Source organism: Asticcacaulis sp. AC402 (assembly GCF_000495835.1).
GTDB lineage: Bacteria > Pseudomonadota > Alphaproteobacteria > Caulobacterales > Caulobacteraceae > Asticcacaulis.
Genome location: NZ_AWGC01000015.1, coordinates 172,046 through 224,078 on the forward strand (window position 1 = coordinate 172,046; position 52,033 = coordinate 224,078).

A 52,033-nucleotide genomic window follows, 5' to 3' on the forward strand; every position below is an offset into this window, starting at 1 on the left:
AGTGGCGTCCACTTTATCGGATTGCGCTTTAGTTCTTATGGTAGGTGTACCGCCAGGCGTCCTGCGCTGCCTTGATCAGCGCTCCTGCCTTATGGCAGGTCTCTTCATACTCCAACTTGGGCACGCTGTCAGCGACAACCCCGGCGCCCGCCTGGACATAGATCATCTGGTCCTTGAACATCGCCGTTCGCAATACGATACAGACATCAACGCTCCCGGCGCTGCTGATATAGCCTACGCCACCGCCGTAACCGACGCCGCGCTTCACCGTTTCCAACTCGTCGACAATCTCCATTGCCCGCACCTTGGGAGCCCCCGATAGCGTTCCGGCCGGTAAGGCCGCCAGCAGCGCATCAACCGGATCCAGATTGTCCGGCGCATCGCCTTCAACATTCGAGACGATGTGCATAACGTGGCTGTAGCGCTCGATGACGAACTTCTCCGTCACTTTCACCGAAGCGGGCTTGGCCACCCGGCCGACATCGTTGCGTCCCAGGTCCAGCAGCATCAGGTGTTCTGACAACTCCTTCGGATCCGCCAGCAGTTCCTCTTCCAACTGCCTGTCCTGCTCGACTGTTTGACCACGCGGACGCGTACCAGCGATCGGGCGGATGGTCAGTTTGCCGTCGCGCACGCGCACCAAAATTTCCGGCGACGACCCCGCCAATTGGAAATTGCCGAAGTTCAGATAGAACAGGTAAGGCGACGGGTTGTGCCGGCGCAGGCTGCGGTAAAATGCAAAGGGATCCAAAGCATAGGGCGCCTCGAAACGGTGGCTTAGCACCACCTGAAAGATGTCGCCGGCCGCAATATAGGCTTTCGACTGGTTCACCATGCTGCCGAATTCGACCGGCGAGGTGGGCGAAATCAAAGGATTCTGATCGTGATCACGCGGCGTCGGCTGGGCCGCCAGCGGCACCCGAAGGTCGGCCTCAATGGCATCCAGTCGTGCACAGGCCGCGCTATAGGCATCCTGGGCTTGGGCGCCGTCAGGCCACACCGGCGACGCTAACAATATCTCGTGGGCAACATTATCGAACACGCAGATGACGCTGGGCCGAACCACGACAGCATCTGGCAGGGCCAACGGGTCGGGATTGGCCTCACCCAGGGGTTCGATCAACCGTACCAAGTCGTAGCCGAAGACACCGAACAGGCCCGACACCATCGGCGGAAGACCCTCTGGGATGGCCATTTTATTGGCGGCAACCAGGGCGCGCAAACTATCGAGCGTTGTCGCCTGCTCGATTGTATATAACGTTTTGGTTATATATTCCGCACCTTGGGCAATCTCGGCGCGGTCACCAAAACAGCGCCACACCAGGTCGGGATTCAGCGTCAGGATCGAGTACCTGCCCGACAGGGCACCGCCTTCGACCGACTCGAACAGAAAGCTGTAAGGCCTGCCAAGGCCCAGCTTGAGATAGGCCGACACCGGGGTTTCGAGATCATCAATCAGCTTGCGCCAGACGATTTGCGGCTGGCCGGCGTCGTAACCCGATTCGAATTTACTCTGGGCGACGGCAGTCATACCGATCCCTGTCACGATTTGCTCGCCGAAGTCTTGTCCTTCGCCGCGGGTGCCGGGTCGATCCCCAGGGCGCGTTCGGCGATACCGGAATTGCTGTGCGCCTTGATCGCCGCGCGGGCACTGGTCGTGGCGAGGGCGCTCAAATCCCCGCCCACCATCTTGTCCACCTGGGCCTGGGTCATGGCGGCCATGCTGTTGGTCTGGGCTGAATCGCCTTGGGTGACGCCATCGAGACGCCCAATCGCCACAGCGGGTATCTGGCCTTGCTGGGTCGGGATCGGCGTCTCAGCGCGAAAGGTCTCGCCGGCTTTTGACAGGAAAATCCGCCCCATCAGTTCTCTCGGCATCTGCTGCTGTTGGGCCGATTGCCTCGTAACGCCCTTCATTGACCGGACATTTGTCTTATAGCTGGCGGCGACAGCTGCCAGTGACTCGCCTTTGTTCAGGCGCGCCATGGCTTCGTCCGCCTTGGCATTGATCGCGTCCTGCATTTTTTGTGTCATCCACATCATGACAATCTGATCCTGGACTTGGGCCAGTGGGGGAGCGCCCTCGGGTTTGATGGCGACGAGCTTGAGCGCAAAATATTCGCCTTCGCCCAGGGATTCGACGTCGGACGTGCTGCCGACCTGCTGCAGGGCGTAGACACCCTTAACCAAGGGCGCATAGGTCGAATAGTTCGCGTTGGGGTTGGCGGTCCGGCCTTCAGCCGTCATGGGCTCCAACTGGGCCACGCGAAGACCGAGGCGCCGGGCAGCCGCGTCGAAATCCTCTCCCTTGGCCAGGGCGTCGGAAAAATCGTTGGAAGCCTTGTTGAGTTTTTCGGACGCTCGTTCCCGGCGTACCTCCTCAGCCAGTTGTTCGCGAACGCTTTCGAACGACGGCGCCGATCCGATTTTGATCTCACCCATTTTCAGAACGGCGATGGACAACGTACCTTGAACGGGGGGGGAGACTTCGCCGGTCTGCATCTTGAAGGCGGCATCGGCAACCTTGGAATCGGACACTGCGGAACGTGGCTTCAAGGTGTAGGTAATGACTTCGCCCTTGTTGTCCCTGGCTGCCTCTTCCGGGCTGCGACCAGCCTTCAAGGCGCTGGAGATCTTGTTGGCCGCTGCCATGTCAGGGGCGCGAACCTGGACGAAACTCCGGGTTTCCGGAGTGGCCAGCGCTGCGCGGCGGGCTTCGTACACCTTGCGCAGATCATCGTCATTGACGACAATCTCTTGCGTATACTGTGCCGTCGAGAAGGTAATGACCGAAGCCGTGCGCAGTTCCGGCAGTACAAAGCGAGTTTGATTCTCCTTGTAAAAGGCTGCGATCTCGGCTTCGGTGGGCATCGAAGGATTGGCGACATTTTGCGGCGACAGGAAAAAGACGCTGGCGTCGCGCGACTGCAAGGTGAAGGCAGCATCAACCGCAGTAAATACTCGCGGGGCCTTCAGGCCAGCTGCGGCTGTGCTCATAAACTGGCTAATCGCGATCTGGTCGTACAACTCGGCTTCGAATTCCTTGTCGGTCATCTGATTGGTCAGCAACTGCTGCCGATAAGTGTCCATGTCGAAACGGCCGGTGACACTGTTTAGGAAGGCTGGAAACTTCGAAACCTCGGCCAGGATCAGCTTATTCGATGGTTTAACCCCGAGTTTTTGCAACCAGCCGACAATGGCCTTGCGGTCAGTCATTTCGCTCAACAGTCGGGTATGAATTCCGGCTTCAACCAAGGCTTCAGTCGTGACTGACTGTCCCTGCTCTTCGTAAGCGCGCTTTTGCCGTTCGAAGAGGACCTTGAACTGTTGGGCCGTGACCTTTTGCTTCCCCGCGGTAACGACGTTGGTGCCGTTGTTCGAGCCGAGCGCAACATAGGCGCCGCCCGCTCCGACAAAGGAGAGGGCAATAACGACCATGAGTCCCTTGAAAATCCAGGACTTGGTAAACTCGCGCAGGATGCTGATCATGAACCCTAATTCCAACCTGAGAAACGCCGCTTCAAGGCGCCAAAATGTGCCTCCTCTTACGGCACAAATATGGCTGTTACAAAGGGAATTTATTTGTTTCGATCAAATCCCGGCCTTTTTCCTTGGCGCGAATGCAGCTGTCAGTCTATGGTTTTCGCCGGTGTGCAACCGATTACTCCGAATGACGGGGAGGGGCGGCGCGCCTGCCACAAAAACAGCCAGCACAGAACCTAATGCCACAACGCCACCTGATCGCGGCCAACTGGAAGATGAACGGCGTCAAAGCCGCACTTCCGGTCGCCAAAGCTATTGCCGAAATTGCCAGCAACCACCGGGCCCAGATTGTCATTTTTCCTCCCGCGACGCTTTTGCCACTTATGAGTCAGCTTCTGGAGGGCTCGTCCGTACAACTGGGCGGGCAGGACTGCCACCATATGGATGTCGGCGCCTTTACCGGTGATGTTTCCGCGGCCCAGCTCAGGGATGCCGGAGCCACCATGGTCATTCTCGGCCATTCTGAACGCCGCCATGGCCATCTCGAACCATGCGAACTTGTTGCGCGCAAGGTGAAGGCCGCACTGCGTGCCGGATTGACCCCGATCATCTGCATCGGCGAAACCCTGGACCAGCGCAAGGCCAACAAGACCGCCGAAGTCCTTACCAGGCAACTTCGGGACAGCCTGCCGGACGACCTCGCAGGAAACGCCTTTCATGTCTCATATGAGCCGGTTTGGGCAATCGGCACGGGTCTGATTGCTTCGGATGCCCAGATTTGCGAAGCCATTGGGCTCGTGCGGACCTGGCTGAGTGAACGCTTTCCTAATGCTGCGCCCAATATCCTCTATGGGGGCTCGGTCAAGCCGTCGAACGCCGCCCACGTTTTGAAACTGTCCGGTGTCGGCGGGGCCCTGGTTGGCGGGGCCTCTCTTACCGTCGAAGAGTTCGCGCCCATCATGGCTGCAGGGGATTAAAGCCCGAAGTTGCCGGGTCGGGTCTTGTAATTGGCTGTCCACGTCATATTTCTGACGTCTCACCTGCATTGGGCTATGGCCAACCGGCTGTGACAATGCTAAGGCCCGGCGACTTTCCTTTACGGTTCAAAACCCTGACATGTTATTCGGCATCCTCCTTACCATCCAAATCATCGTCTGCCTGGCCCTGGGCGGCCTGGTCCTGATCCAGCGGTCGGAGGGCGGCGCTCTCGGTGTTGGCGGCAGCCCGTCGGGCTTCATGTCGGCGCGCGGCGCTGGCAACCTCCTGACGCGCGCGACGTCGATCCTGGGCTTCCTGTTCTTTGCCTGCGCCATTGCCATGACGATCGTTGGCAACCTCGATTCCCAGGCCCAGAGGCGTTCGGCTCTTGAAAACGTGGACGTGTCCAAACTGCCGGCAACCGCACCAGTGACCCAGCCGCAGCAAGCACCGCCTCCCGCTGCTGCGCCGGCGTCGTCGGCACCGTCCCTGGCGGACCTCCCGCTGGGTACGGCTGCGCCGGCACCGGCTTCGTCTGTGTCTTCGTCCGCTGTATCGTCCAAGGCTCCGACAGTGCAGCCGGCGGCCAGCACGTCATCGTCCAGCCGCCCCGCCGCTGTACCGGCCGCACCCAGCGCTTCGGCACCGGCGACGTCTTCGACAACTTCGCCCGCTCAGTAACGGCGAATCGCTCTAGAGTTCAGGTTTCAGGCCCACGGGTTGCCAAGACCCGTGGGTCCTTCTTTGATGGGTAATTGGACATGGCGGCCCGGTTTGTTTTCATCACTGGCGGGGTGGTGTCCTCGCTCGGCAAGGGATTGGCATCTGCGGCGCTGGGGGCGCTGCTTCAGGCGCGCGGCTTCAAGGTTCGTCTGCGCAAGCTCGATCCGTATCTGAACGTCGACCCAGGTACGATGAGCCCCTACCAGCACGGCGAGGTCTTTGTCACGGACGACGGGGCCGAGACTGATCTCGATCTTGGCCATTACGAGCGCTTTACTGGCGTTAATGCGCGCAAGTCCGACAATATCACCACCGGCCGAATCTATTCCAACATCATCGAAAAAGAGCGCCGCGGCGACTACTTAGGGGCCACAGTTCAAGTGGTGCCGCATGTCACTAACGAGATCAAGGCTTTCGTCCTGTCCGATCAGGGCGATGCTGACTTCATCCTCGTCGAGATTGGCGGCACGGTCGGCGACATCGAAGGCCTGCCGTTCTTCGAAGCGATCCGTCAACTGGGACAGGAATTGCCGCGCCGCCAGTGCTGCTTTATCCATCTGACCCTGCTTCCCTTTGTCAAAACCGCCGGGGAGATGAAGACCAAGCCAACCCAGCACTCGGTCAAGGAACTGCGCTCGATCGGTATCCAGCCCGATATACTGCTGTGCCGCTGTGAGCAGGAAATCCCGGCGGAAGAACGCCGCAAGATCGGCCTCTTCTGCAACGTCCGCGAAACGGCGGTCATCCAGGCACTGGACAGCGAAAACATCTACGCTGTCCCGCTCGACTATCATCGTCAGGGTTTCGATACCGAGGTCCTGAGCGTCTTCGGCATGGAACCCGAAGGTGAGCCCGACCTGTCGTCCTGGCAGGACATCACCAAGCGCTATCAGCATCCGGACGGTGAGGTTTCGATCGCCATTGTTGGTAAGTACACCGTCTTAAAAGACGCTTATAAGTCGTTGATTGAAGCGCTTTATCATGGTGGTATGGCCAACAATGTCCGCGTCAAGATCGACTGGGTTGAGTCGGAAACCTTCGAGGCCGCGCCGGACGCGGTGATCGAGCGACTGGAGAACGTCCACGCCATTCTGGTTCCCGGTGGCTTCGGGGAACGCGGCGCCCTGGGCAAGATTGAGGCAGCACGTTTTGCCCGCGAAAACGACGTGCCCTATTTCGGTATCTGTTTCGGCATGCAGATGGCCTGTATTGAAGCAGCGCGCAACCAGGCGGGTATCAAGGACGCTTCGTCGACCGAGTTCGGTCATACGTCCGAACCCGTGGTCGGGCTGATGACCGAATGGCTGAGCGGCAACGAACTGACCAAGCGCGCTGCCGGTGGAAATCTGGGCGGCACCATGCGTTTAGGTGCTTATGAGGCTACTTTAAAGAATGAATCATTAGTCTCTGAAATCTATGGCGAAACGATCATTCACGAGCGCCACCGCCACCGTTACGAAGTCAACCGCGACTATATTCCGCGTCTGGAAGCTTGCGGCCTTAAGTTCAGCGGCATGTCGCCGGACGGGTTGTTGCCTGAGATCGTAGAGCGCGAGGATCACCCGTGGTTTATCGGCGTCCAGTACCACCCGGAACTGAAGTCGCGCCCCTTTGCACCGCACCCCTTGTTCAAGAGCTTCATCGCCGCCGCCATGGTCCGCAGCCGCCTGGTTTAAGCCAAAGAATGGCTTGATCCGGCGGCGCAGTGGCGGCATAGGCACGCTGATCTTCCAGAAGGACTGCTTCCCATGACCCGTCAACTCGTTTCCTCCGGCTCTCCGTTCGAAGGTGAAATCGGCTTTTCCCGCGCCGTGCGCACCGGCAACCGTATCGAGGTGTCGGGCACGGCGCCGATACGCGACGGCAAGACGGCCGGCATCGACGACCTTTACGAGCAAACCAAAACCTGCCTTGATATCATCCTGAAGGCCGTGGAACAGGCCGGGGGCAAGCCGACGGACATCGTCCGAACGCGGATATTCCTGACCGACATCTCGCGCTGGAAGGAGGCTGCCAAGGCCCACGGTGAGATCTTCGGCGACATCCGCCCGGCCTCGAGCTTTATCGGCACCAGCGCCCTGATCAATCCGGAATGGCTGGTTGAGATCGAAGCCTCGGCCCAGATTGAAGACTAGGCCTTGTCAACGCGTCGGATTGACCTCACAGTGCTTGTGGCTAGAGCGGGATGTGTATTGATAGAGTCAAAATCCCGCTATAAGTTTTTGTTTTGTAGCGCAATTTTTCCGAAAACGGGAGCGCCCGTACGGTGGCGTCCACTTTATCGGATTGCGCTCTGAAGGGACAGGGCATGGTTTTTAAGGACAATCTCGGACTTGCGGCGCGCACCGTCTTCTTCCTGATCGGCCTTCTGTTGCTTGCTGTGGCAGTGGCAACCGTGTATCATGACTGGCCGCTGGTCGTGGCCCGGAAGGCGTCACTTTTCGGCTTCGTGCTGACCTGCCTGATCTGCCTGCCACTCGGGATCCTGATCCTGGTCTGGGCGGTGATCGGCCACATGAAGACCTGGCGTATCGCGCCCGACGGGATTCACGTCCGAACGATGAGCCTGACCCACTGGGCCCGTGAAGACGTTCTGGAGGCCGATGAGATTGCCGATATCGCCGTCGAATCCTTTAACCACGACGAACACGGCCGCAAATCGGCTCACTGGGTGACCATTACCACGACCGATGGTCGCCGCCACAAGTCGCCGCGCGTCTATGATCCGATGGTTGCCGAAGCCATGCGGTCGCGGATTGCTGCCCTGAAACCGGGGCGTGCGGATATTTCCGCTTTTACCCCTTGATCACCCAGGCAACATAAGGCATAAGGCGCGCCTTCTGACTCATGTCACGTGCGTCATCCCCCTTTTCCGAGCCTGAAGGCCTGCGCTTTCGGCCATTTCTAGAGAGAGAGTTCCATGGCCGTCCCCAAGCGGAAAACCTCGCCCTCGCGCCGCAACATGCGCCGTTCGCATGACGCCTTGGGTCCCAATCCCTACACTGAAGACAAGGACACCGGCGAACTGCGCCGTCCCCACCATGTCGACCTGAAGACCGGCATGTACAAGGGCCGTCAGGTGATCACGCCGAAGAAGGACTAATCCGTTCTCAAGGTGCCGAAAATTCAAACGCGGGTCGCCAGACCCGCGTTTTTTTCATTGAGCGGTCAAAGGCCGGTGGAGATCGCCGCGGCAGCCTCGGGCAGCTTTTCCAGGTCTTCTCGGGGTACCGCTGCCACCGGGAAGCGGTCGTCGTCCCAGGTGACATAGACCGTACCGGCGTTGACCCTGGCGGTTTCTGTTTCCGGGACGATCTTGTCCTCGCCGGCGGGATTGGCGTTCACGGTGCCCAGCCCCTTGACCTTGTGGCTGACGCGATTACCGTCTCTCAGGATTTCGTTCTCTGGCATTATAACCTCCTGTGGCTGTTGGATCAGGCTGACTGAAAACTGCGTAAGGGTTCAATGCGGGGCGCGCCGTTATGATTGCGCCAACGCCAGCGGCGACATCGAGGCGGCGCATTGGTTTGGCCTTGAGGCGCGCGGTTAAGTGAGGGGATGCCGCGAGGGAAGGGCTGTAGCACCAAGAGCTGGAATATGTCTTCGAGCAGCCGAGAGAAACTGTCGACGTCTTTGTATGGACGAGTTTTTGGGCTATTCCTTTTCTGCGCAATGGGCGGATTTTGTGCAACGTTTTCTGCTATTTTTCGCGCTGGCTTTAGGTTTCGCATCGCCGTGTTTTGCCACTGAATTTTTGACGGATGTGAAGTGGTCGCGTTTGCCGACATTGGATGAATTCAATGCACATTATCCCTCTCGCACGGAGGACGACTTCGTCGGAGAGGTGCATTTGGAGTGCCGGATTCGAACCCGCCAAGGCGACTTGAAGTGCAAGAGCCCTGAAATCGACCCCTGGTACGTGCACATTGGGAAGTTCGTGCAAGCTCTCGCTGAAGGCTATTATAAGGTCGATATGGCGAAAACCGATCGGGCGGCCGTGGGGAGGCACGTTCGTATCACGATCAGGTTCGCCGATTAGCCGATCCCGCATCGTGCTTGCCTCTGGCGGCGTCCCTTGCTAACAGGGCGCGAACTTTGACCGTCTCATAACGCAGGATTCCCCCCATGCCCGAAATCATCGATATCACAGCCCGCGAAATCCTCGATTCCCGCGGCAATCCCACCGTCGAAGTCGATGTCACCCTGGACGACGGTTCGTTCGGCCGCGCTGCCGTGCCGTCAGGTGCCTCGACCGGCGCCCATGAAGCGGTTGAAAAGCGCGATGGCGATATGTCGCGTTACGGCGGCAAGGGCGTCCGTCAGGCCGTCGACGCCGTCAATGGCGAGATTTTCGAAGCCATCTCGGGTTTTGAAGCGCTGGATCAACGCCGCCTCGACCAGACCCTGATCAACCTGGACGGCACGCCGAACAAGGCGCGACTGGGCGCCAATGCCATCCTGGGTGTGTCGCTGGCCACCGCTCGCGCCGCCGCAGCCGCCACCAACCTGCCGCTTTATAAGTATGTTGGCGGTCTGAGCGCCCGCGTCCTGCCGGTGCCGCTGATGAACATCATCAATGGCGGCGCCCACGCCGACAATCCCATCGACATCCAGGAATTTATGATCGTTCCGGCCGGTGCTCCGGACTTCTCGGAAGCCCTGCGTATGGGCGCCGAGATCTTCCACGCCTTGAAGAAGGCGTTGAAGCAAGCCGGTCACAACACCAATGTCGGCGACGAGGGCGGCTTTGCCCCGAATCTGCAGTCGTCGGAAGAAGCCCTGGCCTTCATCATGAAGGCCGGCGAGCAGGCCGGTTACAAGGCTGGTTCAGACTTCTGGCTGGCCATGGACGTGGCCTCGACCGAGTTCTTCAAGGACAATAAGTACAATCTGGCCGGCGAAAAGAAGGTTTTGATTGCCGACCAGATGGTCGACTATCTTGAAAAGCTGGTCGATGCTTTCCCGATCTGCTCGATCGAAGACGGTATGGCCGAGGACGACTACGATGGTTGGAAGGCCCTGACCGAGCGCCTGGGCGACCGCATTCAACTGGTTGGCGACGACTTGTTCGTCACCAACCCGGACCGTCTGGAAACGGGCATTGTCGAGGGCATGGGCAATTCGATCCTGGTGAAGGTCAACCAGATCGGCACCCTGTCGGAAACCATGGACGCCGTGGATATGGCCCACCGCGCCGGCTACACCAGCGTCATGTCGCACCGCTCTGGCGAGACCGAGGATTCGACGATCGCCGACCTGTCGGTGGCCATGAACTGCGGGCAGATCAAAACGGGCTCGCTGGCCCGTTCGGACCGGACCGCCAAGTACAATCAATTGCTGCGTATCGAATCGCTTCTGGATGATGAGGCGGTGTATGCGGGTGTGTCGGTGATCCGCTGTTAAAATTTGGGGTGTGGGGCCTGCGGCCCCACCTCCTTACCTTTTCCAACAAGAAAGCCCCGCCCCTCGGCGCGGGCTTTTTTATTGGAAAAAGGTAACGTGGGGTCACGGACCCCACACCCCGGAAGTTTTTACGGTTCACGTTTTGACAATATTGTTAAAAACGGTGTGATCGCTACGATAAATTCTTGCGCCTTCAGCGACATGATCAGTAACCGTTTGTTAACCGCGATCGCCGAAAACGGAAGCGAAGTGTCGCGTATCGGTCCAGAAAGGGCGTAAGTTTTGTTATTCCGATTGAGGCCATACTTGCCCACTGCACTGATAGCTCTTGTTCTGACCTATGTATGCGTCCAGTATTTGACGGGCGACAAGGGATTTTTCTCGCAGGAAGCCAGAGATTCGGAAATGAAGGCCAAGACCGAGCAGCTGGCCCAATTGAAAGCCGAGCGTTCCGACTTGGAGGCCCGAGCAAAATACTTGCGTACCGACAATCTGTCGCGCGATCTTCTTGAAGAGCGCGCCCGTGTGCTTTTGGGCCTGTCCGAGCCTAAAGCCTATATCATTCGTCGCCCATTGCGCGAAAACGTCGTTTCCTGAGCCGTCATTAGCCCTTTACGCGAGGGCATTCCCCTCCTAAAGGAGAGTGCCTTCGATGCGCGCCCCTGGACCGGTGTGGCGCCTATCGACCTGAATTTAAAGGCCGAACATTTTTTGGCCGAACCTTGTGAGGGAGGTGTCCATGGCGCGAACCGCCAAAGCCAGCGACAGCGATAAAAAGCTGAGCAATGTCTCCAAAGACGAGCTGCTGAAATATTACCGTGAAATGGTACTGATCCGCCGCTTCGAAGAACGCGCAGGCCAACTGTACGGCATGGGCCTGATCGGCGGTTTTTGCCATCTCTATATCGGCCAGGAAGCCGTCGCCGTTGGCATGGAAGCGGCTTCGAAGGACGGCGACCAGGTCATCACAGGCTATCGCGACCACGGCCATATGCTGGCCGCCGGCATGGACCCCAAGGCTGTGATGGCCGAATTGACTGGCCGTGCCGGTGGTTCGTCCAAAGGCAAGGGTGGGTCGATGCACATGTTCGATATCGCCACAGGCTTCTACGGCGGCCACGGTATCGTGGGGGCACAGGTGTCGCTCGGTACGGGTCTGGCCTTTTCGGACCATTACCGCCAGAACGGCAATGTCTCCTTTACCTACTTCGGTGATGGTGCCGCCAATCAGGGCCAGGTTTACGAAAGCTTCAACATGGCCCAGCTGTGGAAGCTTCCGGTTGTATACGTGATTGAGAACAATGAATACGCGATGGGCACTTCGTTGGCCCGCGCCTCGGCCACCATCAACCTGTCGCAACGCGGCGCCTCGTTCGGAATCCCGGGTGAAACCGTCGATGGCATGGATGTCTTCGCCGTCAAGGATGCGGCTGAACGCGCCGCCGAACATGCACGCTCGGGCAAAGGCCCTTACATTCTGGAAATGAAGACCTATCGTTACCGCGGTCACTCCATGTCCGATCCGGCCAAGTATCGCAGCAAGGAGGAGGTCGACGAGGTCAAGACAACGCGCGACCCGATTGACCACATCAAAACCATGCTGCAGCAGGCCGGTGTCGCCGAAGACGAGATCAAAGCCATCGACAATGACGTGAAGGCCATTGTCTTGGAAGCGGTCGAATTCGCCCAGACGTCGCCGGAACCCGATCCATCGGAGCTCTTTACCGATATCTATACCGAGGCCTAAGCGTGAGGCGGGCGCCAGGCACCAAGAGGGGCCCGTAACGTTTTCAATCTTCAAAGGAAATCCGGCCGGAAAAGGTCGGCTCAGGTGGTACGATAAATGACAGACATACTTATGCCCGCCCTGTCTCCGACAATGGAGGAAGGCACGCTCAGCAAGTGGCTGGTCAAGGTTGGCGATGATATTTCCGCCGGCCAGGTGATCGCGGAAATTGAGACGGACAAGGCGACCATGGAAGTGGAAGCCGTCGACGAAGGCAAGGTCGAGGCTATCCTGGTCGAGGCCGGCACTGAAGGCGTCAAGGTCAATACGCCGATCGCACGGCTGGAAGGCGGTGCGGCGGCCTCGCCGGCGCCCACCAGGGCTGCGCCTGAGGCGGCTCCTGTAGCTGCGGCGGAACCAACGGCCGCCCCGGTCGCGTCAAAGGCTGAGGTAAGGGACCCGGAATTCCCCGAAGGCACGACGATGATCAAGATCACGGTCCGCGACGCCCTGCGCGATGCCATGGCCGAGGAAATGCGCCGCGACGACACCGTCTTCCTGATGGGTGAAGAAGTGGCTCAGTATCAGGGGGCCTACAAGGTTTCGCGCGGCCTGCTGGAAGAGTTCGGTGAGCGGCGCGTCATCGACACCCCGATCACCGAAATGGGCTTTGCGGGTATCGGTTCGGGCGCTGCCATGGCCGGCCTCAAGCCGATTATCGAGTTCATGACGTTTAACTTCGCCATGCAAGCCATTGACCACATTATCAATTCTTCGGCCAAGACGCTGTACATGTCTGGCGGTCAGATCAAGTCATCGATCGTCTTCCGCGGTCCGAACGGTGCCGCCGCCCGCGTCGCCGCCCAGCACTCGCAGGACTACAGCGCCTGGTACGCCAACGTGCCGGGCCTGAAGGTCCTGGCGCCGTACGACGCTGCCGATGCCAAGGGCCTGCTCAAGGCCGCCATTCGCGATCCGAACCCGGTCGTCTTCCTCGAGCACGAGATGATGTATGGCAACGAGTTCGAAATCCCCGATGTCGAGGATTTTGTGCTGCCAATCGGCAAGGCCAAGATACAGCGCACAGGCAAGGATGTCACAATCACGGCGCACTCGCGCATGGTCGGTTTCGCCCTGAAGGCCGCCGAACAACTGGCGGCCGAAGGCATTGATGTCGAAGTCATCAATCTGCGCACCCTGCGTCCGCTGGATACCGACACCATCCTCGCTTCGGTCCGCAAGACCAACCGTCTGGTCACTGTCGAAGAGGGCTGGGGGCCGTGCGGTATCGGCGCCGAAGTCGCCGCGCGCGTCGTAGCCGAGGCCTTCGACGACCTGGACGCCCCGCCGCTGCGCGTGCACCAGGAAGACGTGCCGATGCCCTACGCCGCCAACCTTGAAGCCATGGTGGTCCCGTCGGTCGAAAAGATCGTCAAGGCCGTCAAGGCCGTGACCTATCGCTAAGGAGCCAACCGCATGACTGATATTCTGATGCCGGCCCTGTCTCCGACGATGGAAGAGGGCATACTGGCCAAGTGGCACGTCAAGGTCGGGGATGAAATCTCCGCCGGCCAGGTCATAGCCGAAATCGAAACCGACAAGGCGACCATGGAAGTGGAAGCCGTCGACGAAGGTGTGATCGAAGCGATCCTGATCGACGCCGGCACCGAAGGCGTGAAGGTCAATACCCCGATCGCTCGCCTGGCCGGTGGCGCGTCTGCTCCGGCACCGGCACCCAAGGCTGCACCGGCCGCAGAAGCCCCGAAAGCGGCTGAAGCGCCCAAGCCCGCAGTTTCTGCTCCCGCTGCGGCGCCAGCCGTTTCGGGTGGTTCGCGTATCGCCGCTTCGCCGCTGGCGCGTCGCATGGCGACCATGGCCGGGCTGGATCTGAAGGGCATCACAGGCTCCGGCCCCCATGGCCGGATCATCAAGCGCGACATCGACGAGGCGCAAAAGGGCAGTGCCAAGGCGCCGGCCGCCGCCGCTGCGTCGACCGCCGAACCGCGCAAGGTCCAGAGTCTGGAGCAGATGGGTATTCCCGCCGGTTCCTACGACCTGGTTCCGCTGGACGGCATGCGCAAGGTCATCGCCCGCCGCATGACCGAATCCTTCCGCGACATCCCGCACTTCCCGCTCACCGTCGATATCGAGCTCGACGCCCTGCTGGCGGCGCGTGGCAAGATCAATACGGCGCTGGAGTCGCGCGGCATCAAGGTGTCGGTCAATGATATGATTATCAAGGCCGTAGCCCTGGCACTTAAACAAGTGCCTGAAGCCAATGCCTCGTACACGCCCGAAGGCATCGCGATGCATCACAATGCCGATATCGCCGTTGCCGTCGCCATCGATGGCGGTCTGATCACCCCGATCGTACGCAAGGCGGAAACCAAGTCGCTGGCCGAAATCTCCAAGGAGATGAAGGACCTGGCGCAACGGGCGCGCGATCGCAAGCTGAAGCCCGAAGAATTCCAGGGCGGCACCTTCTCCGTGTCCAACCTGGGCATGTTCGGTATCAAGACCTTTACCTCGATCCTGAACGAGCCGCAGGGCTGCATCATGTCGGTTGGCGCCGGCGAGCAGCGGGCTGTCGTCCGAAATGGTCAATTGGCCGTGGCCACCGTCATGTCGGTGACCCTGACCTGCGACCACCGTGTGGTCGACGGCTCGATCGGAGCCAAGTTCATCAGCGCCTTCAAGCCGCTGATCGAAGATCCTATCAAGATGTTGGCGTAAGGGACTGATATCACATGGCTTATGATCTCGTTGTTATCGGTTCCGGCCCCGGCGGTTACGAAGGCGCCATCCGCGCCAGTCAGAACGGCCTGAAGGTCGCCATTGTCGAGCGTGAACTGCTGGGCGGCATCTGCCTCAACTGGGGCTGTATCCCGACCAAGGCTTTGCTCAAGTCGGCCGAGGTGTTCGACAAAATCAACCACCTGTCCGACTATGGCCTCACCGGCGAAAAGCCGGGCTTTGACTTTGAGAAGGTGATCGGCCGTTCCCGCGCGGTGGCCAAGCAACTCAACGGCGGCGTCGGCTACCTGATGAAGAAGAACAAGATCGATGTTATCGAGGGCTTCGCGACGCTGGAACCCGGCAAGGACGCTCCCAAGGTGGTGGTCAAGCTGAATGCCGGCGGCACCAAGGACGTCGAAGCGAAAAACGTTATGCTGGCGGTCGGTGCCCGGGCGCGGGAAATCCCGCAAATCGGCGCCGTATCGGATGGCGATCGCATCTGGACCTATCGCAATGCCTTGACGCCCAAGAAAATGCCAAAGTCCCTGGTGGTCATCGGATCTGGCGCCATCGGCATCGAGTTCGCCAGTTTCTATCGCTCGCTGGGCGCTGACGTGACCGTAGTCGAGGCCCTGGACCGGATTTTGCCGGTCGAGGATGTCGAGGTTTCGGCTGAAGCCCACAAGGCTTTCGAAAAGCGCGGCATCAAGTTCCGCGTCAGTGCCAAGGTGACCAAGGTTGAAAAGACCAAGGACGGCGTGGCGGTTGCCGTAGAGGTTGCCGGCAAGACGGAAACCTTGTTGGCGGAAGGCTGTATTGTCGCTGTCGGCATCGTGGCGAATACGGACGGTATTGGCTTGGAGAAGCTGGGCGTCGAGATGGACCGCGGTCACGTCAAGAACGACAGCCATGGCAAGACCAACGTGAAGGGGCTGTTTGCGATCGGCGACTGCGCCGGACCGCCGTGGCTTGCCCACAAGGCATCACACGAAGCGATCCACGCTGTAGACTACATGGCCGGCCGCAAGCTGTCGAACCTGAACCCGCCGATTCCGGGCTGTACATATGCGACGCCGGAAGTGGCTTCCGTCGGTATCACCGAGCAGGGCGCGAAGGAGAAGGGGCTGGACGTCAAGATCGGCCGCTTCCCGTTCAAGGCCAATGGCAAGGCAATTGCGGCTGGCGAGTCCGGTGGCTTCGTCAAGGTGATCTTCGACAAAAAGACGGGCGCTTTGCTGGGCGCGCATTTGATAGGCGCCAACGTGACCGAGATGATCCAGGGCTTTTGCCTGGCGATCACTATGGAAGCGACCGAGGAGGATCTGCAGGGGACGGTGTTCCCGCATCCGACCATGTCGGAAGCGATTTTGGAAGCGTCGCTAGACGCGGACGGCAGAATGATCAATTTATAGAACGGGGTTTGGGGCCTGCGGCCCCAAGTCTTTCCTTCACCAAAAGAAAAACCCGGCCCGCTTTGGCCGGGTTTTCCTATTGGTATCAGCTGGTGCGGTCATACGCTCCTGTTTTGCAAGTCATCAGCTTTGGCTTGCGTTTTGAAATCTAAATAACTTTTAATCCAAAAGTTAGGCTTGGCGATCTTCCGTTGCCACTATGACTGCCTATATCCGAACTGCGGAGTCGGGACGCCTTCGCCGATGATTTTTGACACTTTGATAACAAGCTGGGGTCTCTTTCATCGCTTATTTACCATACGGGCGGCTATAGCGAGATGGCTTTAGGTTGAATCGCCATCTCGCTCTAAGTTTTTGTTTTGTCGCGCAATTTAACCGAAAAGTGCTGCACACTTTATCGGATTGCGCTCTAGATCACCGTCTATCGTTCAGGAGTTTTTGTTGTGCTGTTGTTGCGTTACCTGATTATGCTGTTAACCCCAGCCACGCCCTTGCGGCGCTGATCCTTCGCAGGATCAGTCGCTCGATCAAGGCGACCACCATGAGGCTGAGCCCCAGGACGGGCAAGACTATAGCCAGAACCAGGATGAGCACGCCCAGCCCGGGCCCCAGGCGCTCGTCCGGCAAAAGGGCGGGAGCGCCCAGGGTGTCAGTGGGACGGCGCTGCCACCACATGACCACAGCACTGACACACAGCGTCACCAGCCCGAGAGCGGTGAGCAGGCCGAGCGCCTGATTGATCCATCCGAACAATTGACCTTCGTGGGCGGCGATACCGACGCCGATGACCTGATCCAGGACCTTCTTGTCCCCGAAGGTCTCGCGGCTGATGACTTCGAGCATCTGTGGCTCGACCATCAGGGTCACGCGTTGCGGACGGTTGCCGGTTTCTGACGACAGCTTCCACAGGTTTCCCTTTGTCGGGGCGGCCAATATCACCGGCGCCGGCAGATCGAAGCCACGCGCCATATCCACCATTCCGCCGACATAGGTCAGGTCGACCGGCCTTCCGCCTTCGTTGTTCGCCGCCGTCCTTTCGCCGCTGCGTCCCTGGCTCCAGTCCTGAGTTGCTGCGGGTTGCCCCAGTTTGCGTACCTCCTTAAAAGCGCCTCCCCACACAAAGGTCCACGGCAGACCCGACAGAAGAAGAAAGATCGCGAAGGCTGAGACATAGATGCCTGTAACGGCATGTATGTCGCGCCAGAAGAGGCGTTTGCCCAGACCGAACCTGGGCCACAGGATACCGGCCAATCCCTTAGCCTGACGCGGCCACCAAAGGTAAAGACCGCTCAGGATCATGACGATCGCCCAGCAGGCGGCCAACTCAACGATGATTTCCCCTGTCCGGCCCGACAGGAGTTCGCCGTGAATGGTCTTGACCACCGCCATGAACCTGGCTTCCTCCGGCACCTGCTTCAAAATGGCCAGGCTTTGGGGGTGAACATAGACGCGGATCTTCTCGCCCTTGCTTTGCAGATTAATGCGTGCGGCATCATGGGTATTCTGGCGGACTTCAAGCGATCGGAAGCTCGCCCCAGGCACCGCTGCCTGGGCCGCCGCAATCTGGGCTGCGGCGGCCTGGGGCAGCCCATCGAATGCCAGATTGTCATACCGGGCGTCGATGGCGGCTTCGATCTGGGGCTTGAACAGATAGATCGGCCCCGTAATCGACAGAACGATGATAAACGGAACACAGATAAGGCCCGCATAGAAATGCCAACGCCAGACCATGCGATAATCGATCAGTTTTCGGGTAGCCTCGGCGAGCTTCCGGATCTTGTTTATCATGGGCTTAGGTCCGGTACTTCAGTTCCAGCATGAAGGTGCGCTGGGGCAGGGGGTGGGAGACATAGGCCTGGTCGTTGTTCATATTGTCAACGCCGAGGCTGACGTCCACGGCCGGTGTAAGGGCGTAGGTCAGCTTGGTGTCAACGAAACTGTACTCGGTCTGAAAGCCGTAGGCGCCACCGCGAACCAGGCCGAACAGGTCGGAATTGGGGCGCGACGCCAGGCGCCAACCGACACTCGCTTTCAGCTTAGGCGTCAGGGCATAGCGGACATTTCCATTCGTCCGCCACTTCGGTATGCGTGGGAACATAACGCCTTCCGCCGCCGGCGCCGAGGCGCTGCGCACCGTGCGGGCGTCCATCCATGAAACCGAAGCTTCGACGTCGAGCCCGTCCAGCAGGAGGTCATGCGACTCCCAGATGGCTTCGACCCCGTATTGTTTCATCCGATCAATATTCTGATACCGCGATACCACCGTGCCGTCATCGAGAACGCCCTGATAGCTGAAGATGGCATTGTCGATATCCTGGCCGAAGAAGCTACCGGTCAGCAGAACCTTGCCAAGCCTGCGGCGCACGATCAGGCTGGCGTCCTTTGAGACCTCCGACTTCAGGTTCGGATCGAAGCTGAGCGGATCGATTTCGCTCTGGCCGGCATTGATGCGGCCCTGGAACAGTTCGCCCACCGTGGGAAAACGCGTTGCCGTACCCAGGCTGACCTGGACGTTCCAGTCGTCACCTAGGTCGCTCTGGACGCTGAACTTTGGCGAAAGCGAGGTCTCATGGCGTTCAGGGTAGCCACGATTGACCGCCGCCGTGGCGATGCCACCCTCGAAGGCGCGCCAGTCGTCAAAGCGCAGTCCCAGGGTCATCACGGGTCCGTCAAGGTCGATCTCGTCCTCAACGAACGCGCCAGAAATGGTGGTCTTGCCAAAAGTGCGCGAGGCAAAAACCGGATTTGCCGCCGTCTTCCAGTTGCTGGTGTTGTAGGTCGAGGACTCGGTCTGGTACAGATTGGACGTCGCACCGAAGGCGACTGTATGGCGTCCAAAGGTTCGTTCCGCCGATCCGTCGAACGACCACCAGCCGATGTCTCCGTATACGGTTTGCTGACCGGCGACCTGGACCATATCCAGCGAGGTGCGGCTTTCCCAGTGTGGAATCGCATAGTTGGACAGGTTGGCCCGGATATCCCAGCCGTTCCAGGCGCCCGAAAGCTTGAACCCGGTCAGGAATTCCTGGCGCTCAGAGGTCGAATAGGTGACGCCGCGCGCAACATAGTTAACGCCGTCAAACCGAACCTTTGTGCCGGCGGACGTGGGAAGGACGGGGTTTCCCGAAGAATCCCGCAGCCAAGAGCGTGGGTCGGTCAGGTCCTGGTCTGTTCGCCAGGCCATAATCAGGGCGTCTGCCTTCCAGCCGTTGTCGAAGGCGTAGCCCAGGCGCAGACGCTGCTGATCCTGAACGACATCGACGGGTGAAGCCGCCCCGAACACCGGGGTGGCCAGCCGGCTGTCGGAATAGGCACCAGTAACCGGCGTGAAGACACCCGAGGCGGAAGACTTGGCCAGGAGGTTATAGGTCATGGATTGGCCGACATTTTCAAAGTGCCGGAAAGACGCCCGCGCGCTCCATGGGCCGTCCTTCTGGCGGTAGTTCAGGCCCCCTTCCAAAGAGTAGCCCGAAAACGTCTCATCAAAACCATATTCCTTGAACGGCATCGTGAATACCTGGCCGGTAGCATAGGCTCCGGTCTTCTTCGGTGTCTCCGTGGTAATCGAGACAACACCGCCCATCGAGTTGCCGCCGTAACGCGCCGAGTAGGGGCCATAGACGATGTCGAACTGGCGAATTTCGGCCGGCCCCACGACATTCCACTTCGGCGGATAGTCCCAGCGGTTGCCGAGGAAGTTGGAAACAACGTAGCCGTCAATCAGGACCAGCGTCCTCGCGCTTTGGATCGTGTTGGTACCACGTAGGGCGACGACGGCATTGTCATCACCAATGAACCGCTTACGCACAAAGAAGTTGGGTGTGTACTTCATCAGGTCTTCGACATTGACGGCATTGACCGCGTCCATTTGCTCCACACCGAGGGAGACGGAGAGGCCACGCGGAACGACGGTGATGGGGACGTTCTTCTGCCCAACAACAATCACCTCTTTGGGCGTCTCTGAGTCGGGTGTTTCAGCCCGTGCGGCCGGCGGAATCAGCGGCAGCAGGGAAGCTGTCGTGACGAGAAAGGCGACGAGCGCCTTGGATTTGAGATTATACATGAGGAATTACGTCTTCAAAAAGCAAGCAGGAGCGCGCGCCGATCGGCACGCAACGAAATCAGGCTTGATTTTCAGACGGAGGGCCGCAGGAATACGGACGCGGCGGGGCCCGGGCCTTGACCGGTGAGCCGGTGGTGGCTGGCTTCAATTCGCTGTAAGCGAAGGTGTAGAGGACAGGTTGAAGCGAGAGCGCCGGTGTTCGAATGGCCGTGATCGACGACAGAACGCAGTCAACGCATTTCAAGCCCAATGTGCCGGAGGTGTCGACAGTCTTGACCTTAGCGGTGAAGGCGGGGGCTTTGTCGTCGTTACAGATGGCGAACGGCGTATGGTCCATGGTCAAGGCCAGGGCCTGGACGGGGAACAAGGCTTGGGCAAACAGAGCAAAGATCACGACAAAGCAGGCCCAGAAGCGAACTTCCGGGACCCGTCGGTCAGTGATGGATTGCACCTGAGTCATGTCCTCCTTCTGGAGGCGTGGCGAACCTGTGTCAAGACGTTACAAGTGCCTGACGGCAGAGTGTCACACTCCCGTCAGGCAGCGCGAGCCTCGATTTCGGCCAGCTTCTGCAGGGTGACGTAGTCGGTCTTGCCGGAGCCCAGGACCGGCACGGCCTGAACCTTGACAATCTTCCTGGGCACTGACAGGGCCGCAGTGCCGCTCTTTTTGGCGTGGTTGCTCAGGCTGGCAACATCGGCATTGGGATGGTCTGTGACCAGGATCAGACGCTCGCCCTTCCTGTCGTCGGCGATAGCGACCACAGCATGGCGGCTGTCTGGCCACACTGCCTCAGCCAGCCGTTCGACGGCCGTCAGGGAGATCATCTCGCCGCCAATCTTGGCAAAGCGCTTGGCGCGACCGACGATACGGACAAAACCTTCTTCGTCGACATTCACAATGTCGCCCGTGTCATGCCAGCCGTCTGCTGGTGCCTCGATCACATCCGGAGAATCCATGTTAAGATACCCCGCCATCACATTGGGGCCTTTGACATAAAGCCTGCCACCCTCCCGGATGCCTTCGACCGGATCGAGGCGGTATTCCATCCCAGGCAAAAGCCGGCCGACCGTGCCGAAACGGTTGTCTTCGGGGTCGTTGACCGCAACGACGGGCGAGCATTCCGTCACGCCATAGCCTTCAACGATCGGCATGTCGAACAGGGCGTGGGTTTCCTGGCGCACCTTCTCCGCACCGCAGACCACAAACTTCAAGGTGGCGAAGTCTTCCTTGTCACCGTTGCGGGCGTATTGATTGACAAACGTGTCGGTCGCGAAGAGTAAGGAAGCGCTGGTCGATTTCAGCAGGCCAGGGATCTGCTTGACGTGCAGCGGCGACGGATACTGGAAGCTGCGCATCCCGGTCAACAGCGGCAAGACCACACCGGCGGTCAGGCCTAGCGAATGGAAAATAGGCATCGGGTTGAAGGCCACCCAGTCAGGGCTCAGCATGATATGCGCCTCAACCTGCCGTGTATTGGCGACCAGGTTAGATTGGGTTAGCACGACTCCGCGTGGCGTCCCGAAACTGCCTGAGGTAAACAGGATGACACCGGGATCTTCTGCCTGAGTCTTTTTGATGAACAGATGCGGCATCTTGGCCGCGAGGAAAGCCCTGGCCTTGTCCAGCGGGCCGATCTCGCCGCGAATGTCGTCGAGATACAGGATGCGGACATACTGGCTCATCGATTCGACCAGATCTTCCAACTTGGCCTGCAGGACGAACCGGCGGGAGGTAACCACGGTCTTGATTTGGGCCACCTGCGCGGCAGCGCGGACATTAGGTTGACCGGCCGTGAAGTTGATCATCACGGGCACCCGCCCCAGGGCGTGAAGCGCCCAGAACGACATGGCACCGCCGACCGAGGTCGGCAGCATCAGCCCGATTCTGTGTTCCGGAATATGGCGTTTCAGCAGGCCGGCGAGGGCAAAGACGCCTGTCAGGAACATCGTATAGCTCAGGGGCTTGCGCTCCTGATCCTCGATGATCACCTTGCCGGCACCATATTTGGATTGCGCCGCTATCAGCGCATCGAACAACGACGAGTTACACTCATCGGCTTTGAATTGGCGCTTCATGCGCTCAGAACTCCCCTCGGGTAACGGTCGCCGGGGGCCACCGCCCGCGATCCATCCCGTGCCCTAGTTTACGCCGCTCCGATCAAACCCCGATCTTAAGCCGCTACCTTTGGACATCATAGACGATCCGCGCAAGCGGTAAAGCCTGATTTACGCGGCGGCACCATTCAGGAGCAGTTCGACGGCTGTGCTGACAGCGGTAAACGCCAGTTTCAGCAGAAATTCAAAAAGATAAGCGTCCATTTTGATCTTCCATCTTAAGTCTGGGGGGGCGGGCTCCCGGGTCCGCTGGTCGCCATGGGGCGGCGCGTGAGTAGGATTTACGGGAGAAAGAGGCTTAGCTGCTGATGTTTAGGTCGGCTTTCGCGGTGACGAAGACGACGACCTCTGTGCGGAAGTCGGGCGCCGTTGGCGTCGCGGGCATCCGGATAGGAGCGCCTTGCAGGAGGATGACAGGCGCGGAGGCGGACGCTTTGTCGGCGACCACGATGACGCGCTCGACGGATTTCACCCTGCCTGACTTACCGACCGTGGCCACCTTGACCTTGACCGGCGGCGCAGGCGGGGTCGGAACGGCGACGGGGGCTGCCGGTGGAGGTATCATGTCGTCGGGGCCGGCCAAGGGGGCGGGCACTTCATGTAAAGCCTCCGGTGCCCGTGGTGGTGTCATGTGACGATGGCGACGCATCCCGTCCTTGGCACGCTGAGCATCGGCACGGGCCTGCTCAACCAGGGCGTCGACATCGATCGCGTGGGCAGCAGCAATGTCGGCGCTGTGTCGCGCCAGGTCCGAACGGACTTCGGCGGCAATGGCCTCAGGATCGATACCGTGGTTGCGGATGCCCTGGCGCTCCATATCGGCCTTGGCACGTTCCATGTCCGCCTTTACCTCGCCAGCAATGGCGTCTGAGTCGATAGGTTTGGCTGCTTCGATATCCGCCTTGGCGACCAAAAGGTCCGCGCGAACCCGCTCCGCAATGGCGTCCGGATCTATGGTCTCAAAGGCGTCGTCAAGCCATTCGCCGTTTTCATGCACTGGAAAGCTGTGATCGCCTTTCTCGTTCAGATCAGCCAGCCTGTGAGGGGCAGGGCTTTCGGCGTGATTGTGATCCTTGGCGTCGCAGGTTTCCCCGTCTGTGGCGACGGCGATATTCGGCGCATTGGCGGCGACCTGCGCAACCGGGGTGATAAAGGCGGCCAGGACCAGGAAGAAGACTGGCAGGGCGAGGGCGGCATGAGGACGGGTATTGCGGCGAGCCTTGGGCGCATTTTCACCCAGTATGCGGGCGATGCGACCGATCAGGCTCTTGCCTTCGCCCTGGCCGTTCAGGGACATGGCCAGGTTATCTTGTGCGAGTCGTTGAGCCCCGCGGCGTTGTTCTTCGAGGCTGAGCAGAGCCGTGGCATAGATCAGCGGATCGGCGCAGTTCTTCAACGCTGCATCGTCGCAGCACAGTTCACGCTGTTCGCGAAGGACCGCACCCAACCACCAGACGGCCGGATGGAAAAAGAAGACTGTTTCGATGACGTTTTGGGCCAGGTTCCAGGCATAGTCGGCACGGCGGATGTGCTCCAGTTCATGGGCCAGGACGGCATCCAGTTGGTCCGGCGTCAGGGCTGTCAGGGCAGAAACCGGTAGATAGACGATTGAACGAAAGGCGCCGATGACGAATGGCCCGGTGATTTGAGGATGCAGGCGCAGGTGGACCTTGCCGGTCAGGCCGAAGCGACGAACAGCCCAGGAAAAGCGATTTACCAACGATTCTGGAATAGGTTGCGCATACTTCTTCAAGCGCTGTATCAGATACAGGCTGGCGAGTGTGCGGCACGACAGGGCGATCACGCCCAGCAGCCAGGCAGCTTCTATCCAAGGTAGCAGGGTTTGTAACGTGATGCCGTCGTCGCCACCAAGGGCCGGCAGCAGGAGGGGATTGGCAATGGAACCGCCCGCATCGGGCGTCAGGCGGATGGCTTCGTAAATGAAAGTGGCAATCGCCGCGCCGGCGATCGCCATCAGTGTCCCCAGCGCCAGGACATAGCGTTGTTGGCTGGCCATACGCGGGATCAGGAGATCAATGAGTTTGTACAGTCCCGCAAGGGCTGCGGCCTGCCAGCAGACATGTAGCAAGGTGAAGCCCCAGGCTTCGAAGAAGACAACCGGCGACATCATTGTTGGCCTCGCTTGCGCTCGATCAGCGCCTTGATAAGTTGTAGTTCTTCATCGCTGGTCGGCTGCATCGACAGGGCGTGCATGGCCAGAAGGGCGGTCGAGCCCGAAAACAGTTTTTCGCTCAGGTCGCGCAGCAACTGGCCCTGCATGTCGGACTCGGCCATGGCGGCGTGATAGATATGCGCCTTACCGGCTTCTGTGCGAGCGACCAGGCCTTTTTCAGTCATGATCTGCATGGTCTTGAGCACGGTGGTATAGCCCATGGGGCGTTCGGCATTGAGAACGTCGTGCACATCGCGCACGGTGGCTTCGCCCTTGGCCCAGAGCACGCGGAGAATCTCCAGCTCGGCTTCGGTGGGTTTCTTGGCAGGTAAGGTATCTGGACAGGTCATGTACGCTACATACGAAGTTCTTCGTACGGTGTCAACGAAGTTTTTCGTAGGTGGTCAAACCTTCGACAGTTCGTCCTTTATAAAGGCCGCAATGTCCTTGCCAAGGGCCTGCGGCCCTTCGTTTGGTGCCACCTCGCATCGGGGCAGGCGGGCGCACAGATTGCTGGCGGCATTCGCTTCGCCGGTAGGTTCCGATTTCGGCGCAATGACCAGGACCGCGGCGGGGCGCCGTTTCAAAGCCACCACAGGCAGGTGCAGACCGTTCAGGTCGGCATAGGCCTTCTTGACCTGTTTTTGCCAATTTTCGCTTTTCACCCTTAGCCGCAGGTCAGGATTGGACATCTGCCAATCCTGGCCGATCTTGCCCCAATAGCTGTTGGGTACGTCCTCGCGGTGCCAAACCGTACCCTTGGCAATGTCGCCGCCGACATAGGGATCGTAGCCGACAAAGCCACCGACGGCATCCGATTTCAGTACCGTCGACAGGGCCAGGGAGTTTACCGCGCTGTAACCTGTGCCGACGACGAACAGGGGCTTTTCGGGCGTTGGCTTGACGATATCATTGATAAAGCCTGTTGCGGAGACTTGCGTATCCTTTGAGCCCGCGACAAACACAGCTTCGTTCTGCAAGAGGTAGCGGCCTGCGCCTCCCTGGCCCGGCGCTTCGAACAGCCAGACACCATACCCGGCGTCGAGCAGTTGTCGCATAACTTCGAAATAGCTTTCGGCCGGATAGTCGGCATCTGCCAGGATCAGCACCTGGGCTTTCGGGTTGATCGGCGGTGAGGCAACACCGTAACGCGCCTCAGGCAGCCCCTTGGAACGGTAGGCGCCCCAAACGAAGCCTTGCGGCGGGAAATACTGCGGCGACAGGCCGGGCGGAATCTGGCTGTCCAGGAAGGCCTGGCCTGGCTGTTTGGTGGCGTCCCTGATCTTTTCGCAGCCAGCCACGGTCGAGGCCGCACAGAGGGCAACCACGGCGAAACGCAGGGTCCTGGACAAGGCAAAAGGTGACATTGACCCAGACTATAGGTGAGATTTTTCGCGGGCGCTACCGCTTGCGATCACGCTTTGCAACAATGCTATGGCGATGAACCAGGGGAATTGACTTGATCTTGCCGGCCCGAAGCGCCAATAAACGGATATACCCTTGTAAGTGAGCCCCATGGTCACCCTGATAAACCGTGTCGACGCCACAAACCGCGAACTGCGCCACCCCGAAAAGCAGAACCGGCCGGACTCCCCGATCCTGAAAAAGCCTGACTGGTTGCGCGTCAAGGCGCCGGGCTCTTCGGGCTATATGGACACGCAAAAGATCGTCCGCGAAGCCAAGCTGCACACAGTGTGCGAAGAGGCAGCGTGTCCGAATATCGGCGAATGCTGGTCGAAGAACCACGCCACCATCATGATCATGGGCGACACCTGTACGCGGGCTTGCGCCTTCTGCAACGTCAAGACCGGACTGCCGGCACCGCTGGATGCCGATGAACCGCGACGCGTCGGCGAAACCGTTGCCCTGATGAAACTGGCCCACGTCGTCATCACCAGCGTCGACCGCGACGACCTGAAGGACGGCGGCGCCGAACACTTTGCCGAGGTCGTTCGCCAGATCCGGGCGCAATCGCCGGCGACGACCATCGAGATCCTGACCCCGGATTTCCTGCGCAAGGACGGTGCGGCCGAGATCGTCATCGACTCCAAGCCAGACGTTTTCAACCACAATCTCGAAACCGTGCCGCGCAACTATCTCAAGATTCGCCCTGGCGCGCGTTACTTCCACAGTTTGCGTCTGCTGGAAAAGGTCAAGGAGCGCGATCCGCAGCAGTTCACGAAGTCCGGTATCATGGTCGGGCTTGGAGAGACCAAGGAAGAGGTCATGCAGGTCATGGATGACATGCGTTCGGCCAATATTGACTTCATCACTATCGGCCAGTACTTGCAGCCGACGCGCAAACACGCCGCTATCGACCGTTTCGTGACGCCGGACGAGTTCAGGGCCTACGAATCGATCGCCCGTGCCAAGGGCTTCCTGATGGTGTCGTCTTCGCCGCTTACGCGCTCGTCACACCATGCTGGTGAGGACTTCGAGAAGCTGAGGGCGGCCCGGGCGGCAAAGAAGTAGGTCAAGATGACCCTTCAAGGCGTTGATCTGTCTTGATTTCTGTGGGCGAGGTGTTTCGCCGCCTTGACAAACTGACCGATGCCAAGAAGTCTGCGGTCGAAACCTTCAATTTAAAGACCTGTCATGACGAAATTTCACATCGAACGCGTTCTGCCTTACGAAGCCGTGAAGCTGTGGGAGATGGTGGGTGATGTCGAACGCTATCCCGATTTCATTCCGTGGATCACGCGTCTGCACGCCTACAATCATCAGCAAGCCGGTGAAGGCGCTGCCCGTTTCGACGCCGATGTCAGCGTCGGCTTCAAGATGCTGCAGGAAAAATTCTCGACCCGGGTTACGCGCAATGGGCCTGACATGACCGTCGACATGAACCTGATCCGTGGCCCCTTCAAGGAGATGGATGGTCGCTGGACGTTTACGGCGGCGGAGGGCGGCACCAGAATTGATTTCGACATGGACATGGCTTTCAAGAACCCGGTCCTTAATGCCCTTTTCAAAGCTAATTTCAACATCGCGGTCAATCGGCTCATCGCGATCTTCGAGCATCGCGCCCGCCAGCTGTATGGCGAAAACGCAGCCTGAATTAGGTTGTCAGCGTGTCGAGCGCCCATTGCAGGGCATGCTCAACGCTTTTCTCCCTGACTTTGTCGCGGCCGATGTCTCCGAACTGAATCAGTTGGACCAGGGTTAGGGGCTGTTTTTCAGCATTCGTATAGCTGAGGCCGAAGCAGACCATACCGACAGGCTTGGCAAGCGTCCCACCGCCTGGGCCGGCAATGCCGGTGACGCTCAGCGCCATATCGGCTTTGGCGGCCGCGCGCGCGCCATTGGCCATGGCGGCAGCGACCTCGATGCTGACGGCGCCATGGGCTTCGAGCAGGTCGTCGGAGACACCGACCAGCGCCGTCTTGGCGGCATTGGAATAGGTGATGAAGCCGGTTTCGAACACGTCCGAAGATCCCGGTACCGAGGTAATGGCGCCGGCGATCAGACCGCCCGTACAGCTTTCGGCCGTGGTGACCCGTTGGCCGCGCGCCTGCAACAGGTGAACCAGTTCGTGGGCGAGTTTCTTGTTCTCCATGGCGCTCTCCTTGCTGCCTGTACCGATGGCAGGCAACAAAAAAAGGCGGCCTGAAGGCCGCCTTTTCGACTGTGTTAAACGCCCGGATGGAGAGGGGCGTCGAGACTGGCGTTGGCGAAATCCCAGTTGACCAGGCTGGTCAGGAAGGTTTCGATGAACTTGGGACGCAGGTTCTGGTAGTCGAGGTAGTAGGCATGCTCCCAGACGTCCAGCGTCAGCAGCGGCTTGTCGCCCTTGGTGAAAGGCGTTTCGGCATTGCCGGTCTTGGTGACCTTCAGCTTGCCGTCCTCGCCCAGGACCAGCCATGCCCAGCCCGAGCCGAACTGAGTGGCGCCCGCGGTCTTGAACTGCTCGACAAAGGCATCGAACGAACCGAAGTCGGCAATGATCTTGTCGGCGATGGCGCCGGTCGCAGCCCCACCGCCGTCAGGCTTCATCGACGACCAGAAGAAGGTGTGGTTCCACACCTGGGCCGAGTTGTTGAACACGCCCGGGTTCTTGCCTTCGGATGCCTTGACGATCTCGACCAGCGACAGATTTTCGAACTCGGTGCCGGCGATCAGCTTGTTCAGGTTGTCGACATAGGCCTTATGGTGCTTCGCGTGGTGGAAGCTGAAGGTATTGGCCGACATGTGCGGTTCCAGCGCGTCGCTGGCATAGGGCAGGGGTGGCAGTTCGAAAGCCATGGTAAACCTCTTTGCATTGGGGGGAGGAGACGCAAGTAACTCCGTTCATATATTGGCCGCGGATAGCCATTTCAAGGCCAAGTTCATTGAGAATGCTTCGCAGCAAACCCCAGATTTGCAAGGGAATTCTAAAGTTCGATGGCGCAGACGGCCTGGGCGGCCAGGCCTTCCTGACGGCCGGTAAAGCCCATGCCCTCGGTCGTGGTCGCCTTGACGCTGACCCGGTCGATCGTGACGCCCAGGATTTCGGCCAGGCGGACGCGCATGGCTTCGCGGTGGGGCTTGATCTTGGGCTGTTCGCAAATCAGCGTGACGTCGACATTTATCACCGTACCCCCATTTTGCCGAACGAGATCAACGGCGTATTGCAAAAACCTGTCACTGGAAGCGCCTTTCCATTGCGGATCGCTCGGCGGGAAATGGTCGCCGATATCGCCCAACCCCGCAGCGCCCAACACAGCATCCGTGAGCGCATGCAGACCGGCATCGGCGTCGCTGTGTCCCACGAGAGTCTGGTTGTGGACGATCTCTATGCCGCACAGCCACACGCTTTCGCCGTCACCCCACCGGTGCGCGTCAAAGCCCTGACCAACACGAATCTGTTTCACGGGTTTGTCCATCAGCGCCTCCAGCAAGCCAAAGTCGTTAGGGTAGGTCAGTTTGTGCAGGCGGACATCGCCTTCGACCAGCGCTACCTCGATCCCTGCGGCGGCGGCCACAGTCGCTTCGTCGGTCGCCGGACCGCCCGGCCAGGCCTTATAGGCGCGAACGATATCGCCATACCTGAAGGCTTGGGGCGTTTGGGCCCGCCACAGCCGGTCGCGCGATGGCGCACCCGTGACGACGTCAGAACCCTGTTTCAGGGAATCTGTCACCGGCAAGGCCAGAATTGCCGAACGTTGTGTCTTAAGAGTTTGCAATAAACTATCGATATGGCTCGATTTTAATAGGGGGCGCGCCGCGTCATGGATGAGTACCAGGTCTTCGTCTTCGGCCTCAAGTGCCCGTAAGCCATTGACCACCGACCCCGAGCGGTCTGAGCCGCCGGCCACGACGGTTACCGCTTCACCATATCGTTGCGTGGCCTGAATCACATCGTCAACCGGAACGACCACAACGATCTGAAGCGCGCCGCTGAAGGCCGTCACGGACCAGTCCAGCATCGGCCGACCGCCCAGGCGCATCCACTGTTTCTTTCCGCCCGAACGCGACCCGGACCCGCCGGCGACGATGATGGCGCTATAGCTCATGGATTGGCCTCGAAGTGGCAGGCCCTAAGGGGCAGGCTCTGGCGGAAATAGAATTTGTGCGCCACGGTCTGGTTGGTGCCGCTACCCAATCGCAACCGCGCGCGGTCTTCTTTCTTTGCCAAAGACTTACGCCAATCTGGCAACTTTTTACCATAATTTTTTGATCGGACTGATTCTTTGGTCTCCAGGTCGTCGACATGGAGCACCTTGCCTGATACCCGCCATTCGCGGACACGAAAGCCAGCGCAGGCTACGATTGCACCACTGTCCTCGCTGACAGCCAGTTTGACTTTAGACATGAGCAGACTCCCAAGCCTTGCTTCTAATACCAAGCCTCATAAAGAATGACGCTTGATATTCGCATTTTTTCAGCTCAAACGCCGGACTAGGCGCCCCCCATGGCTCCTCGCAAAAGCTCGGGCGCCCCAGAAACGTACACTGGCGCGCTTGCCAACCCGCGATGAGGCAAGGTCATCAAGGGTTGGTATAAGGCGCCGAGGGTCATTCCCACAAGCGGGATTTTCAGCTAAAGCCGCACCATGACCAAGGGCCTGACGATCGGTGATGTGACAATAAATGGCCGGGTGCTCATTGCGCCCATGACGGGCGTGTCTGACCTGCCCTTCCGCCGGATCGCGGCCCGGCTAGGTGCGCCTTACGCCGCAACCGAAATGGTGGCGTGCGCTGACATGACGCGCCCGGACATTGTTCGCAAGGCGCAACTGGGTGAGCATGAGGGTCTAAAGATCGTGCAACTGGTCGGGCGCGACCCCGGGCACATTGCCAAGGGCGCCCATCTGGCCGAAGAGTCCGGCGCCGATATTGTCGATCTCAACTTCGGTTGTCCCGCCAAAGAGGTTATTGGCGTCCTGTGCGGTTCGGCCCTGATGCGCGACCTCGACCAGGCTGAACGAATTATGACGGCGGCGCTGAACGCCACGTCGCGGCCGGTGACGGTCAAGATGCGTCTCGGTTGGGACGACGCCTCGCACAACGCCGCAGAACTGGCTCAGCGTGCCGAACGACTGGGCATCAAGGCCCTGACCGTTCACGGCCGTACGCGTCAACAGTTCTACAAGGGCGAGGCCAACTGGCGCGCTGTCGCCCATGTCAAAAGCGCGGTCCGTATTCCGGTCATCGTGAACGGCGATATTGTCGACCTTACCTCGGCCCAGGCCGCTTTGGTGCAGTCCGGCGCTGACGGGCTGATGATCGGGCGCGGTATCTATGGCCGGCCGTGGTTCGCCCATGACCTCGACCAGTCGCTGAACGATAATGCCCTGCCGGAACGCGACCTTATGGCGCGTGCGGACATACTCATTGAACACATGCAAGATAGCCTGGCCTTCTATGGCGACGCTCTCGGCCTGCGCATGTTCAAGAAGCATCTGGGTGCCTATGTCGAAGGCGCCACCTATGACGACGATCCCTGTGTCCGCCGTCAGGACAAGGCGCGGCTATGCCGGATGGACGATCCTCTCCAGATTGAAATCGGCGTCCGGGCGCTGTTCCAAGCCTGAGATCGTAACGACTGTGATTAAATCTTGGCAATTTTGACGCTTTGGCGCAACATTCCTGTTGATATTTAGACACAGTAGTGCGCAAATGCCACGATCCAAAATAGGTGGTTGTGCGTCTTGAAGGATACACTGTTGCAACGGCGTGGGCTGCATTTTCTGAAGCGCAGCTTGAAGGATATCCGCGCGGCGGGTCTGAAGCGGCTGCTGCTTGGGGCGGGGTACGGCGCGTCCATTCTGACCACCGCCTTTATTGTCTGGCTCATCATAGCAGGCCCGGGAACCGGGCCTGTGGGCCAAGCCAGCGACTATCTGCTTATTCTGGCTTGCCTCAACCTGATCCTCCTCCTCGGACTGACGGCAGTTGTCGTGAGGCGCGTGGTCACGATTGCGCGCAGTCGTGGAGCAGACGCCGGGGCGCGCCTGCATTTGCGCTTCGTTTTCCTGTTCTCGCTGGCGGCTGTGACGCCAGCCATTATCGTCGCACTTATGTTCGGTTTCCTGAACCGTGGGGTCGATCAATGGTTTCAGCAACGCATCGATAGTTCCGTGGAAAATGGGGCTGAAATCGCCAAAAGTTATCTGGCGGCAGAGCGCAGTTCAGTCCAAAGGGCGATGGAGGATCTTCAAGCCGCTGTGCAAACCGAAGGAGCTCAGACCCTATATCTTGACCGGCTTGCCTTCTCGGCCGCTCTGAAAGATCGCGTTGACACGAGTGGCGTTCTGACAGCGGTGTATATCATCGATCGAAGTGGCCAGATCCTCGCTCGGGCGGAGCGACCGGAAGCCCCTGTATATGTGGCACCTTCTGAAGACGTTATGTCCTATGTCGCGTCCGAAGGTCCGATCCTTGCCGAGTATCCCGGACCGGATGCCCAGCGCGTCGTCTATCCGCTAACCGGGTATCAGGGCGCTATGCTTTATGGTGTGCGCTTGCTGCCCGAAGGGATCCTTGCCCGCCTGCGGGCCGCAGAAACGGCTATCGTTGACTATCGCAATGTTCGCGAGGAACGCGCCAAGGGGCAGGGACTGTTCATTATGGCCTATGTCGAGGCCGTGCTGTTGGTGCTGGTCGGAGCCATCTGGGGCGGAACCTCGGCGGCCGAAAGCATCGCCATCCCCGTGGCCCGACTTGTGCAGGCTGCCGGCAGGGTCGCCGGTGGAGATTTGAGCGCACGTGTCATGACAGCACGCCAATCAGAAGATATTGCCGTGCTGTCGCGCGCCTTCAATCGCATGACCTCGGACCTGCAGAGTCAACAGCAGGCCCTGAAGCAGGCCGGTGACGAGGCCGAAACCCGGCGCCGCTTTATCGAAACCGTCTTGTCCGAAATCAGCGCCGGTATTATCGGCCTGGATGCCAATGAGCAGATTTCGGCGATCAACCGCCATGCTGCGAACTTCCTGGGCGTTGCGTCGGAGGATACCTCAGGTGTGAGAATTCGTGAACTAGCACCTGAAATTTCAGAACTTTTGGATAAGGCGTCCGTCCACCGCGTCGAAGAGCAGGAGGTCGACCTGGTCCGTCGCGGCGAGACCCGACGTGTCCGCGTACGCGTATCAGGTCTCGAGACTGGCGGCGCCGTTCTGACCTTCGACGACATCACCAGGCTGATCGCTGCCCAGCGCAATGCCGCGTGGAAGGATGTCGCGCGCCGCATCGCTCATGAGATCAAGAATCCCCTGACCCCGATCCAGTTGTCGGCCGAGCGCCTGCGCCGCAAGTACCGGAGCCAAATCGAGACAGATATCGAAACCTTTGACCGCTTGACAGACACGATCGTCCGCCAGGTCGGTGATATCGGCCGCATGGTCGATGAGTTTGCCTCTTTCGCCCGTATGCCGGCGCCGAACTTCGCCGAGGAAGAAGCTGCCGAACTGGTGCGCGCCTGCGTCTTCGCTCAACGTGTGGCAAGGGCCGATATCGTCATCGACATCGTCGAACCCCTGCCCGAGTTGAGAGTCGTCTGCGACGGTCGCATGCTGGGCCAGGCCCTGGGCAATGTGCTGAAAAACGGTGGCGAAGCGATTTCGTCGCGGCTGATGCGCGATAACGGTACCGATGAGGTCGCGCCGGCAGACGGTATTGTCGGCCATCTTCGGGTCGAGATGACGGCCGAAGACGGCTTCCTAGTCATTACTGTCGAGGACGACGGCATCGGTCTGCCGGAAAAGGACCGCGACCGTCTGACCGAGCCCTATGTCACAACGCGTGAAAAGGGCACTGGTCTTGGACTGGCTATTGTCAAGCGTATTCTGGAGGACCACGGCGGCGAGTTCTGGCTCACCGACGCGGTTCATCTCAACGGCGCGCGGGCCGTTCTGCGTCTGCCGCGCCAGCAGTCGGGTCAACTCCCGGGTGCCACCGATAGCCCGGCCTCGGCCGGAACCAAGCTTATGAGGGTGTGATGAAAGTATCGTCTGGGGTAGATATTCTGGTTGTCGACGACGAGGCCGACATCCGCGAACTGATCGCGGGGATACTGGAAGACGAGGGCTATGCTGTCCGCACAGCCGCCGATTCCAATGCGGCCCTGCGCGCTATCCGGGCGCGCAAGCCCAGCCTTTGCGTGCTCGACATATGGATGCAGGGCGGCGGTCTGGACGGCATCGAACTGCTGGGCGTAATCCGCGAGCTGGATCCCGACATTCCCGCTGTCATGATTTCCGGTCACGGCACGATCGAAACGGCCGTGGCTGCGATCAAGAAGGGTGCATTCGATTTTATCGAAAAGCCATTCAAAACAGAACGATTGATTATGGTTATTCAGCGTGCACTTGAACTTACCAGCCTGCGCAGGGAAAACAAACGCCTGCGGTCCCAGGCGGTCGTGCCGGACGGCCTGATCGGCAATTCGGCAGCAGCACAACTGCTGCGCTCGACTATCGCCAAGGTAGCGCCGGCCAATTCGCGCATTATGATTTCCGGTCCCGCCGGATCCGGCAAGGAACTGGTGGCGCGTATGATCCACGACGCATCGCCACGCGCGCGCTGCGAATTCATGCCTATCTCGGCCGCCGGCATGACGCCGGAGCGGCTCGACGTCGAGCTGTTTGGCGAGGAAGGCGAGGGCGGCAAGCCGCGGAAGATCGGCGTATTCGAACGCGCTCACGGCGGCACCCTGTTCCTCGATGAAGTGGCGGACATGCCTATCGAATCGCAGAGCCGTATTCTGCGCGTACTCGTCGAACAGCGTTTCCAGCGCGTCGGCGGTAACCAGGACGTCCAGGTCGATGTTCGTGTGATCTCTTCGACCTCCAAGGACCTCGCTCTAGAGATCGCGGCGGCGCGCTTCCGCGAAGACCTGTTCCACCGCCTCAACGTCGTACCGGTACGCGTCCCCGGCCTGTCGGAGCGCCGCAGCGACATCGCCGAACTGGTCACCTACTTCATCGACCGCATCTCGGCCGCCCAGGGGCTGGCCAAGCGCAACCTGTCCGAAGACGCCATGGCGACGCTGCAGGTCCACGAATGGCCAGGCAATGTCCGCCAGTTGCGAAACAACATCGAGCGCCTGCTGATCCTGGCCTCGGGGTCGCCCAACGAGCCGATTACGGCCCAGATGCTGCCGTCGGAAGTGGTGGAGTCGGCAGTTGCCGGCGCCATCCGTCCCGAGCGGATCATCGCACTCCCGCTTCGCGACGCCCGGGAAGTATTTGAACGTGAATATCTGTCGTCCCAGATTGTCCGCTTCGGCGGCAATATCTCGCGTACCGCCACCTTTATCGGCATGGAGCGCTCGGCCCTGCACCGCAAGCTGAAATCACTCGGCCTGGCGCATATCCGTGGCGAGGAAGAGGACGCATAATTCTGCTTGTTTAGCCGCCCATTTTAACCGAAAAGTGCTCTACACTTTTCGGAAAGCGCTTGGTTTGGCGCGCTTTTTAGCCGAAAAGTGCTCTACACTTTTCGGAAAGCGCTTGTATGTCCCGCACTGCCTATGTCAACGGCGCCTATGTCCGCCAGTCCGACGCTGTCGTCTCGATCGAGGACCGCGGCTATCAGTTTGCGGACGCCGTCTACGAGGTCTGGTCAGTATTTGACGGCCGCCTGGCGGATCTTGAAGGCCATCTGAACCGTCTGGAGCGGTCCCTGGCCGAACTGAAAATCGCCATGCCCATGCCGCGCAGTGCACTGCTGGTCGTTCTGACTGAGGTGGTACGCCGTAACCGTATTCGCGAGGGCATGGTCTATCTTCAGATTTCTCGCGGGGTTGCCCCCCGCGACCACGTATTTCCGGACAATGTCCGCCCGGCCATGGTGGTCACCGCCAAGCCGGTCGACCGGATAGCGGCGGCCAAAAAGGCCTTGGCTGGTATCACGGCCAAGTCCATGCCCGACATCCGCTGGGGCCGCTGCGACATCAAGACCGTCGGCCTGCTGCCCAACGTCCTGGCCAAACAAGCCGCGAGGGAAGAGGGAGCCGGTGAGGTCATTTTCGTCGACAGCGACGGCTACGTTACCGAAGGCGGGTCGACCAATGTCTATATGATCGGCACCAACGGAGTCATCCTCACGCGCGACTTGAAGGCGAACATCCTGGCCGGGGTCACGCGACTCACCTTGTTGAAGCTGATAGCCGGCACTGGCCTGGAAATACGTGAGGTTGCCTTCACACTGGAGGCCGCCAAGGCCGCTTCGGAGGTGTTCATTACCGCAGCGACATCACTGGTCATGCCGATCATCGCTATCGATGGTCACTTGATTGGTGACGGAAAACCAGGGCCTGTGGCAAGCGCCCTAAGGGATTCCTATATCATCCACGCCCGCAATACAGCCCTGGTGTGACGGGCCGAAAAATAAATTTACCGCAGTGCGGTTGAAATAGGGGTAGTTATTTGCCTATTATCACACGTTGTCTGTGTGGGGGGTATTGTGCTTCCCAAAATTTTATCGAAATGAGAAGGGCCAATCAATGTCCCACGACAAGAAGCAAAACCTGCAGGATACGTTTCTCAACAGTGTCCGAAAAACCAAAACACCCTTGACCATTTTTCTGATCAACGGCGTCAAGCTGCAAGGCATCGTCAGCTGGTTTGACAATTTTTGCGTGTTGCTGCGCCGCGACGGCCAGTCGCAATTGGTCTACAAACACGCGATCTCGACCATCATGCCGGCCGCGCCTGTCCAGCTCTACGAGCAAGAAGACGACGCTGATGATTGATATCCCTATGAGGGGATTCTTCATTGACCGATAAATATATCGATCACGCGCCCGATATCGTCCGGGCGGTCGTCATCGACGCAGATATCGCACACGCTGCCGATCAGCGCGCGGCACTGCGTCTTCATGACGAGTCGCGGCTGGAGGAGGCTATCGGCCTCGCCCTGGCGCTCGATCTTGAGATCGTCGGGTCTGTGTCGGTGCGCGTGCGCAAGCTCAATCCCGCGACCCTGTTCGGGGCAGGCAAGGTCGACGAGATCAAGGCCATGTGCGAGGACGCAAGGGCATCCCTGTGCGTGGTCAACGGCGCCCTGACGCCGATCCAGCAGCGTAACCTCGAAAAGGCGCTGGAGCTGAAGGTCATTGACCGAACCGGCATGATCCTGGAGATCTTCGGCCGCCGCGCCCGGACGCGCGAAGGCAAGTTGCAGGTCGAACTGGCGCGGCTGGAATATGAAAAGTCGCGTCTGGTCCGCACTTGGACCCACCTGGAACGCCAGCGCGCCACTGGCACGACCGGCGGGCCGGGCGAAACCCAGATCGAGCTCGACCGCCGCATGATCGCCGACAAGATCAAGCAGCTGAAGACCGAACTGGACGAGGTTCGCCGCACGCGCAACCTGCACCGCGTCCAGCGCAAGAAGGTTCCGTACCCGATCGTTGCTCTGGTCGGCTATACCAATGCCGGCAAGTCGACGCTGTTCAATCACCTGACCCATGCTGCTGTCGTCGCGAAAGACCTGCTGTTTGCCACTCTTGACACTACCCTGCGCACCCTGAAACTACCCAATGGCCGTTCGGCGATGCTCAGTGACACGGTGGGCTTCATTTCGGATCTGCCGCACGAACTGGTCGCCGCCTTCCGCGCCACCTTGGAAGAGGTCGAGCAGGCCGATCTGATCCTGCATGTCCGCGACGTTTCCAATCTGGAAACTGAGGCCCAGCGCCAGGATGTCGAGCATGTGCTGCAACAGATACTGCCCGATCTCGATCGTAGCCGCATGTTCGAAGTGTGGAATAAGATCGATCTGTTAGACGCTGATTCCAAAGAAGGTTTGTTCAGTCGCGCCGTCACCTCCCGCGATGCCCAGAAACCCATGCCGGTGTCGGCGATTACGGGTGAGGGAATCGAAGCTCTGCTCAGCCGCATAGCTGCCCTGGTTGATGCCGAGGGTGAGGAGATCGACCTGATTCTCGATCCGCACCAGGGCGAGGCTCTGGCCTTCCTTTATCAGCATGGTCGCGTCGTAGCCCGACATGAGGGCGAGGACGGCCGCGTTCACCTGAAGGTCAAGCTGTCGGACATGGCTTATGGCCGCTTTGCCCGCATGGCGGCGGTATAGATCGTCGCTCCCGCAAAGAACCTTCGATCCGTCAGAACAGGCTCAAAGTCTCCTCCGCCCCCTGTCGCGGCTCTTGCTTGCGGCGTTTTGCCGTTGTCTTTGGGGCGCAGGCCCGCACCAGACGCGACACAAACGCGGTCTTGTTGCGCTGCATTTCGGCGGCAACGTCTTTAGGCATGTCGGTCCGACGCTCGTGCTTTAGGGAATAGAGCGCCAACTCCACCAGCAGGGGCGCCAGGTCAGCGCCCTTTTCGGTCAGGCTGTAGATAAATTTGCGGGCATCGGCCGGATCCGGTTTTTTGATGATCACGCCGTTCTGTTCCAGCCGCGCCAGGCGATCGGCGAGGATGTTGGTGGCGATCTTTTCCTCAGACCGCAGAAAGGCCTGATAGCCTGTATGCCCGCGCAGCATCAGGTCGCGGATGATCAACATCGACCAGGAATCTCCGACCTTTTCCAGGGTCAGGTTGATTGGGCACAAAGACCGGTGCGCCTTGTCGGGGAGGGGCTTTTTGACCAGGCCCGGCTTGGCCGGCGGCGCCTCCCCCCGCACCAGCCGTGACCTCGGTCCCGCAGTCTGCGACGCTGATGGGGGAGGTGAGGCTTTGGTCGTACGTTTCATGCGAAGCACCGGTCGTTTTGAATGGCGTAGCGCAAGTCTTAACGCATCCGTCTTGCGATTCGCAATCGGAACGAAATTTCCACTTTCATATCAAAAGTGAAGCTAATAATGACTTGCTGAAAGACATCGAAGCGTAAGGTGACTTGCAAATCAAAATAGATCTCTCCGGGACGTATACGGGCGGGCGTGTCGCTTCATTTCCGTCGTGCCGGTATCGCCGCGTGTCAGGCTGTTGACGCGCGTCAGGGCCTCCAACTGCGCAACATTTACGGAAACACCGGGGTCATTCATCGCCTGGTCGCTGCCGGGGCGCCATTTCAGGCAACCATTGCGGCGGACGTCGTCTTTGACATGCAGGATTATGATGCACGAACCGCCGTAGCTATTCGGGCCCGCCGGTACCGCCTCCGACCAGAACGAAGAGGCGTGCAAGTCGCGAATGTAGGCGCGCATCTCTTGTCCTGAGACGCGATAGGTATAATTGCCGGGAATCTTGGTTCCGGTGCCGCCCTGATAGACAACCGTGCCGTCGCCGAAAGCATCGACTCGAAAGGCCGGACAGGCCCCAGCCGTCGTCATGGTTTCGCACGGAAACTGGACATAGCTTATATGGCTATCGCGATAGACTGAATCTTCGCGCCAGACCTGCCAGGCGGATGCCGCGAGTCCAAACAACAATCCGGCGCCAACAGCGACGGCGCCAATGATAGCGTATCGCTTTAGTGCAGTGGCCTTGGCCTTCAGCATCAGTAGACTCCAGCCCGTTTGGGATGAAGTTTACGACGAGGTCAGGTTCTCAACAATTACACAGCGCTTATGGAGTTACGGCATAAACTCATACCAAGCCTCATAAAGAATGACGCTTGGTATTCGCATTTTTTCAGCTCAAGCGCCGGACCAGGCGCCCCCCATGGCTCCTCGCATAAGCTCGGGCGCCCGAAGTACGTTCTCTGGCGCGCTTGCCAGTCCGCGATGGGGCAAGGTCATCGCGGGCTGGTATCAAAGCTGGATTTCGCGCTCGCTGTGCTTGGCGGCGTTCCATAGAGCATCCATCTCCTCCAGATTGGACTGGTCCGGTGTTCTGCCCTGAGCGCGCAGAGCCGCCTCAATCGACTCAAACCGGCGAACGAACTTGGCATTCGTCATGCGCAGCGCGTCTTCAGGCTCGACATCCAGTTTGCGCGCCAGATTTGCCAAGACGAACAAAAGGTCGCCCAGTTCTTCGCGCGCTTTGGCGACGTCGCCGGCCTGGATCTCGGCCTTCAACTCGGCGGTCTCTTCGTCCAGCTTGTCGACCACCTCGTGAACGCTGGGCCAGTCGAACCCGACCCGGGCGGCGCGTCTGGTCAGCTTGGCGGCGCGGGTGAGGGCAGGCAAGCCCACCGGAACATCGTCCAGGATGCCGGTCTGGTTCTTGGCCTTGCGTTCTTCCGCCTTGGTCACTTCCCAGGCGACATTCTGCTCGTCGGCTGTACGGTCGCCGACATCGCCAAAGACATGCGGGTGGCGCCGGATCAGTTTCTCCGACATGGCGGCGGCGACAGCGTGAAAATCGAACAGGCCGAGTTCTTCGGCGAGACGGGCATGAAACACCACCTGAAACAACAGGTCGCCCAGTTCTTCCTTCAGGTCACGCATATCGTCGCGCTGAATAGCGTCGGCGACCTCGTAGGATTCCTCGACCGTGTAAGGCGCGATCGTCGCAAACGTCTGTTCGCGATCCCACGGACAGCCGCTAACCGGATCGCGCAGCCGGCGCATAACCTCCAGCAAACCCTCGATCGCCGGCCGTTCCATCACACCAGACCCTTTTGCTTAAGGCCCGCTACGATATCGGCGTGTTTTTCCGGCGTCAGATCATAATTTTTCATAACCGCGGCGCCCAAAAGGAGGAACAGGACCGGGAAGCCGATGAAAAAAGCTTCGACCCAGATCAGTGACTCGGCCGGGCTGGTCGCTGGGGCCTTTACATTGAACCCGAGCGCACCGACCGCCGTTATGGTCGTCGCCGAAAAGGCGTATCCCAGCTTGGTCGTTGCCGACAGGATCGCCATAAGGGTACCCTTATGGTCATGACCGCTTTCCAGCATGACCTCGTCACCGATGTCGGCCATCAGTGCCCGAGTCAGAAGCAGAGAGGCAGCATAGGGAATCCCGTTGAGGAAGGTCATTGTGGCGCAGACCAAAAAATTGTCCTTAGGCGCGAAATACATGGCGCCGTACAGGACGGCGAAGATCACGCTGGAGACGATCAAGGTTGCATGCTTGTTGAACTTCTTCGACGCGATCACCCAAATCGGCGCGCCGACAATCCCGCCGACGAAGTAGAGCAGCATGGCGATGCTGGCCTCCACCCGCGTCAAGCCTTTGACCTGCTCGAAGAAATAGAAGAGCAGGGCGCCCATGATCCCGGGCGCCAATCCCATGAAAAGATCGGCCCACAGGATGCAGCGCACATTCTTGCGCTTCCACATATCGAAATAGTGCCCCAGATGCAGGTCATGCGTCGCGGCATTCGACACCTTTTCCGGCACGATCATGAAGGCAATGCCGATACTGAGCGGCAAAGTGATCATGATGAAGATGCCGACGGCCTGGACTCCTACATTATAGCTGTAGCCGAGATGTTGCGCTGCGACCGGAATGACGGCGGCGCAGATGATGCCGATAATATTGCCGACCTGCCACCAGGCGAAAATGCGAGATCGCTCATTATAATCGGTCGACAACACCGTCCCCCAGCTCGATTGACTGAGCGCTGCCATGGAGAAGCCAATATATAGCACCAGCAGCCATAGTCCGAGATAGAGCTCAGTTACGCCCTTGCCGGCGAGAAAGATGAAACCGGCGCTGACAAACAGGACCGGCAGGCACATCAGCATCCACAGTTTGAACCGGCCGAGTTTCGTCCGTGTACGATCCATCCAATAACCCAGCGGGGGATCGATCAGGATGTCGCAACAGCGCACGATCAGGAAAATCAGCCCGACGGAAGCGCCCAATTGAAGCTGCGTACCGTAATATTCCGGCAAGATGGCGACCAGAGGCAAGCCCAAGGCGGCAAAGGGGACGCAAGGGCCGATAAACGCCAATAACCGTCTAAAAGGCACGCGGGCCTCGCTAGAAGACTCCGTTCCCCCCGATGACATGCGGTTCTCCAAAAAAATCGCGCTGTTTGGCTCTCTACAGCGAGTCTTAAGCCGCGTCCCGCCAAAAGCCAAGCCGGATTGCAGTTAAAGTAAGGTGTGAAGTCAGCATCAACGTTGATCCTAGCGCTGAGTACATTCAACGACCGTCATCGCGTGCACGGGGTCCAATTTAGCTTGCAAGCTCCGCCGCGTTCCGGACAGCCGTTTTCCGCGAGAATATCGCGAAAGGGCACGGGGCCAAAATTACACAATGGCGACTAAACGAAATGTCTAGGCCGGTTAGAAATCTCACGGTTTCCGCCAGATAGAAATGTCACGGAGCACCTGCTATGGGGTCGGGCGGCGGGCGGGCGCGAAGCCTTCACATCGCGCAGAGCCCGACCGACGACCGATGCACTGACTGCCCAGCTTAGTCTTTGTTTTCCGAGTGGGCCGGTAGGCGCGCGAGGCACGTAGACCGATCCATTGAAAGCGACTATCGTCGCGCCATGCTCGCTAGGCGCCTTTTCCGTTTCGGTTTTGAAAACACCGCCGAGGTGAGGGCGAACACTCGTGACGGGACTGACTACGAGTCGAGCACGGGTATCTGGATCATGAGCGATTCCGACGAAGCTGCTTTGGAGTGGGGGAAAACTATTGCGGAGCGGCTCGTCTCATATTTATTCGAACATGAGAGCGATTTTGCGTATTCATGGGCTGAGGCACGCTTTGCTCACTGGATAGAAAAAGACCCTTCTGCCCTGGCCGCAGCAAGCTATTTGCCCGTCGTCACGATAGGCGAAATGCCTAACTTGGCTGTTCTCGCAGAAGATGCCTAGCCATGCCGAGCTTGCCGCCGCTCCAATCCCAGAAGTTCGGCAGCCGCCGATGCCGTCAGCCGGCCGCTCGTCAGATCGCGCAGGACTTCAAGCCGCGCTAGCTCTTTGTCGCTCATGATATGTAACGTCACTTAGAGGGCCTCCCACGAAAATGCGGGAGGGTGCCATCTCTAACTGGCACGAGTGCGACATTACTAAATGGCGGCTACACCCATGTCTCGCATAATAAATATTATGGGAAATTATTGGGCCTTACGAGCGCCAGACACTATTGTGGCTTACACCGTTCTTACGCAACGTTGCCAGTTTTGCCACATACCCCTTACGGATTTTGCCCTAGGTTCAGGACAACGCCGATCCCGGCGCCCAGTACAAGATTTTCGGGTTGTTGATATGGCCAAGTCTGTCACGCATTTCCAGCCTACAATCGATACCTTCGGCGAACTGACGCTGCATGCCCGCCGCTTCGGTTACAGTTTCAAGCCGACAATATGGGGCGGTCTTGCCACTGGAGTCGATCGCAAGGCTCTGACCAACATCCTGATCATGGTCCTCGCCCTGGCAGGCTTTTTCGCTGTTCTGGCTGGTCTGTTCGTCTTCGACCAGATGGCCTTTGAAGGTCCGCAACCTGATCAGGTCAATTATGGCGGCACCAGCCTGATTGACTATAACTGAATAAGTCAAACTTCAATCATGCACAAACAATTCAGGTTTTCTCTCAAAAATCCATTACAACACATTGAACAAGAATAACTTTCAGCCGTCAAAAGTGACGTCGATCTGCATTTGATCGTAAGCCGGCTCGACATTGTCAGGCAATTCTGCTTTCAAAGTCTCATAATCCATATCCTGGTGCAGATTTGTCAGGATGGCCCGTTCCGGCCTGACCCGCGCGATCCATTCCAGCGCCAGATCCAGGTGCGCGTGACTTGGGTGCACTCGCCGACGCAAGGCATCGACGATCCATACCTTCACGCCGTCCAGGGCTGCAAAGCTCACTTCCGAAATCTGGTTGACGTCGCTGGAATAGGCAACGTCACCGATACGGTAGCCCACGGAACGGATCGGCCCGTGCTCCTGGTCGAATGTCATGACTGGCAAATATCCGCCCGGTCCGTCAATGCCCCAGGGTTCGCCATGCGGCGGAATGATTTGTGGGTCGCAAATCGGCGGATAACCGAACTTGCCGGTAAAGACATAATCAAAGCGCGTCCGAAACGTGGCATACGTCGCTTCATCCATATACCCGTCGATCGGCCGGCCGCGCGCAAAGGTAAAGGCACGTATGTCGTCCACGCCGTGGGCCTGGTCGGCGTGGTCGTGAGTCCACAGGATGGCGTCAACATGGTTAACGCCCGTGCGGACCATCTGCTCGCGGAACTCCGGCGAGGTATCGACCACGACCGAGGTTAAGCCACCCGTTTCCGTGTCGCGAAGCCCGAACCACGCGGAACACCGCGTCCGCCGGTTTTTTGGATCGTCGGGATCGCAGGCGCCCCAATAGCCGTCGATGCGTGGCACACCGGTCGAGCAGCCCGAGCCCAAAATTTTGACGGTCAGGATTTTGGTCATGGCCTGATCCTGTCGAACAACTGAAAGAGTGCTGCGTGGGTGCGCGCCCTCACCTCTTGTGCCGTCCAACCGCGGATCTCGCCGAGCTTGTCATAAACATGCGGCACGAAGGCCGGCTCACAACGGCGACCGCGCATAGGTATCGGCGCCAGATATGGACAATCGGTCTCAACAATAATGCGATCAGCCGGCATGTCCTTTATGATGTCGCGAACAGCCTGGGCGGCCTTGAAGGTGGCGATGCCCGACACTGAAAAATACGCGCCCATCTCCGCACATTTGCGGGCGAGTTCGGGACCTGAGGTGTAACAGTGCAGGAGCATCTTGAATGCGCCCCTGGCCATTTCCACTTCCAGGATTTGGCCCATCCAATCGTCGGCCTCGCGCGTGTGGATCACCAGAGGCAGGCCGCTTTCGCGAGCTGCGGCGGCGTGAACGCGAAACACCTTGGCCTGGATATCGCGCGGGCTGTAATCATAGTGAAAGTCGAGACCGCATTCGCCGATGCCTACGACCTTCGGTTTCTGCGCCAGTTCGAGCAAGGTATCTTCCGTCAGCTCGGGATTTTCACGCGCCTCATGCGGGTGTGTTCCGACGGTGGCCCAGATATCGTCGTGGGCCTCGGCGATGGCATAAACCGCATCGAAATTCGACACCCGGTCACAGATGTTTATCATCATATCTACGCCCGCAGCACGCGCGCGTTCTATGACCTCGGCCCGATCTTCATCGAATTGCGGGGCATGCAGATTGACATGGGAATCAATATATCGGTAATCAATCATGTAAGCTCACACTGTATCTCAATTTAATGCCGATAAGTCGTTATAAATAGACCAAAAATAGTCGCCACGATCAAGGTTGATGGATTCGACCTCCGCCGGCGCATTTTGCAGTTTCGACCACAACTTGGCGATGGATTGCCCCTTTTGTGAGGTCTCGGCGCCCAGGGCGCCATCCTGCATACGGTCACACAGACACATGACGAAGGTGGCAAATTTACGGGCACCGTCACTTTTTGCATTCGACGCCTTGAACATAGCGGCCGCCGCCATCAACTCCTGACGCGGTGGCTTGGTACCTTCCATCATGCGTCCCGCCAGGCTGTCCATGTCCAGCGCCCCTTCTTCCATAAGGCTTAACGCCCGGCCGGGGGCACCATGCGACAGCCGAACCAGCCGGTCGATCGCTTCGTCTTCCAGTTCGATCCGCTGGCGCAGGAAGGTATTGACCTGGGCATCGCTCCAGGGTGCGAAGGTCAACCGCCGGCACCGAGAGCGGATGGTTGGCAGCAGTCTTCCGGGCGAATGTGAGATCAGGAAGATGATGCCTTTGTGAGGTGGTTCTTCAAGAATTTTCAGTAAAGCATTGGCAGAATTGACATTCAAATCATCGACTGAGTCGATGATGCAAACCCGGTAGGCCGATCGCGATGGCGCCTTGGAGAAGAATTCACCAACTTCGCGCACAGCGTCGACCGTGATATTCTTCTTCAGCTTGGCGTCGCCCATCTCGCGTTCCAGCACCAGCAGATCTGGATGCGACTGCGCCGTAATCAGCCGGACATCGGTGTCGGTACGCGACATGCCAAGGGCGCCAAAGCTTTCATCGCGATCGTGGCCCATCAAAAACCGCGCGCAGCGAAAGGCGAAGCTGGCCTTGCCCAAACCCTGAGGTCCGCACAGAAGCCAGGCGTGATGGAGGCGGTCGCGCTGAAACGCCGTCAGGAAGGCGCGGTCGACGGCATCTCCGCCTTCGAAGTCGAAGCTTTCGCGCGGCGCAATCAGGCGCAGTTCATCGGTCATGTCAGGTGACCCGCAAGTCTGAGAACGCACGGGTCATCACGCTCCAGATGTCGTTGAACAAAGGCTCAATCGGCTTATCGGCATTCAGCACGCGGTACCGTTCCGGAACCTTGGCGGCGCGAGTCAGAAATCCCTGGCGGAGGCGCTCATGGAACGCCAGGCCCTTTGACTCGAAACGGTTCTCCTTGTCACCGCGCGATGAAGCCCGCGCCAGGCCGACCTCGACCGGCATGTCGAGGATCAATATGAGATCCGGTTGGGTATCGGCGACGACGGCGGCGTCGATCTGTTCGATGAAGTCAGGCGTCACGCCACCGCCGGCACCCTGATACGCGCGAGATGAGTCGGCGAAACGGTCAGATACTACCCAGGCACCGCGGGCCAATGCGGGACGAATAACGGTTTCGAGGTGGTCGGAGCGCGCAGCGTACATCATTAGGGTTTCGCTCATCGGCGACCAGCGCCCGGCGTCGCCCTGGACGAGCAGGTTGCGCAAGAGTTCCGCCCCGGGCGATCCGCCGGGTTCGCGCGTCTGGACGACTTCATGACCGAAGTCGCGCAACCGCTTGACCAGCGCCTGGACCTGGGTGGATTTTCCGGCTCCCTCACCGCCTTCAAAGACGATAAACCGGCCCCTGCTGTGCGATATCTGGCTCACGTGCTGAAATAGCCCGCGTTTCGTTGATTTCTCAAGTCCTCGAATAAAATTTCTCTATTCGGCGCGTTTGAGAATGGCGCTTGTAAATCCGGCATCGATAGAATCCTGGCGATGGCTTTCCGCCGCGTCGGCACCCGTGTACGGACCCAAATAGACAATATAGAATTCGCCGCGCCGATCGATGCGCGCGCCGTCCATCTTTTCCTGGGCGCGTTGGGCATTACTTTCCTGCGAAAACGCGCCCAGTTGCACGATAAAGCTTTGGTCATCGCCTGACGGCCGCGCATAGACCGGCTGCGCCGGCAGCGGCTCGGCCGGTCCAAGAAACTTGACCCGGACCTTGGCAGTTCCCGTCGTGTAGACGCCCAGTGCCTTGGCTGCTCCGCGCGAAAGGTCGATGATCCGGCCATCGCTGAACGGCCCACGGTCGTTGACGCGAACGCGGATGGTCTTGCCGTTGTCGAGGTTGGTGACTTCAGCGACGCTGGGCAGTGGAAAGGTTTTGTGGGCGGCCGAAATGCCATCGGCGATGAAAACCTCGCCATCGGCCGTGTGACGGTTGGGCGACTCATGGCCATACCATGAAGCCATACCAGTCTCCTCATGTCCTACCTTCGGGATTCCAGGATAGTAAGTCCGCCCGCGGACCGTATAGGGCTTAAGGTTACCTTTGTTATAACGGGCTTCATCGGCGACTTTCGGACCGCGGACATTGATACTCGAGGCAGGCTTCGCGGGAGATACGCAAGCGCTTAAAGTCATAGCCGAAACAACGGCTAAGGCTATAAAACTTAAGGTCAATATTGCTGCTCGAGCCGGTGCCATACAGTCGTGTATCCTGCCCCTCTACGTGTCAACTTCAACCAATCTATCAAGATCTTGGTTAAGAAATTCTGAGGGGTGGCGGACAAGGTGGGATTCGAACCCACGGTAGGCTTCCACCTACGGCGGTTTTCAAGACCGCTGCCTTAAACCACTCGGCCACCTGTCCATGCCTGTGAGCGGAAGCGGCTTGTAGCCTGAGTGTCCACGAGTGCCAAGCAAAAAGATCGCCGGCCGCCAAAACGCTGTTTCTCCGGCCGCCCCCGGTTCCGAGATGCTTCCAGGGGCATTGTGATGGCGAGCGAACCCGCTCAGGCGATTTGCGCTGAAGACCGTCTGACGGCCGGCAAAAATATGGTCGAAAGTCTGAAGCACGTTGTCGCCATGGTCGGCGGCAACGTGCTTTGTCGACTCCTGACCGGGTTCGATCCCAGCACCAGCCTTTCCTTTTCCGACATCAACACCATCCCGTTTTTTGTCGTGCGCGCCAATTCCCGAGTTATCTTGGCTCCAGATTCTCCTTCATTGCCGCCGTCATCGCTGCCGCGGCCTATTCCGGCACAACGCCAAATCGAAACATGGACCCTCACTTCGGTCGCGACTTCGTCGGCGACAGTTTCGGCAAAATGGTCGTCGGCGGCTCGGGCAGAGCCGGTTTCATCGACAATGTCGCGACTGCGGCCATCATGGTCTTTGTTGCGAAGTATTATTGTTTAATATCTGTATTTATTGTTTTTTATTACGTTCTTCTAATGCTCTTTTTGAAGTTTGGCGCGCTGAATCAGGCCTTCCCATTTGGCGCCGAACCGGACCAGGGCCTCGGCCTTACATGTGTACCCACGCTCTTTCGTCATCTCGATGTAACGCTTTATCAAGATATGTCTGTAAGTTTCTGATCAGAATGCGGAATGGTGCGTGCGCGCCATACTTAAGTCATTGGCGACGGTCACAGCGATTAAGCCTTACCGAGCTTAGATTTTGAATAACTACCCGGTAGGACCGAGCCGGGTAGTGCCAAGTTGTGCCGCAATCCCCAAGCCCTACCGGCAACTTTTTTTGGTATGGCATAAATATTTCGTATTTATTTAATGTGCGTTGTGACTTAAGTTGCCGGCAACCAAATCAACAGGGAGTTTCTTCTATGCCCGACATTTCACGTCGCCACCTTATGGGAACCGCGGCAGGTGCTGCGGGGCTCGGCCTTGCGGGATGCAGCCTTCCTAAGCTCAACACGTCGGCTCCGTCCGGTTCTGGTTTCGTGTCCGTCGATGGCATAAAGTTCAAGCTGAACGGCCAGCCCTATCACTTTGTCGGCGCCAACATCTGGTACGGCGCCTATCTCGGCGCCACCGCAGCCTTCGGCGATCGCACCCGTCTGCTCAAGGAACTGGACGACCTGAAGGCTTTGGGGATTGATAACCTGCGGGTTCTGGGTTCTTCGGAGTTGTCGCCGCTGATTAATTCTCTTGATCCGGCCTTCACCAACAAGCCTGGTGATTACAATAACGACCTGCTGATCGGGCTCGACTTCCTGCTGGCTGAAATGGCCAAGCGTGACATGAAGGCGGTTCTGTACCTGACAAACTTCTGGGAGTGGTCCGGCGGCCTAGTGACCAACCAGTATTACACCAACGGCGGCAACTACATCAATGCGGGCGATCCCGCGCATCCCTGGCCGGCCTTTGCTGACTATTCCGCCCAGTTCTACGCCAGCGGCGCCGCCAAGGCGGTCTATTACGATTATGTCCGCATGCTGGTGGCACGGACCAATGCGATCACCGGCAAGTTCTACAGGGACGACCCGACGATCATGGCCTGGCAGTTGTGTAACGAACCCCGTCCGGGTGGCACCGATGCCTCCATCGACAAGAATGTCGAGGCCTATTACGGCTGGATCAAGGACACGGCTGCTCTGATCCGTTCGCTCGACGCCAATCACCTGGTGTCTTTAGGCCATGAAGGCCTGATGGGTGCGAACGGACGTGAGGAAGTCGTCGTAAAGGCCCATGAACACATAGATTATTTCACGGCGCACATTTGGCCGCAGAACTGGTCGTGGGTCGACGGCAAGAACCTGGCCGGGACCTATGACGGCGGCGCCGACAAGGTAAAAGCCTACATCCAGGCGCATATCGACATTGGTCGCAAGCTGAACAAACCCGTGGTCTTCGAAGAGTTCGGTTTCCCGCGCGACGATGTTGCCTTTGAACCGGGGACACCGACCGACTATAGGGACAGGTTCTACGGCATGATCTATGCCGCTACTGAAGACGCCATCAGAAATCATACCCCGGTGGCCGGTTCCAACTTCTGGGCCTGGGGTGGCGCCGGGCGCGCACTGCATGCCGACTACCGCATGCTGCGCGGTGAAACCGCCTATGTCGGTGATCCGCCGCACGAGCCTCAGGGTTGGTACAGCGTTTTCAACACCGACACGTCGACCCAGGCATTGATCAAGGCTCACGCCGATCAAATACGTATCTTGTCGGCAGCGGGCTAAACTGAGCCTATAGCTGTAGCAAAAGGCCGCGTCCTCGGGCGCGGCTTTTTTCGTCTTTTCGCGACTAGCATGCCTGTTTCAGGAGAAGGCCATGATCCCTTCCGAACCTGCCGTCATCGACGCCCGTGGCCATCGATGTCCTGTCCCGACATTGAAGCTACGACGTCATCTGGCCGCACGGAGTGGTGACGTGACAGTAGTCCTTCTCGCTGACGATCCCATGGCGCAAATTGACGTACCGCATTTTTGCAACCAAAACAATTATTTGCTGATCTCAACCAAGACACTTTCACAAGGCTGGCGGTTTGAAATCCGCCGCGCCGACTAACACGTTTTATGTTACAACTCTGTTTACGGTTTCAGCCGTAAGAGTGTTGCCGCCTGGGATGGACGGAAGCGATTCCGTCTTAGGAAAAGGTGTATAGGAGCGTTCATTGACCCTTCAAGCACGTCTGTTGCTATTGAGTCGTGACGACGACTGGTTGCAAGGGTTGAGTCGTGACCTGGACCGTCTGGGTATTCGCACCTTGAGCGCCGCATCCCCGGAAGCTGCGTGCGCCGCGCTTGCCGACCTCGGTATCGAAGCTGTCCTGGTCGATGAATCCTGCGAGAAGGGCTGGCCGGGTCTGCTCGAGAAACTTCGCGCAGCCTGTCTGCCACGTCGCATACCGGCGATCATGATGCGGCACGACGATGACTACGTCATTCCGGCGGGATGGGACATGGTGTTCACCAAGGACGCCCATCCCCAGCAGATCTCGCTGAGTGTCGAGCATCTGGTGCGGGCCTGCGTTGCCGAAGAAGAATATGATCTGAGGTGCCTGACTTTTAACAACGGCGCCCAAGGCCTTGATCAGCTTATGCAAAACCAGCCTAAGCTTAGCCTGCTGTCCATAGGCCAACCAGATCCGGAGTTTCTGGCCCTCACCCATGCTTTGAAGAAACAGGACGCCGATGTCGTTGCCGCTCTGTCGAGCTACAGCGCCTTTGATTACCTGCACGACAAGGTGTTCGATGCCGTGCTGCTGTGGGGTAGCGACCAACCTTCCGAAGCCCTGTCGATCGCTTCCGGGATGCGTCGCAACACACGCCTGTATCATACGCCCGTGCTGCTGCGGCTGAACAGGGCGATGGAACTCGATCTGGGCGACGCTTATTTGCGCGGCGTCAGCGATATCGGCAATCCGTCGGCCGGCAATGCTGAAATTGCGGATCGCCTCCTGCGTCTGGCGCGCGTCCATCGGCGCCACCTGACCATCCGCAAGACGCTGGAAGCCATGCGCGGCGACCCGCAGATGGACAAGGGCACCGGTCTTTTCGGCCGTGACCTCTTCGCCAATCATCTGGCGCGTCTGGCCCGGGGGGCTGTTGAACGTCAGCGGCCCCTAAGCATCTGTGTTCTGAAAATCACCGATACCCCGGACATTTTCCGCGCTCGGAAAAAGAAGATGTTCGAGCGCGCGTTACCGCAGATCGGCTCGATGATCGCGCGCCTGATTCGCGCCGAGGATACCGCGGGGCGGCTGTCTAACGACGTCTTCGCCCTGGCTCTGCCCGCCACCACGCTGAATTCGGCGCGCAATGTGGCGGAGCGCATATCGGCGGTCATTGGCTGCACGGCATTTGATTCCGGCCAAGGGCGCCCGCCTTTTGTCGTCGAATTCGATGTTGGTGCGGCGGAAATGCGTGAGGGAGAGCCTGCGGGTGACGTTCTGATGCGCGCTGCTGCTGCGGCTGACAATCGCGATCGCCAGGCAGGCT

Annotated in this window: 51 protein-coding genes and 1 tRNA gene; 27 read left to right on the forward strand and 25 right to left on the reverse strand. The window is 59.0% G+C overall.

Annotated features, from left to right (window positions below; all coding sequences use genetic code 11):
- Positions 1 to 28: 28 nt before the first annotated feature.
- Both trpE and ABAC402_RS30435 read right to left on the reverse strand, forming a co-directional pair.
- Positions 29 to 1,531: an anthranilate synthase component I gene (gene trpE, locus ABAC402_RS30430; protein WP_023449546.1), complete on the reverse strand. Its 1,503-nt coding sequence runs from the start codon at positions 1,529 to 1,531 to the stop codon at positions 29 to 31.
- 11 nt (positions 1,532 to 1,542) lie between these two features.
- On the reverse strand, positions 1,543 to 3,489 hold the full coding sequence (locus tag ABAC402_RS30435) for a peptidylprolyl isomerase (protein ID WP_023449547.1): 1,947 nt from the start codon (positions 3,487 to 3,489) through the stop codon (positions 1,543 to 1,545).
- Between the two features lie 233 nt (positions 3,490 to 3,722).
- On the opposite strand from ABAC402_RS30435, the gene tpiA reads away from it, so the two are divergent.
- The 6 genes from tpiA (at position 3,723) to rpmF (ending at position 8,287) form a co-directional block, all read left to right on the forward strand.
- Entirely contained in the window at positions 3,723 to 4,460 is a 738-nt protein-coding gene (gene tpiA, locus ABAC402_RS30440; RefSeq protein WP_023449548.1) for a triose-phosphate isomerase, read from the forward strand.
- A 139-nt stretch (positions 4,461 to 4,599) separates the two neighbouring features.
- The gene (secG, locus tag ABAC402_RS30445; protein WP_023449549.1) at positions 4,600 to 5,142 is read left to right on the forward strand and encodes a preprotein translocase subunit SecG; all 543 of its coding nucleotides are present in this window, start codon (positions 4,600 to 4,602) and stop codon (positions 5,140 to 5,142) included.
- A gap of 80 nt (positions 5,143 to 5,222) precedes the next feature.
- Positions 5,223 to 6,860, forward strand: coding sequence for a CTP synthase (locus ABAC402_RS30450; protein WP_023449550.1), 1,638 nt, complete (start codon positions 5,223 to 5,225; stop codon positions 6,858 to 6,860).
- A 72-nt stretch (positions 6,861 to 6,932) separates the two neighbouring features.
- Complete coding sequence (locus ABAC402_RS30455) at positions 6,933 to 7,319, forward strand: RidA family protein (RefSeq protein ID WP_023449551.1); 387 nt, start codon at positions 6,933 to 6,935, stop codon at positions 7,317 to 7,319.
- Positions 7,320 to 7,492: 173 nt separating this feature from the next.
- Positions 7,493 to 7,990, forward strand: coding sequence for a hypothetical protein (locus ABAC402_RS30460; protein ID WP_023449552.1), 498 nt, complete (start codon positions 7,493 to 7,495; stop codon positions 7,988 to 7,990).
- Between the two features lie 114 nt (positions 7,991 to 8,104).
- Positions 8,105 to 8,287, forward strand: a complete 183-nt coding sequence (rpmF, locus tag ABAC402_RS30465; protein ID WP_023449553.1) for a 50S ribosomal protein L32 — start codon at positions 8,105 to 8,107, stop codon at positions 8,285 to 8,287.
- A 65-nt stretch (positions 8,288 to 8,352) separates the two neighbouring features.
- On the opposite strand, the gene ABAC402_RS30470 is transcribed toward rpmF, so the two are convergent.
- The gene (locus ABAC402_RS30470) at positions 8,353 to 8,595 is read right to left on the reverse strand and encodes a hypothetical protein (RefSeq protein ID WP_023449554.1); all 243 of its coding nucleotides are present in this window, start codon (positions 8,593 to 8,595) and stop codon (positions 8,353 to 8,355) included.
- 226 nt (positions 8,596 to 8,821) lie between these two features.
- On the opposite strand from ABAC402_RS30470, the gene ABAC402_RS30475 reads away from it, so the two are divergent.
- The 7 genes from ABAC402_RS30475 to lpdA all read left to right on the forward strand — a co-directional run bounded on the left by ABAC402_RS30475 (position 8,822) and on the right by lpdA (position 16,461).
- Positions 8,822 to 9,223 carry a hypothetical protein gene (locus tag ABAC402_RS30475; protein WP_023449555.1) on the forward strand — a complete coding sequence of 134 codons (402 nt, stop codon included), beginning with the start codon at positions 8,822 to 8,824 and terminating at the stop codon, positions 9,221 to 9,223.
- An 86-nt stretch (positions 9,224 to 9,309) separates the two neighbouring features.
- Positions 9,310 to 10,587: a phosphopyruvate hydratase gene (gene eno, locus ABAC402_RS30480; protein WP_023449556.1), complete on the forward strand. Its 1,278-nt coding sequence runs from the start codon at positions 9,310 to 9,312 to the stop codon at positions 10,585 to 10,587.
- Between the two features lie 306 nt (positions 10,588 to 10,893).
- Complete coding sequence (locus ABAC402_RS30485; RefSeq protein ID WP_023449557.1) at positions 10,894 to 11,184, forward strand: septum formation initiator family protein; 291 nt, start codon at positions 10,894 to 10,896, stop codon at positions 11,182 to 11,184.
- Positions 11,185 to 11,326: 142 nt separating this feature from the next.
- A complete protein-coding gene (gene pdhA, locus ABAC402_RS30490; protein WP_023449558.1) occupies positions 11,327 to 12,334 on the forward strand; it encodes a pyruvate dehydrogenase (acetyl-transferring) E1 component subunit alpha in 1,008 nt (335 codons plus the stop codon).
- A 96-nt stretch (positions 12,335 to 12,430) separates the two neighbouring features.
- Positions 12,431 to 13,777 carry a pyruvate dehydrogenase complex E1 component subunit beta gene (locus ABAC402_RS30495; protein ID WP_031235578.1) on the forward strand — a complete coding sequence of 449 codons (1,347 nt, stop codon included), beginning with the start codon at positions 12,431 to 12,433 and terminating at the stop codon, positions 13,775 to 13,777.
- A gap of 12 nt (positions 13,778 to 13,789) precedes the next feature.
- Positions 13,790 to 15,046 carry a pyruvate dehydrogenase complex dihydrolipoamide acetyltransferase gene (locus tag ABAC402_RS30500; RefSeq protein ID WP_023449560.1) on the forward strand — a complete coding sequence of 419 codons (1,257 nt, stop codon included), beginning with the start codon at positions 13,790 to 13,792 and terminating at the stop codon, positions 15,044 to 15,046.
- Between the two features lie 14 nt (positions 15,047 to 15,060).
- Positions 15,061 to 16,461 carry a dihydrolipoyl dehydrogenase gene (lpdA, locus tag ABAC402_RS30505; protein ID WP_023449561.1) on the forward strand — a complete coding sequence of 467 codons (1,401 nt, stop codon included), beginning with the start codon at positions 15,061 to 15,063 and terminating at the stop codon, positions 16,459 to 16,461.
- Positions 16,462 to 16,926: 465 nt separating this feature from the next.
- On the opposite strand, the gene ABAC402_RS30510 is transcribed toward lpdA, so the two are convergent.
- The 7 genes from ABAC402_RS30510 to ABAC402_RS30540 form a co-directional block, all read right to left on the reverse strand.
- On the reverse strand, positions 16,927 to 18,249 hold the full coding sequence (locus ABAC402_RS30510; protein WP_023449562.1) for a PepSY domain-containing protein: 1,323 nt from the start codon (positions 18,247 to 18,249) through the stop codon (positions 16,927 to 16,929).
- 4 nt (positions 18,250 to 18,253) lie between these two features.
- A complete protein-coding gene (locus ABAC402_RS30515; RefSeq protein ID WP_023449563.1) occupies positions 18,254 to 20,524 on the reverse strand; it encodes a TonB-dependent receptor in 2,271 nt (756 codons plus the stop codon).
- 58 nt (positions 20,525 to 20,582) lie between these two features.
- Entirely contained in the window at positions 20,583 to 20,984 is a 402-nt protein-coding gene (locus ABAC402_RS30520; RefSeq protein WP_023449564.1) for a hypothetical protein, read from the reverse strand.
- Positions 20,985 to 21,058: 74 nt separating this feature from the next.
- Positions 21,059 to 22,600: an AMP-binding protein gene (locus ABAC402_RS30525; protein WP_023449565.1), complete on the reverse strand. Its 1,542-nt coding sequence runs from the start codon at positions 22,598 to 22,600 to the stop codon at positions 21,059 to 21,061.
- A 337-nt stretch (positions 22,601 to 22,937) separates the two neighbouring features.
- A complete protein-coding gene (locus ABAC402_RS30530) occupies positions 22,938 to 24,770 on the reverse strand; it encodes a M56 family metallopeptidase (RefSeq protein ID WP_023449567.1) in 1,833 nt (610 codons plus the stop codon).
- A complete protein-coding gene (locus ABAC402_RS30535; RefSeq protein WP_023449568.1) occupies positions 24,767 to 25,162 on the reverse strand; it encodes a BlaI/MecI/CopY family transcriptional regulator in 396 nt (131 codons plus the stop codon). Before ABAC402_RS30535 ends, ABAC402_RS30530 begins: the two co-directional genes overlap by 4 nt.
- A 54-nt stretch (positions 25,163 to 25,216) precedes the next feature.
- On the reverse strand, positions 25,217 to 26,179 hold the full coding sequence (locus ABAC402_RS30540) for a hypothetical protein (RefSeq protein WP_023449569.1): 963 nt from the start codon (positions 26,177 to 26,179) through the stop codon (positions 25,217 to 25,219).
- Positions 26,180 to 26,327: 148 nt separating this feature from the next.
- On the opposite strand from ABAC402_RS30540, the gene lipA reads away from it, so the two are divergent.
- Both lipA and ABAC402_RS30550 read left to right on the forward strand, forming a co-directional pair.
- On the forward strand, positions 26,328 to 27,284 hold the full coding sequence (gene lipA, locus ABAC402_RS30545; RefSeq protein ID WP_023449570.1) for a lipoyl synthase: 957 nt from the start codon (positions 26,328 to 26,330) through the stop codon (positions 27,282 to 27,284).
- Positions 27,285 to 27,407: 123 nt separating this feature from the next.
- Complete coding sequence (locus tag ABAC402_RS30550) at positions 27,408 to 27,866, forward strand: type II toxin-antitoxin system RatA family toxin (protein WP_023449571.1); 459 nt, start codon at positions 27,408 to 27,410, stop codon at positions 27,864 to 27,866.
- A 1-nt stretch (position 27,867) separates the two neighbouring features.
- Here the strand turns inward: ABAC402_RS30550 and ABAC402_RS30555 are convergent, their stop codons facing one another.
- The 4 genes from ABAC402_RS30555 to ABAC402_RS30570 form a co-directional block, all read right to left on the reverse strand.
- Positions 27,868 to 28,365 (reverse strand): CinA family protein, encoded by a 498-nt coding sequence (locus ABAC402_RS30555; RefSeq protein WP_031235580.1) that lies wholly within the window; start codon positions 28,363 to 28,365, stop codon positions 27,868 to 27,870.
- 74 nt (positions 28,366 to 28,439) lie between these two features.
- A complete protein-coding gene (locus tag ABAC402_RS30560) occupies positions 28,440 to 29,051 on the reverse strand; it encodes a superoxide dismutase (RefSeq protein ID WP_023449573.1) in 612 nt (203 codons plus the stop codon).
- 128 nt (positions 29,052 to 29,179) lie between these two features.
- The gene (locus tag ABAC402_RS30565; protein WP_023449574.1) at positions 29,180 to 30,301 is read right to left on the reverse strand and encodes a bifunctional 2-C-methyl-D-erythritol 4-phosphate cytidylyltransferase/2-C-methyl-D-erythritol 2,4-cyclodiphosphate synthase; all 1,122 of its coding nucleotides are present in this window, start codon (positions 30,299 to 30,301) and stop codon (positions 29,180 to 29,182) included.
- Positions 30,298 to 30,600, reverse strand: coding sequence for a GNAT family N-acetyltransferase (locus ABAC402_RS30570; protein WP_023449575.1), 303 nt, complete (start codon positions 30,598 to 30,600; stop codon positions 30,298 to 30,300). The genes ABAC402_RS30565 and ABAC402_RS30570 overlap by 4 nt, the downstream gene beginning before the upstream one ends.
- A gap of 240 nt (positions 30,601 to 30,840) precedes the next feature.
- On the opposite strand from ABAC402_RS30570, the gene dusB reads away from it, so the two are divergent.
- The 6 genes from dusB to hflX all read left to right on the forward strand — a co-directional run bounded on the left by dusB (position 30,841) and on the right by hflX (position 38,326).
- Positions 30,841 to 31,821 (forward strand): tRNA dihydrouridine synthase DusB, encoded by a 981-nt coding sequence (gene dusB, locus ABAC402_RS30575; protein WP_023449576.1) that lies wholly within the window; start codon positions 30,841 to 30,843, stop codon positions 31,819 to 31,821.
- A 132-nt stretch (positions 31,822 to 31,953) separates the two neighbouring features.
- The gene (locus ABAC402_RS30580) at positions 31,954 to 34,227 is read left to right on the forward strand and encodes a PAS domain-containing sensor histidine kinase (RefSeq protein WP_235079950.1); all 2,274 of its coding nucleotides are present in this window, start codon (positions 31,954 to 31,956) and stop codon (positions 34,225 to 34,227) included.
- Positions 34,227 to 35,627 (forward strand): sigma-54 dependent transcriptional regulator, encoded by a 1,401-nt coding sequence (locus ABAC402_RS30585; protein ID WP_023449578.1) that lies wholly within the window; start codon positions 34,227 to 34,229, stop codon positions 35,625 to 35,627. The genes ABAC402_RS30580 and ABAC402_RS30585 overlap by 1 nt, the downstream gene beginning before the upstream one ends.
- A 116-nt stretch (positions 35,628 to 35,743) precedes the next feature.
- Positions 35,744 to 36,607 (forward strand): D-amino-acid transaminase, encoded by an 864-nt coding sequence (locus ABAC402_RS30590; protein ID WP_023449579.1) that lies wholly within the window; start codon positions 35,744 to 35,746, stop codon positions 36,605 to 36,607.
- 127 nt (positions 36,608 to 36,734) lie between these two features.
- On the forward strand, positions 36,735 to 36,983 hold the full coding sequence (gene hfq, locus ABAC402_RS30595; RefSeq protein WP_006274368.1) for an RNA chaperone Hfq: 249 nt from the start codon (positions 36,735 to 36,737) through the stop codon (positions 36,981 to 36,983).
- 23 nt (positions 36,984 to 37,006) lie between these two features.
- Positions 37,007 to 38,326 (forward strand): GTPase HflX, encoded by a 1,320-nt coding sequence (gene hflX / locus ABAC402_RS30600; protein ID WP_023449580.1) that lies wholly within the window; start codon positions 37,007 to 37,009, stop codon positions 38,324 to 38,326.
- 31 nt (positions 38,327 to 38,357) lie between these two features.
- On the opposite strand, the gene ABAC402_RS30605 is transcribed toward hflX, so the two are convergent.
- The 4 genes from ABAC402_RS30605 to ABAC402_RS30620 form a co-directional block, all read right to left on the reverse strand.
- On the reverse strand, positions 38,358 to 38,948 hold the full coding sequence (locus ABAC402_RS30605; protein ID WP_031235583.1) for a helix-turn-helix domain-containing protein: 591 nt from the start codon (positions 38,946 to 38,948) through the stop codon (positions 38,358 to 38,360).
- A 150-nt stretch (positions 38,949 to 39,098) separates the two neighbouring features.
- The gene (locus tag ABAC402_RS30610) at positions 39,099 to 39,695 is read right to left on the reverse strand and encodes a DUF6438 domain-containing protein (protein ID WP_023449582.1); all 597 of its coding nucleotides are present in this window, start codon (positions 39,693 to 39,695) and stop codon (positions 39,099 to 39,101) included.
- 252 nt (positions 39,696 to 39,947) lie between these two features.
- Positions 39,948 to 40,745, reverse strand: a complete 798-nt coding sequence (gene mazG / locus ABAC402_RS30615) for a nucleoside triphosphate pyrophosphohydrolase (protein WP_023449583.1) — start codon at positions 40,743 to 40,745, stop codon at positions 39,948 to 39,950.
- Entirely contained in the window at positions 40,745 to 42,058 is a 1,314-nt protein-coding gene (locus ABAC402_RS30620) for an MFS transporter (protein WP_235079951.1), read from the reverse strand. Before ABAC402_RS30620 ends, mazG begins: the two co-directional genes overlap by 1 nt.
- Positions 42,059 to 42,690: 632 nt before the next feature.
- Between ABAC402_RS30620 and ABAC402_RS30625 the strand changes: the two genes are divergently transcribed.
- The gene (locus ABAC402_RS30625) at positions 42,691 to 42,915 is read left to right on the forward strand and encodes a hypothetical protein (RefSeq protein WP_155847372.1); all 225 of its coding nucleotides are present in this window, start codon (positions 42,691 to 42,693) and stop codon (positions 42,913 to 42,915) included.
- Here the strand turns inward: ABAC402_RS30625 and ABAC402_RS41100 are convergent.
- Complete coding sequence (locus ABAC402_RS41100; RefSeq protein WP_255346309.1) at positions 42,912 to 43,046, reverse strand: hypothetical protein; 135 nt, start codon at positions 43,044 to 43,046, stop codon at positions 42,912 to 42,914. The genes ABAC402_RS30625 and ABAC402_RS41100 overlap by 4 nt on opposite strands.
- Before the next feature lie 262 nt (positions 43,047 to 43,308).
- On the opposite strand from ABAC402_RS41100, the gene ABAC402_RS30630 reads away from it, so the two are divergent.
- The gene (locus ABAC402_RS30630; protein ID WP_023449586.1) at positions 43,309 to 43,590 is read left to right on the forward strand and encodes a hypothetical protein; all 282 of its coding nucleotides are present in this window, start codon (positions 43,309 to 43,311) and stop codon (positions 43,588 to 43,590) included.
- An 81-nt stretch (positions 43,591 to 43,671) separates the two neighbouring features.
- On the opposite strand, the gene ABAC402_RS30635 is transcribed toward ABAC402_RS30630, so the two are convergent.
- The 6 genes from ABAC402_RS30635 to ABAC402_RS30655 all read right to left on the reverse strand — a co-directional run bounded on the left by ABAC402_RS30635 (position 43,672) and on the right by ABAC402_RS30655 (position 47,941).
- Positions 43,672 to 44,487: an MBL fold metallo-hydrolase gene (locus tag ABAC402_RS30635; RefSeq protein ID WP_023449587.1), complete on the reverse strand. Its 816-nt coding sequence runs from the start codon at positions 44,485 to 44,487 to the stop codon at positions 43,672 to 43,674.
- The gene (locus tag ABAC402_RS30640) at positions 44,484 to 45,272 is read right to left on the reverse strand and encodes a TatD family hydrolase (RefSeq protein ID WP_023449588.1); all 789 of its coding nucleotides are present in this window, start codon (positions 45,270 to 45,272) and stop codon (positions 44,484 to 44,486) included. The genes ABAC402_RS30635 and ABAC402_RS30640 overlap by 4 nt, the downstream gene beginning before the upstream one ends.
- Before the next feature lie 18 nt (positions 45,273 to 45,290).
- Positions 45,291 to 46,292 carry a DNA polymerase III subunit delta' gene (locus ABAC402_RS30645; RefSeq protein WP_023449589.1) on the reverse strand — a complete coding sequence of 334 codons (1,002 nt, stop codon included), beginning with the start codon at positions 46,290 to 46,292 and terminating at the stop codon, positions 45,291 to 45,293.
- Between the two features lies 1 nt (position 46,293).
- Positions 46,294 to 46,950, reverse strand: a complete 657-nt coding sequence (tmk, locus tag ABAC402_RS30650; protein WP_023449590.1) for a dTMP kinase — start codon at positions 46,948 to 46,950, stop codon at positions 46,294 to 46,296.
- 54 nt (positions 46,951 to 47,004) lie between these two features.
- Complete coding sequence (locus ABAC402_RS0120140) at positions 47,005 to 47,541, reverse strand: SPOR domain-containing protein (protein ID WP_023449591.1); 537 nt, start codon at positions 47,539 to 47,541, stop codon at positions 47,005 to 47,007.
- A 310-nt stretch (positions 47,542 to 47,851) separates the two neighbouring features.
- Positions 47,852 to 47,941: transfer RNA gene (locus tag ABAC402_RS30655), tRNA-Ser, on the reverse strand.
- 235 nt (positions 47,942 to 48,176) lie between these two features.
- Between ABAC402_RS30655 and ABAC402_RS40210 the strand changes: the two genes are divergently transcribed.
- The 4 genes from ABAC402_RS40210 to ABAC402_RS30670 form a co-directional block, all read left to right on the forward strand.
- Positions 48,177 to 48,668 carry a hypothetical protein gene (locus tag ABAC402_RS40210; protein WP_155847373.1) on the forward strand — a complete coding sequence of 164 codons (492 nt, stop codon included), beginning with the start codon at positions 48,177 to 48,179 and terminating at the stop codon, positions 48,666 to 48,668.
- A gap of 245 nt (positions 48,669 to 48,913) precedes the next feature.
- Positions 48,914 to 50,272 (forward strand): cellulase family glycosylhydrolase, encoded by a 1,359-nt coding sequence (locus ABAC402_RS30665; RefSeq protein WP_031235586.1) that lies wholly within the window; start codon positions 48,914 to 48,916, stop codon positions 50,270 to 50,272.
- Positions 50,273 to 50,363: 91 nt separating this feature from the next.
- Positions 50,364 to 50,600 carry a sulfurtransferase TusA family protein gene (locus tag ABAC402_RS0120145; protein WP_031235587.1) on the forward strand — a complete coding sequence of 79 codons (237 nt, stop codon included), beginning with the start codon at positions 50,364 to 50,366 and terminating at the stop codon, positions 50,598 to 50,600.
- Positions 50,601 to 50,706: 106 nt separating this feature from the next.
- A partial coding sequence (locus ABAC402_RS30670) for a diguanylate cyclase domain-containing protein (RefSeq protein WP_031235588.1) occupies positions 50,707 to 52,033 on the forward strand: 1,327 nt, incomplete at its 3' end.

Coding starts and splice junctions, on each gene's coding strand:
- hfq (WP_006274368.1), top strand. CDS start 36,735: ATGTCCCACGACAAGAAGCAAAACCTGCAGGATACGTTTCTCAACAGT.
- ABAC402_RS30590 (WP_023449579.1), top strand. CDS start 35,744: ATGTCCCGCACTGCCTATGTCAACGGCGCCTATGTCCGCCAGTCCGAC.
- ABAC402_RS30495 (WP_031235578.1), top strand. CDS start 12,431: ATGACAGACATACTTATGCCCGCCCTGTCTCCGACAATGGAGGAAGGC.
- trpE (WP_023449546.1), bottom strand. CDS start 1,531: ATGACTGCCGTCGCCCAGAGTAAATTCGAATCGGGTTACGACGCCGGC.
- ABAC402_RS30565 (WP_023449574.1), bottom strand. CDS start 30,301: ATGAGCTATAGCGCCATCATCGTCGCCGGCGGGTCCGGGTCGCGTTCG.
- ABAC402_RS30560 (WP_023449573.1), bottom strand. CDS start 29,051: ATGGCTTTCGAACTGCCACCCCTGCCCTATGCCAGCGACGCGCTGGAA.
- ABAC402_RS30625 (WP_155847372.1), top strand. CDS start 42,691: ATGAGCGATTCCGACGAAGCTGCTTTGGAGTGGGGGAAAACTATTGCG.
- lipA (WP_023449570.1), top strand. CDS start 26,328: ATGGTCACCCTGATAAACCGTGTCGACGCCACAAACCGCGAACTGCGC.
- ABAC402_RS30520 (WP_023449564.1), bottom strand. CDS start 20,984: ATGACTCAGGTGCAATCCATCACTGACCGACGGGTCCCGGAAGTTCGC.
- lpdA (WP_023449561.1), top strand. CDS start 15,061: ATGGCTTATGATCTCGTTGTTATCGGTTCCGGCCCCGGCGGTTACGAA.
- ABAC402_RS30535 (WP_023449568.1), bottom strand. CDS start 25,162: ATGACCTGTCCAGATACCTTACCTGCCAAGAAACCCACCGAAGCCGAG.
- ABAC402_RS30570 (WP_023449575.1), bottom strand. CDS start 30,600: ATGTCTAAAGTCAAACTGGCTGTCAGCGAGGACAGTGGTGCAATCGTA.
- ABAC402_RS30525 (WP_023449565.1), bottom strand. CDS start 22,600: ATGAAGCGCCAATTCAAAGCCGATGAGTGTAACTCGTCGTTGTTCGAT.
- ABAC402_RS30500 (WP_023449560.1), top strand. CDS start 13,790: ATGACTGATATTCTGATGCCGGCCCTGTCTCCGACGATGGAAGAGGGC.
- mazG (WP_023449583.1), bottom strand. CDS start 40,745: ATGGAACGGCCGGCGATCGAGGGTTTGCTGGAGGTTATGCGCCGGCTG.
- ABAC402_RS30555 (WP_031235580.1), bottom strand. CDS start 28,365: ATGGAGAACAAGAAACTCGCCCACGAACTGGTTCACCTGTTGCAGGCG.
- ABAC402_RS30640 (WP_023449588.1), bottom strand. CDS start 45,272: ATGATTGATTACCGATATATTGATTCCCATGTCAATCTGCATGCCCCG.
- rpmF (WP_023449553.1), top strand. CDS start 8,105: ATGGCCGTCCCCAAGCGGAAAACCTCGCCCTCGCGCCGCAACATGCGC.
- ABAC402_RS30550 (WP_023449571.1), top strand. CDS start 27,408: ATGACGAAATTTCACATCGAACGCGTTCTGCCTTACGAAGCCGTGAAG.
- ABAC402_RS0120145 (WP_031235587.1), top strand. CDS start 50,364: ATGATCCCTTCCGAACCTGCCGTCATCGACGCCCGTGGCCATCGATGT.
- ABAC402_RS30460 (WP_023449552.1), top strand. CDS start 7,493: ATGGTTTTTAAGGACAATCTCGGACTTGCGGCGCGCACCGTCTTCTTC.
- ABAC402_RS30475 (WP_023449555.1), top strand. CDS start 8,822: ATGGACGAGTTTTTGGGCTATTCCTTTTCTGCGCAATGGGCGGATTTT.
- ABAC402_RS30530 (WP_023449567.1), bottom strand. CDS start 24,770: ATGATGTCGCCGGTTGTCTTCTTCGAAGCCTGGGGCTTCACCTTGCTA.
- ABAC402_RS30605 (WP_031235583.1), bottom strand. CDS start 38,948: ATGAAACGTACGACCAAAGCCTCACCTCCCCCATCAGCGTCGCAGACT.
- ABAC402_RS30540 (WP_023449569.1), bottom strand. CDS start 26,179: ATGTCACCTTTTGCCTTGTCCAGGACCCTGCGTTTCGCCGTGGTTGCC.
- ABAC402_RS30610 (WP_023449582.1), bottom strand. CDS start 39,695: ATGCTGAAGGCCAAGGCCACTGCACTAAAGCGATACGCTATCATTGGC.
- pdhA (WP_023449558.1), top strand. CDS start 11,327: ATGGCGCGAACCGCCAAAGCCAGCGACAGCGATAAAAAGCTGAGCAAT.
- ABAC402_RS30450 (WP_023449550.1), top strand. CDS start 5,223: ATGGCGGCCCGGTTTGTTTTCATCACTGGCGGGGTGGTGTCCTCGCTC.
- ABAC402_RS30435 (WP_023449547.1), bottom strand. CDS start 3,489: ATGATCAGCATCCTGCGCGAGTTTACCAAGTCCTGGATTTTCAAGGGA.
- dusB (WP_023449576.1), top strand. CDS start 30,841: ATGACCAAGGGCCTGACGATCGGTGATGTGACAATAAATGGCCGGGTG.
- ABAC402_RS30645 (WP_023449589.1), bottom strand. CDS start 46,292: ATGACCGATGAACTGCGCCTGATTGCGCCGCGCGAAAGCTTCGACTTC.
- ABAC402_RS30470 (WP_023449554.1), bottom strand. CDS start 8,595: ATGCCAGAGAACGAAATCCTGAGAGACGGTAATCGCGTCAGCCACAAG.
- tpiA (WP_023449548.1), top strand. CDS start 3,723: ATGCCACAACGCCACCTGATCGCGGCCAACTGGAAGATGAACGGCGTC.
- ABAC402_RS30515 (WP_023449563.1), bottom strand. CDS start 20,524: ATGTATAATCTCAAATCCAAGGCGCTCGTCGCCTTTCTCGTCACGACA.
- ABAC402_RS30455 (WP_023449551.1), top strand. CDS start 6,933: ATGACCCGTCAACTCGTTTCCTCCGGCTCTCCGTTCGAAGGTGAAATC.
- ABAC402_RS30665 (WP_031235586.1), top strand. CDS start 48,914: ATGCCCGACATTTCACGTCGCCACCTTATGGGAACCGCGGCAGGTGCT.
- ABAC402_RS30510 (WP_023449562.1), bottom strand. CDS start 18,249: ATGATAAACAAGATCCGGAAGCTCGCCGAGGCTACCCGAAAACTGATC.
- ABAC402_RS30585 (WP_023449578.1), top strand. CDS start 34,227: ATGAAAGTATCGTCTGGGGTAGATATTCTGGTTGTCGACGACGAGGCC.
- ABAC402_RS30630 (WP_023449586.1), top strand. CDS start 43,309: ATGGCCAAGTCTGTCACGCATTTCCAGCCTACAATCGATACCTTCGGC.
- ABAC402_RS0120140 (WP_023449591.1), bottom strand. CDS start 47,541: ATGGCTTCATGGTATGGCCATGAGTCGCCCAACCGTCACACGGCCGAT.
- ABAC402_RS30635 (WP_023449587.1), bottom strand. CDS start 44,487: ATGACCAAAATCCTGACCGTCAAAATTTTGGGCTCGGGCTGCTCGACC.
- eno (WP_023449556.1), top strand. CDS start 9,310: ATGCCCGAAATCATCGATATCACAGCCCGCGAAATCCTCGATTCCCGC.
- secG (WP_023449549.1), top strand. CDS start 4,600: ATGTTATTCGGCATCCTCCTTACCATCCAAATCATCGTCTGCCTGGCC.